Source organism: Vibrio sp. KUL80, from assembly GCF_059725495.1.
On record NZ_AP045841.1, the window covers coordinates 749,730 to 807,400 of the forward strand.

52 protein-coding genes and 2 pseudogenes (2 of these 54 cut by a window edge) are annotated in these 57,671 nt (G+C 46.7%); 24 read left to right on the forward strand and 30 right to left on the reverse strand.

Annotation, left to right across the window (positions count from 1 at the left end):
- The 4 genes in view from AC6I8U_RS03385 to rlmM are tightly spaced (each overlapping or abutting the next) and all read left to right on the forward strand, a layout consistent with a single transcriptional unit that may run on beyond the window.
- Positions 1–551, forward strand: partial view of a transcriptional regulator GcvA gene (locus AC6I8U_RS03385; protein ID WP_252012292.1) — the 3' portion only. The gene continues 358 nt to the left of window position 1, outside the view; only the last 551 of its 909 coding nucleotides appear in the window; the start codon falls outside the window, past its left edge; the stop codon is at positions 549–551.
- On the forward strand, positions 544–1,182 hold the full coding sequence (locus tag AC6I8U_RS03390; RefSeq protein ID WP_498017750.1) for an alpha/beta family hydrolase: 639 nt from the start codon (positions 544–546) through the stop codon (positions 1,180–1,182). The genes AC6I8U_RS03385 and AC6I8U_RS03390 overlap by 8 nt, the downstream gene beginning before the upstream one ends.
- On the forward strand, positions 1,175–1,591 hold the full coding sequence (locus AC6I8U_RS03395; protein WP_394150765.1) for a DUF423 domain-containing protein: 417 nt from the start codon (positions 1,175–1,177) through the stop codon (positions 1,589–1,591). The genes AC6I8U_RS03390 and AC6I8U_RS03395 overlap by 8 nt, the downstream gene beginning before the upstream one ends.
- Positions 1,588–2,679 carry a 23S rRNA (cytidine(2498)-2'-O)-methyltransferase RlmM gene (gene rlmM / locus AC6I8U_RS03400; RefSeq protein WP_042473674.1) on the forward strand — a complete coding sequence of 364 codons (1,092 nt, stop codon included), beginning with the start codon at positions 1,588–1,590 and terminating at the stop codon, positions 2,677–2,679. The genes AC6I8U_RS03395 and rlmM overlap by 4 nt, the downstream gene beginning before the upstream one ends.
- 26 nt (positions 2,680–2,705) lie before the next feature.
- Here the strand turns inward: rlmM and xni are convergent, their stop codons facing one another.
- The 5 genes from xni to queF form a co-directional block, all read right to left on the reverse strand.
- Positions 2,706–3,488, reverse strand: a complete 783-nt coding sequence (gene xni, locus AC6I8U_RS03405; RefSeq protein ID WP_498017751.1) for a flap endonuclease Xni — start codon at positions 3,486–3,488, stop codon at positions 2,706–2,708.
- Between the two features lie 62 nt (positions 3,489–3,550).
- Positions 3,551–4,912 carry a nucleotide 5'-monophosphate nucleosidase PpnN gene (gene ppnN / locus AC6I8U_RS03410; RefSeq protein ID WP_394150762.1) on the reverse strand — a complete coding sequence of 454 codons (1,362 nt, stop codon included), beginning with the start codon at positions 4,910–4,912 and terminating at the stop codon, positions 3,551–3,553.
- 232 nt (positions 4,913–5,144) lie between these two features.
- Positions 5,145–6,713 (reverse strand): GGDEF domain-containing protein, encoded by a 1,569-nt coding sequence (locus tag AC6I8U_RS03415; RefSeq protein WP_252012290.1) that lies wholly within the window; start codon positions 6,711–6,713, stop codon positions 5,145–5,147.
- 104 nt (positions 6,714–6,817) lie between these two features.
- The gene (locus AC6I8U_RS03420) at positions 6,818–9,082 is read right to left on the reverse strand and encodes a tetratricopeptide repeat protein (RefSeq protein ID WP_498017752.1); all 2,265 of its coding nucleotides are present in this window, start codon (positions 9,080–9,082) and stop codon (positions 6,818–6,820) included.
- A 31-nt stretch (positions 9,083–9,113) separates the two neighbouring features.
- Positions 9,114–9,959 (reverse strand): NADPH-dependent 7-cyano-7-deazaguanine reductase QueF, encoded by an 846-nt coding sequence (gene queF / locus AC6I8U_RS03425; RefSeq protein WP_498017753.1) that lies wholly within the window; start codon positions 9,957–9,959, stop codon positions 9,114–9,116.
- A 110-nt stretch (positions 9,960–10,069) separates the two neighbouring features.
- Between queF and syd the strand changes: the two genes are divergently transcribed.
- Positions 10,070–10,615 (forward strand): SecY-interacting protein, encoded by a 546-nt coding sequence (gene syd, locus AC6I8U_RS03430; RefSeq protein WP_498017754.1) that lies wholly within the window; start codon positions 10,070–10,072, stop codon positions 10,613–10,615.
- A gap of 2 nt (positions 10,616–10,617) precedes the next feature.
- Positions 10,618–11,394, forward strand: coding sequence for a Zn-ribbon-containing protein (locus AC6I8U_RS03435; protein ID WP_112459632.1), 777 nt, complete (start codon positions 10,618–10,620; stop codon positions 11,392–11,394).
- Positions 11,395–11,476: 82 nt separating this feature from the next.
- On the opposite strand, the pseudogene metQ reads toward AC6I8U_RS03435, so the two are convergent.
- The 3 genes and pseudogenes from metQ to metN form a co-directional block, all read right to left on the reverse strand.
- Positions 11,477–12,285: pseudogene (gene metQ / locus AC6I8U_RS03440) on the reverse strand (methionine ABC transporter substrate-binding lipoprotein MetQ).
- Positions 12,286–12,319: 34 nt separating this feature from the next.
- Positions 12,320–12,997, reverse strand: coding sequence for a methionine ABC transporter permease (locus AC6I8U_RS03445; RefSeq protein ID WP_234495296.1), 678 nt, complete (start codon positions 12,995–12,997; stop codon positions 12,320–12,322).
- Positions 12,987–14,021 carry a methionine ABC transporter ATP-binding protein MetN gene (metN, locus tag AC6I8U_RS03450; protein ID WP_498017755.1) on the reverse strand — a complete coding sequence of 345 codons (1,035 nt, stop codon included), beginning with the start codon at positions 14,019–14,021 and terminating at the stop codon, positions 12,987–12,989. The genes AC6I8U_RS03445 and metN overlap by 11 nt, the downstream gene beginning before the upstream one ends.
- A gap of 199 nt (positions 14,022–14,220) precedes the next feature.
- On the opposite strand from metN, the gene gmhB reads away from it, so the two are divergent.
- The 5 genes from gmhB to treC all read left to right on the forward strand — a co-directional run bounded on the left by gmhB (position 14,221) and on the right by treC (position 19,553).
- A complete protein-coding gene (gene gmhB / locus AC6I8U_RS03455; protein WP_498017756.1) occupies positions 14,221–14,772 on the forward strand; it encodes a D-glycero-beta-D-manno-heptose 1,7-bisphosphate 7-phosphatase in 552 nt (183 codons plus the stop codon).
- A gap of 24 nt (positions 14,773–14,796) precedes the next feature.
- Positions 14,797–15,165: an MliC family protein gene (locus tag AC6I8U_RS03460; RefSeq protein ID WP_498017757.1), complete on the forward strand. Its 369-nt coding sequence runs from the start codon at positions 14,797–14,799 to the stop codon at positions 15,163–15,165.
- A 15-nt stretch (positions 15,166–15,180) separates the two neighbouring features.
- The gene (gene treR / locus AC6I8U_RS03465) at positions 15,181–16,125 is read left to right on the forward strand and encodes a trehalose operon repressor TreR (RefSeq protein WP_498017758.1); all 945 of its coding nucleotides are present in this window, start codon (positions 15,181–15,183) and stop codon (positions 16,123–16,125) included.
- 239 nt (positions 16,126–16,364) lie between these two features.
- A complete protein-coding gene (treB, locus tag AC6I8U_RS03470; RefSeq protein WP_234495299.1) occupies positions 16,365–17,789 on the forward strand; it encodes a PTS trehalose transporter subunit IIBC in 1,425 nt (474 codons plus the stop codon).
- Positions 17,790–17,870: 81 nt separating this feature from the next.
- A complete protein-coding gene (gene treC, locus AC6I8U_RS03475; RefSeq protein ID WP_498017759.1) occupies positions 17,871–19,553 on the forward strand; it encodes an alpha,alpha-phosphotrehalase in 1,683 nt (560 codons plus the stop codon).
- A gap of 205 nt (positions 19,554–19,758) precedes the next feature.
- Here treC and AC6I8U_RS03480 read toward each other — a convergent pair whose 3' ends face one another.
- Positions 19,759–20,358 carry a YitT family protein gene (locus AC6I8U_RS03480; RefSeq protein ID WP_498017760.1) on the reverse strand — a complete coding sequence of 200 codons (600 nt, stop codon included), beginning with the start codon at positions 20,356–20,358 and terminating at the stop codon, positions 19,759–19,761.
- A 348-nt stretch (positions 20,359–20,706) separates the two neighbouring features.
- Between AC6I8U_RS03480 and glyA the strand changes: the two genes are divergently transcribed.
- Positions 20,707–21,957 carry a serine hydroxymethyltransferase gene (gene glyA / locus AC6I8U_RS03485; RefSeq protein ID WP_042496689.1) on the forward strand — a complete coding sequence of 417 codons (1,251 nt, stop codon included), beginning with the start codon at positions 20,707–20,709 and terminating at the stop codon, positions 21,955–21,957.
- Positions 21,958–22,038: 81 nt separating this feature from the next.
- On the opposite strand, the gene AC6I8U_RS03490 is transcribed toward glyA, so the two are convergent.
- From AC6I8U_RS03490 to leuS, 13 genes are all read right to left on the reverse strand, one after another.
- Positions 22,039–22,368, reverse strand: a complete 330-nt coding sequence (locus tag AC6I8U_RS03490) for a hypothetical protein (protein ID WP_042496692.1) — start codon at positions 22,366–22,368, stop codon at positions 22,039–22,041.
- Positions 22,369–22,559: 191 nt separating this feature from the next.
- Positions 22,560–23,525: a lipoyl synthase gene (gene lipA / locus AC6I8U_RS03495; protein WP_446567887.1), complete on the reverse strand. Its 966-nt coding sequence runs from the start codon at positions 23,523–23,525 to the stop codon at positions 22,560–22,562.
- Between the two features lie 4 nt (positions 23,526–23,529).
- Positions 23,530–24,171 (reverse strand): lipoyl(octanoyl) transferase LipB, encoded by a 642-nt coding sequence (gene lipB / locus AC6I8U_RS03500; protein ID WP_498017761.1) that lies wholly within the window; start codon positions 24,169–24,171, stop codon positions 23,530–23,532.
- A gap of 175 nt (positions 24,172–24,346) precedes the next feature.
- Positions 24,347–24,625: a DUF493 family protein YbeD gene (gene ybeD / locus AC6I8U_RS03505; protein ID WP_042473702.1), complete on the reverse strand. Its 279-nt coding sequence runs from the start codon at positions 24,623–24,625 to the stop codon at positions 24,347–24,349.
- 143 nt (positions 24,626–24,768) lie between these two features.
- Positions 24,769–25,947: a serine hydrolase gene (locus tag AC6I8U_RS03510; RefSeq protein WP_498017762.1), complete on the reverse strand. Its 1,179-nt coding sequence runs from the start codon at positions 25,945–25,947 to the stop codon at positions 24,769–24,771.
- A gap of 99 nt (positions 25,948–26,046) precedes the next feature.
- Positions 26,047–26,850, reverse strand: coding sequence for a septal ring lytic transglycosylase RlpA family protein (locus AC6I8U_RS03515; protein ID WP_498017763.1), 804 nt, complete (start codon positions 26,848–26,850; stop codon positions 26,047–26,049).
- On the reverse strand, positions 26,850–27,971 hold the full coding sequence (gene rodA / locus AC6I8U_RS03520) for a rod shape-determining protein RodA (RefSeq protein ID WP_234495303.1): 1,122 nt from the start codon (positions 27,969–27,971) through the stop codon (positions 26,850–26,852). The genes AC6I8U_RS03515 and rodA overlap by 1 nt, the downstream gene beginning before the upstream one ends.
- Complete coding sequence (gene mrdA, locus AC6I8U_RS03525; RefSeq protein ID WP_498017764.1) at positions 27,968–29,854, reverse strand: penicillin-binding protein 2; 1,887 nt, start codon at positions 29,852–29,854, stop codon at positions 27,968–27,970. Before mrdA ends, rodA begins: the two co-directional genes overlap by 4 nt.
- Positions 29,855–29,865: 11 nt before the next feature.
- Positions 29,866–30,336 (reverse strand): 23S rRNA (pseudouridine(1915)-N(3))-methyltransferase RlmH, encoded by a 471-nt coding sequence (gene rlmH / locus AC6I8U_RS03530; RefSeq protein ID WP_042473711.1) that lies wholly within the window; start codon positions 30,334–30,336, stop codon positions 29,866–29,868.
- Between the two features lie 4 nt (positions 30,337–30,340).
- Positions 30,341–30,658 (reverse strand): ribosome silencing factor, encoded by a 318-nt coding sequence (rsfS, locus tag AC6I8U_RS03535; RefSeq protein ID WP_042473714.1) that lies wholly within the window; start codon positions 30,656–30,658, stop codon positions 30,341–30,343.
- A gap of 71 nt (positions 30,659–30,729) precedes the next feature.
- Positions 30,730–31,749 carry a DNA polymerase III subunit delta gene (gene holA / locus AC6I8U_RS03540; protein WP_498017765.1) on the reverse strand — a complete coding sequence of 340 codons (1,020 nt, stop codon included), beginning with the start codon at positions 31,747–31,749 and terminating at the stop codon, positions 30,730–30,732.
- 13 nt (positions 31,750–31,762) lie between these two features.
- A complete protein-coding gene (locus tag AC6I8U_RS03545) occupies positions 31,763–32,329 on the reverse strand; it encodes an LPS-assembly lipoprotein LptE (protein ID WP_234495306.1) in 567 nt (188 codons plus the stop codon).
- A 131-nt stretch (positions 32,330–32,460) separates the two neighbouring features.
- Complete coding sequence (gene leuS, locus AC6I8U_RS03550) at positions 32,461–35,034, reverse strand: leucine--tRNA ligase (protein WP_498017766.1); 2,574 nt, start codon at positions 35,032–35,034, stop codon at positions 32,461–32,463.
- A gap of 137 nt (positions 35,035–35,171) precedes the next feature.
- Here leuS and AC6I8U_RS03555 point away from each other — a divergent pair, with 137 nt between their 5' ends.
- Positions 35,172–35,642, forward strand: a complete 471-nt coding sequence (locus AC6I8U_RS03555) for a zinc ribbon-containing protein (RefSeq protein WP_128648982.1) — start codon at positions 35,172–35,174, stop codon at positions 35,640–35,642.
- Positions 35,643–35,701: 59 nt separating this feature from the next.
- On the opposite strand, the gene cysZ is transcribed toward AC6I8U_RS03555, so the two are convergent.
- Positions 35,702–36,406, reverse strand: a complete 705-nt coding sequence (gene cysZ / locus AC6I8U_RS03560; protein ID WP_498018310.1) for a sulfate transporter CysZ — start codon at positions 36,404–36,406, stop codon at positions 35,702–35,704.
- Positions 36,407–36,623: 217 nt separating this feature from the next.
- Between cysZ and zipA the strand changes: the two genes are divergently transcribed.
- The 5 genes from zipA (at position 36,624) to cueR (ending at position 42,666) form a co-directional block, all read left to right on the forward strand.
- On the forward strand, positions 36,624–37,625 hold the full coding sequence (gene zipA, locus AC6I8U_RS03565) for a cell division protein ZipA (RefSeq protein ID WP_498017767.1): 1,002 nt from the start codon (positions 36,624–36,626) through the stop codon (positions 37,623–37,625).
- Positions 37,626–37,692: 67 nt separating this feature from the next.
- Complete coding sequence (gene ligA, locus AC6I8U_RS03570; protein ID WP_498017768.1) at positions 37,693–39,696, forward strand: NAD-dependent DNA ligase LigA; 2,004 nt, start codon at positions 37,693–37,695, stop codon at positions 39,694–39,696.
- 484 nt (positions 39,697–40,180) lie between these two features.
- A complete protein-coding gene (locus AC6I8U_RS03575) occupies positions 40,181–41,344 on the forward strand; it encodes a porin (protein ID WP_498017769.1) in 1,164 nt (387 codons plus the stop codon).
- Between the two features lie 77 nt (positions 41,345–41,421).
- A complete protein-coding gene (locus tag AC6I8U_RS03580; RefSeq protein ID WP_498017770.1) occupies positions 41,422–42,249 on the forward strand; it encodes a DUF2057 family protein in 828 nt (275 codons plus the stop codon).
- 24 nt (positions 42,250–42,273) lie between these two features.
- Positions 42,274–42,666 (forward strand): Cu(I)-responsive transcriptional regulator, encoded by a 393-nt coding sequence (gene cueR / locus AC6I8U_RS03585; protein WP_498017771.1) that lies wholly within the window; start codon positions 42,274–42,276, stop codon positions 42,664–42,666.
- Positions 42,667–42,691: 25 nt separating this feature from the next.
- On the opposite strand, the gene AC6I8U_RS03590 is transcribed toward cueR, so the two are convergent.
- Both AC6I8U_RS03590 and AC6I8U_RS03595 read right to left on the reverse strand, forming a co-directional pair.
- Positions 42,692–42,874: a hypothetical protein gene (locus AC6I8U_RS03590; protein WP_252012240.1), complete on the reverse strand. Its 183-nt coding sequence runs from the start codon at positions 42,872–42,874 to the stop codon at positions 42,692–42,694.
- Between the two features lie 399 nt (positions 42,875–43,273).
- Positions 43,274–44,161, reverse strand: coding sequence for a TraB/GumN family protein (locus AC6I8U_RS03595; RefSeq protein WP_498017772.1), 888 nt, complete (start codon positions 44,159–44,161; stop codon positions 43,274–43,276).
- A gap of 532 nt (positions 44,162–44,693) precedes the next feature.
- On the opposite strand from AC6I8U_RS03595, the gene AC6I8U_RS03600 reads away from it, so the two are divergent.
- Both AC6I8U_RS03600 and AC6I8U_RS03605 read left to right on the forward strand, forming a co-directional pair.
- Positions 44,694–45,371 (forward strand): oligogalacturonate-specific porin KdgM family protein, encoded by a 678-nt coding sequence (locus AC6I8U_RS03600; protein ID WP_042473740.1) that lies wholly within the window; start codon positions 44,694–44,696, stop codon positions 45,369–45,371.
- 353 nt (positions 45,372–45,724) lie between these two features.
- Complete coding sequence (locus AC6I8U_RS03605; protein WP_498017773.1) at positions 45,725–46,468, forward strand: oligogalacturonate-specific porin KdgM family protein; 744 nt, start codon at positions 45,725–45,727, stop codon at positions 46,466–46,468.
- A 31-nt stretch (positions 46,469–46,499) separates the two neighbouring features.
- Here AC6I8U_RS03605 and AC6I8U_RS03610 read toward each other — a convergent pair whose 3' ends face one another.
- Both AC6I8U_RS03610 and AC6I8U_RS03615 read right to left on the reverse strand, forming a co-directional pair.
- On the reverse strand, positions 46,500–46,949 hold the full coding sequence (locus AC6I8U_RS03610) for a DUF411 domain-containing protein (protein ID WP_234495315.1): 450 nt from the start codon (positions 46,947–46,949) through the stop codon (positions 46,500–46,502).
- Positions 46,950–47,040: 91 nt separating this feature from the next.
- Complete coding sequence (locus AC6I8U_RS03615) at positions 47,041–49,770, reverse strand: heavy metal translocating P-type ATPase (RefSeq protein WP_498018311.1); 2,730 nt, start codon at positions 49,768–49,770, stop codon at positions 47,041–47,043.
- Between the two features lie 203 nt (positions 49,771–49,973).
- On the opposite strand from AC6I8U_RS03615, the gene gltX reads away from it, so the two are divergent.
- On the forward strand, positions 49,974–51,401 hold the full coding sequence (gltX, locus tag AC6I8U_RS03620) for a glutamate--tRNA ligase (protein ID WP_042473746.1): 1,428 nt from the start codon (positions 49,974–49,976) through the stop codon (positions 51,399–51,401).
- Positions 51,402–51,538: 137 nt separating this feature from the next.
- On the opposite strand, the pseudogene dxs reads toward gltX, so the two are convergent.
- The 3 genes and pseudogenes from dxs to xseB all read right to left on the reverse strand — a co-directional run bounded on the left by dxs (position 51,539) and on the right by xseB (position 54,577).
- Positions 51,539–53,405: pseudogene (gene dxs, locus AC6I8U_RS03625) on the reverse strand (1-deoxy-D-xylulose-5-phosphate synthase).
- A gap of 24 nt (positions 53,406–53,429) precedes the next feature.
- A complete protein-coding gene (gene ispA / locus AC6I8U_RS03630) occupies positions 53,430–54,314 on the reverse strand; it encodes a (2E,6E)-farnesyl diphosphate synthase (RefSeq protein WP_498017774.1) in 885 nt (294 codons plus the stop codon).
- A gap of 20 nt (positions 54,315–54,334) precedes the next feature.
- The gene (gene xseB, locus AC6I8U_RS03635; RefSeq protein WP_042473750.1) at positions 54,335–54,577 is read right to left on the reverse strand and encodes an exodeoxyribonuclease VII small subunit; all 243 of its coding nucleotides are present in this window, start codon (positions 54,575–54,577) and stop codon (positions 54,335–54,337) included.
- A gap of 335 nt (positions 54,578–54,912) precedes the next feature.
- Here xseB and pomA point away from each other — a divergent pair, with 335 nt between their 5' ends.
- The 3 genes from pomA to thiI form a co-directional block, all read left to right on the forward strand.
- Entirely contained in the window at positions 54,913–55,677 is a 765-nt protein-coding gene (gene pomA / locus AC6I8U_RS03640) for a flagellar motor protein PomA (RefSeq protein WP_042473753.1), read from the forward strand.
- A gap of 87 nt (positions 55,678–55,764) precedes the next feature.
- The gene (locus AC6I8U_RS03645; protein WP_419153435.1) at positions 55,765–56,649 is read left to right on the forward strand and encodes a flagellar motor protein MotB; all 885 of its coding nucleotides are present in this window, start codon (positions 55,765–55,767) and stop codon (positions 56,647–56,649) included.
- 260 nt (positions 56,650–56,909) lie between these two features.
- Positions 56,910–57,671, forward strand: the 5' portion of a protein-coding gene (thiI, locus tag AC6I8U_RS03650; protein ID WP_394150736.1) for a tRNA uracil 4-sulfurtransferase ThiI. The gene runs 687 nt beyond the window's last position; 762 of the gene's 1,449 nt are visible here — the first part of the coding sequence; it begins with the start codon at positions 56,910–56,912; its stop codon lies off the right edge, out of view.

Below are 57,671 nucleotides of genomic sequence, written 5' to 3' on the forward strand. Positions count from 1 at the left end.
AACCCGATATCGACGTGCGAATCAAAGCGGTGGATATGGATGAAGGCTCACTTACCGATGACGTAGACGTTGCGATTTACTATGGTCGCGGCAACTGGCCTGGACTTCGTGCTGATAAGCTTTATCAAGAGTTTTTGGTTCCTTTGTGCTCTCCAGCCCTCCTGCTTGGCTCTAAACCGCTCAACACCTTAGAAGATTTATCGAAGCACACGCTGCTTCACGATACCTCACGTAAAGACTGGAAGCAGTTCGCCAAACAAAATGAACTTGACGGTGTTAACGTCAATCATGGTCCTATCTTTAGTCACTCAACCATGGTGCTTCAGGCTGCGGCTCATGGGCAGGGCATCGCGCTCGGTAACAATGTGCTTGCTCAGCCTGAGCTCGATGCTGGGCGTCTCATTGCACCGTTTGATGAGGTCTTAGTCAGTAAGAACGCGTTTTATGTCGTTTGCCACGACAAACAAGCTGATATGGGGCGTATCGCCACGTTTAGAGATTGGATGCTCGCGAAGGCGCAAAGTGAGCAAGAGGTACTATTAGATGACTAACCTTGTATTTGATGGGCCAGAGCAAGGTCCGCTGTTTCTGTTCGCTCATGGCGCTGGTGCGGGGATGGATCATGATTTCATGCAAGACATGGCGCAACGCTTAGCTGCAAAAGGCATTCGTGTTGTCAGATTTAATTTCCCTTATATGGTAAAACGCGCTGAAGATGGTAAGAAGCGCCCACCTGACCGCGCTCCAAAATTGCTCGAGGCTATGACTGAGGTAATCGAAAAGGTTGCCTGCGGACAGCCTATCGTGATTGGTGGCAAATCGATGGGTGGTCGAATGGCGTCATTGCTTTCTGAGCATGAACTCGTCAAGTCGATTGTCTGTTTGGGTTTTCCTTTTCATCCGCCGGGCAAGCCTGAAAACTTCAAAGGCGACCATTTAGCGACGATGGATAAGCCGTGCCTTATCTTACAAGGTGAGCGCGATACCTTTGGTAAGCAAGAAGAGTTCGCTGATTTTACTCTTTCAGATAAGGTCGAAGTGAGCTTTGTACCCGATGGTGACCATAGCTTTAAACCGAGAAAATCTTCAGGCTTTACTGAAGCGCAAAATCGCCAGATGGCAGCGGATCGTTTAGCACTATTTATAAAAGGCATTAATGATATGGAGGAGGCGAGTGCGTAGTCGAACTCTTGTTGTTATTGCTGCGCTGTCTGGGCTTGTCAGTGTTGGGCTTGGCGCATTTGCAGCGCATGGCCTTAAAAACCTGTTGTCGCCTTATTTGCTTGGTGTGTTCGAAACAGGTGTGACGTACCAGTTTATTCATACCTTAGCTTTGCTGCTGTGTGCGCTATTTGCGTTGAATACCCCTATATTGAATGCGCAAAAGGCGTTTCATCGCGCCGCGATTTGCTTTATCATCGGCATCCTTTTCTTTAGCGGTAGTCTATACGCCCTTGCGCTAACAGGAGTGAAGTGGTTTGGCCCTATTACTCCATTGGGCGGGGTGATGTTTATGGTAGGTTGGGGATTCCTCGCTTATGCTGGATATCAGATGACTGACGAAACAAACAAAGATGGAGTCAATCAGTGAAACAGGTAATGCTTTATTGCCGCTCTGGATTCGAGAAAGAGTGTGCAGGCGAAATTCAAGACAAAGCGACAGCCCTTGAGGTATTCGGCTTCCCGCGAGTCAAAAACAACTCAGGCTACGTGATTTTCGAGTGTTACCAAGACGGTGATGCGGACAGACTTATCCGCGATATCGATTTCCAATCGCTTATCTTCGCTCGTCAAATGTTCGCGATTGCGAGTGAGCTTGAAGCTCTGCCATCGGATGATCGCATTTCTCCGTTATTGGCTGCACTCGATGAGGTGGAAGATTTCCCTCGTTGTGGCGATATCCGCATTGAAACGCCAGACACCAACGAAGCGAAAGAGCTACTCAAGTTCTGCCGCAAGTTTACCGTGCCAGTACGTCAAGCGATGCGTGGCAAGGGGTACCTGTTCAATAAAGAGCACGCCAAAAAGCCGGTTCTGCATATTTGCTTTATCGCACCGGGTCATTGTTATGTGGGCTACTCGTATCCAAACAACAACTCCGCGTTCTTTATGGGCATTCCACGCCTCAAGTTCCCAGCGGATGCGCCAAGCCGCTCTACGTTGAAATTGGAAGAAGCGTTTCACGTGTTTATTCCTAAAGAAGAGTGGGATGAGCGCTTAGCATCAGGCATGTGGGGTGTTGACCTTGGTGCGTGTCCTGGTGGTTGGACATATCAGCTGGTTCGCCGCTCTATGTTCGTACATGCGATTGATAATGGCATGATGGCAGATAGCCTAATGGAAACGGGTCAGGTTAAGCACCACCAAGAAGATGGTTTTAAGTTTGAGCCACCACGTAAGAACGTCACTTGGTTGGTGTGCGACATGATAGAGAAACCATCTCGCGTTGCGCAGCTAATGGGTGAGTGGTTGATTCGTGGCTGGGCGAAAGAGACTATCTTCAACCTTAAACTGCCAATGAAAGGCCGTTATGACGAGGTTCTGCAAGATATTGAGAACCTAAAGATCTTCCTGATTGAGAACAAGGTGAAGTTCAAGCTGCAAGCGAAGCACTTATACCATGACCGTGAAGAAATCACGGTGCACATTCAAGTGCTATCCAATATCTCGCCGCATTAATCTCGTCTAAAGCGTCTCTTAAAGGTCTAGGTGTTGCTGCCTAGACCTTCAAAACGAATATCCTGCAGGTTAAAACCAAGCTCAATATCTGTTTTGAGTGCCGATACTTGCTTTGATTTTCTCGCCATCTCAATGTGTTCATCGAGCTTCTTGCGATACTTAGCTGCAAGCTCATCAGAAGCATACGCCGACTCAATGTCGCTATACTCGGTTAAAATCTCTTTAGCGGCCTTAGGGCCAATACCTGCTACTCCCGGCACTTGAGAGGAGCTCACGCCCGTTAACCCCCAATAGTCGGCCAGCTGCTCAGGCTTAACCCCAAATTCTTGTTCGATAAACGGAGCGTCCAACCAGCGATGCTGAAAGTAGTCGCGAATTTGTAGCGTCGGGGAGAGCAGTTGGCAATAGCCTTTGTCAGTCGAAATAATGGTCACCTTTTCTCCATGACTCGCGACTTTCACCGCAAGGGTTGCTACTAGATCGTCCGCTTCATCCCCTTCTGATAGCAGAGAGTCAATGCCGAGTTGCCACCATGCATCTTGGATTTTATCGAGCCCATTGTAGAGCGGCTTTGGCATCGGTTTTCGGTTTTGCTTATATTCAGGAAGGATGTCACCGCGCCAACCTCGGTCTTGCTCGTGATGATCGAATACCGCAATGATATGAGTTGGCTGCGCTTCATCGACAATGCGACGAAGTGTACGGGAGGTGGTTTGAATGGTTCTTTCTATGTCATTTGGATCAGGTTGTACCGCATGTACACGGCGGATCAGGTTTAAAGCGTCGATGATAACAAGATGAATTGACATAAAAATAAAGCCACGGAGAAACGTGGCTTTATTGTAAATAAAACGCTACTGAGTTTCAGGTTTTATTCGCCATTAGCGATGCGATAACACGGAATGTACTCAGAGCCTGGTAGTTTCATGCGTTGCTGAGTCACAAAATCGCTCAGTAGTTTGTCCATTTTCTTCATCAAGGCTTTGTCACCATCAATGGTAAATGGACCATGTCTTTCGATTTCACGAATGCCTTCGGCTTTCACATTACCTGCAACAATGCCGGAGAAGGCCTGACGCAGCGCTGCCGCCAAGTTCTCTGGTCGCTGATTCATGTGCAGATCAAGTCCAGCCATGTTCTCATGGGTTGGGTCGAATGGTAGCTGGAATTCTGGCTCGATGTGCAATGACCAGTTGTAGCTGTATGCATCGCCATTTTTCTTACGGTGCTCTTTTACCGCTGGCATTGCCTGTTTCATTATCTTGGCGGCTTTTTCAGGGTCAGCGATGACTATCTCATAGTATTTAGTGGCTTCTTCACCCAGTGTTGCTCGAACAAACTCATCAATGGAGCGGAAGTATGCCTCACTCTCTTTCGGCCCCGTCAATACGATAGGCATTGGCTGTTCAGCGTTATTTGGGTGCATCATAATACCCAAAATATAGAGCAGCTCTTCTGCTGTGCCAGGACCACCAGGGAAGATCACAATACCGTGAGCAATACGCACAAACGCTTCAAGACGCTTTTCAATATCTGGCATGATGACCAATTCATTGACGATAGGGTTTGGCGGCTCAGCGGCGATAATAGAGGGTTCAGTTAGTCCCAAATAACGCTGGTGGGTGTAACGCTGTTTGGCGTGGCCAATGGCCGCCCCCTTCATTGGCCCTTCCATTGCGCCTGGTCCACAGCCGGTACAGATGTTTAGCTCACGAAGACCGAGTTCGTTACCAACCTCACGCGTGTATTGGTACTCGGTGGCGTTGATGGAGTGACCGCCCCAACAGACGATCAGGTTTGGATCGATCCCTGGGATCAGAGTGCCTGCATTACGAAGAATACCAAATACTAGATTGGTGATGTGAGTAGAGTTGGTTAGGTTGAGGCGTTGGTTATCAGCAAGGTGCATGTTGACGTAGACGATGTCACGTAGAACTGAAAACAGGTGCTCTTGAATCCCCTTGATGATTTGACCGTCTACGAATGCATGCTCTGGCGGGTTAGTTAGCTCAAGCTTGATACCACGCTCACGGCGCATAACGTTAACGTCAAACGATTGGTGTTTATCCAGTAGCTCTTTTGAGTTGTCAGTGTGGCTACCGGAGTTGAGTACCGCCAGCGTACAGTTGCGATACAGTTGGTATAGGTCACTAGACGCGGTCTTTTTAAGGCGCTCAACCTCCAGTTGAGACAAAAGGTCCATACTGCCCGCGGGACTAATGTGAGTGATCATAAGCAAATTCCTTATCTAGAACCGAATGCCGCGACGTTCTGTGTTGGGCAAGGGAGAGTAGGGTGATGGAATGCCCACTGAATTGAGGTCGCAGGTTTTGTTTTGGTTCGTTGTTATTGTTATTGGTCGAGTCTTTAATACGAGTTTTCTCTAGAGATTAAAGTACACGACTATCTATTAGACTAGCAAATGTTAGCTATGTTGCTATAACTATCTGAAAAATATGATGAGATTATGGGTTCCAAGCCAACTGGTTTGGACCAAGCTTTTGGGTATGGGATAGGGTTTTGTGCAGGCGTTCTAGCACGTCGTCAGGTGTATCGTTTTGTGTAAACACCGCGCTGGTCGCAGAGAGGGTAATGGTGATCAGTTGGTCGCGGAACTTAAACGGTAAGTTGCTGATCTTAGTTTGAATTTCACGAACTTTAGCTAGGCTGGTCGCTTCGTTTTGCTCTGGCATGATCAGAATAAACTCTTCACCTGAGAATCGTGCAACGGTGTCGGTTTTGTCGACCGTGTTGGCAATGGTTTTCGCTATGATTTTCAGAGCTTTATCACCGGCACTGTAACCAAAGTTGTGGTTGATGCTTTTAAACTTGTCGATATCAAAGACGACAACCCATAGTGGGTGTTGGCTTTTTAGCCAGCGGCGGTACTCAATCTCCAACTTATCGACCAGCGCTGTGCGGTTGTATACCTTGGTGAGTGGATCAAGCAGCATGCGTTGCGACTGATCTTCTAGTCGACGTCGGTAGTCTTGCGTGGTGTCGTATAACGACTCGAGCTGATTCTTGTTGTGAGCCATCTGATCCAGTAGAGCAGCTTCTCTCACCTCTGCATGTTGCAGTCGTTCGGTCAGAGAGGCCAGTTGGGCAAACAATGGATTCATTGCTCTTTTGGCTTCATCCAAATCTTTAACCGACTCAATGCCACGTTTGCCGCTCGATACTAGGGCGTGTAACTCCTGGCTCATGTTTTGGCGCTGTTCAAAGTAGATTTGGCTTTGGTCTAGATTTTGCGAGCTGCCTTTAAGAGAGGAGGAAAGTGACCCGTTGACCTGTTCCAGGAACTGCTGAGAGGTTCTACGTTCATATTTGGTGGCGTCAATCACCAGTCTCAGCACTTGCAGCGTGTGTTCTAAAAGCTGATTTCCCGTCGAGTCGGTGAGTAGCTTATAGCGGATCTCAAACAGCTGTTCACCCGGCTCGCCATCGAAATCCAGCTCGGTAATGAGGTTCTGTAGCTCGTCGTTCAAGCTCAGTAAAATACCACTGTTCTCACTGGGTTCTGGCTCTTTTGAGGCCAGCGCAGAGTTTGAAGTGATGATTTTTACCGCGCGCTCATAGATGGCGAGCAGCTTAACGGCGTTATCGGTAAGTTTGAGTGAGCTTTTGTCGTTATAGGCTAGGACACTGCGAAGGTCACGTTTGATTTGAGCAGGCAGACCGCTGATGCGCTGCAGGGTCTCGCCACTGCGACGCGTCTGTTCCTCTAGTGAAACGTGTTGTTTTTCCATCGTGGCAGCCCTTTGACCAATCAAGCGCTCCAAGATGGCAAACTTGGGCACTAAAGAACTAATGTCTTTGTTATGCTCTAACTCTTGGCGGAGTTCAATCAGTTTGTCATCAATTCGCGAGTGGGAACCAATATGAGTGTTACTCAACGTAGAAATGAAACGTTTTAGGATAGTTTGTTCACGACGCGATTTGAGCGAAGCGTCGCGCTGAGCTAAACGTAATTGCTCCAACTGTACTTTCAGCTGATGGAGATGCTCTAATGTCTCGCTATCCTGTGAGCTCATAAATCCTATAAAAACAAACTAGATGGGAATCTTATTGATGTATTGATCGATAATATCAAAAAACATCACAACGTCACGTAATTCAATGTTCAAGTGCCGTTTTTTTACCCATTCATCAACGATTTTTTGAACCCGTCCTCATTCTGGGAAGAAGAATGAACTTTAATAAGCCCCTGTTTTATCGCTGTGCGACACGCTTGTCGGATATTGTCGGTCGCAAGACTCGCTGCCGGTGCATTGTCGATTGCTTTTAGATAGACCCAATGACTCTGACTCTCACGCATACTGACATCACGCGCCATATGCGTCGCTACCAATAGAATGTCGAGCAATTCTTTGTCATTGATAGCCGTGTAAGCGCGAGGCAGGAACGGGTAGTTGGCCATGCCAATACGTACGATGCGATTCATCTTGCGCTCTTGCTCAAACTCATTCACCCAACTTTGGATCTCATCAAAGAGGCTTTCAGCGGTCCTTGGCTTAATGCTTGGCTCGATGTAAAGCAGGTTGGCATCGGAAAAGTGATAAATACGAGCAGGTGATTCAACCTTGCTACGGATAAAGTCACCAAATGCGCGTTCAAGCTCAAGACCGGCTTTGTAACCGTTTTGTAGGTACATATTGCGTAGGAAAGGGAGGTCAATCATGACAAACCGCAGTCGGTCACTCAATGGTTCGTTGATAAGCTCACCCACCTGCCACTGCTCAAAGTAACGCTGAGTGCGTTGCAGTGAGTTTGGTAACTTGGCATTGAGTAGGCGCAAGTTTGGTAATCCAGAGCGAGCGTGTGTGAACAAGTTTTCGTTAAGCTCGTGAAGCTCGGTTTTGTTGCGGCGATACACGTAACTGAGGCGCATCACGATGAGCGCGAGTAACGCAGCAACACAGAACAGCCCCAACGCGACTTTCTGGAACTTGTTTTGCTTCTCTGTCGCTTCACCTAACTCTTGCTCTTGAATATCGTAATGCAGGCCTTGCTCAACAAACTGTTTCTGCTTACGAAAGGCTTCTTCGCTGATCTGGTTTAGCTGGTCTTGCTGGTAGATACGAAGCGAGTTGGCTTTTTTGATGTTGACCAAAGCATTCTTGAAATCTCCTTTTTGCTCATAACCTAGCGCAAGCAGTTGATAGGCCTGCTGTTCAAGAGAGGTTTGCTGCAGAGATTGGCTAAGCTCTAACGCTTTTTGTGCCTGCTCGAGTACTTTCTCGTTCTCTTGCTGATGATAGGCGAGGCCTGCGTCAAGTAACGCAGCTCGTGCTTTTAGCGCTGGTAAATCTGAGTAGTTAAGCAGCTTTTCTGCACGCACCAGGTACTGCTCTGCCAATGGGTAGTTGTAGAGCTGTAAATAAGTCGAAGCAAGGCTAAGGCGAATATCAATCACCTTTTGAATATTTTTACCGGTCGACTTGTGATCGATCACGTTGAAGTAGTGAACCAGAGCTAGGTTGTATTTGCCTTGCAAGAAGTAGATGTCGCCCATCAATTTCAAGACATCGGCGAGGATTGGTGACTCTGGGTAATTACCGTAAAAGTCCGCAGCTTGAGACAGGTGCTCAAGTGCTTTATCGAGCACTTGTCGTTGCATAAAAAGCTGTGCCAGAAGCTGGTTGATATGGGCAAGTTGGTCACTGCTGTTGAGCTCAATTGCAGACCAATACGCAAGGAGCAGCTCAGACAGCGCTTCGTTGTAGCGGCGGTAGCGAAGATAATGGTTGCCATAAACGGTATGGAAATCAATTTGCCATTTGGAGAGTTTCTCCTGTGGAACAAACGCTTTGGCGCTTTGATACATCTGCTCTGCGAGCTCATATTCGTTTTCTGCAGAGGCAATCTCAGCTTGCAGAATCTTGATGCGATAGCTGGTGCGATTGGCGATGCTTTGCCCTTTGCGTATTGAATCTAGGTCGCGCTCTACGTCTTTTAGCGCGTTGAGTGCTTTTGCACCCTCACCAGTGGTTAGCCACTGCAAACGAGTTTTTAGGATGCGAACGTCCAGAGCCAGAAAGAGTAGCTGATACTTTTCTGTCATCGCTTGAGCAAGCTGCAAGGTTTGCAGCGCTGCTTGTTTATCACCGAGATTAAACTGAGCCTGCGCTACGATAATGAGCGCGTTGACACTGCTAAGTGGTGTGCGAATACGCTGGTCGGTATCATCACGCGCCAGTTTCGGTAGCCTGTCATCATTCGGCTCTGCAAATGTTCGATTGGTCAGGTAGTTGTTGGCGATCTCTAGGGCTTTCGCGGGCTCAATCTCGACCAGTTTGTCTGCCTCGACCAGGATTGGTGAGGTAAAGGTGGTGTTGGCATTGGCCATGCCTGACATTACCGAGCAAACCAGCGCGAATACAATCCAAATTCTTGAGCCCATGAAGTCGTCCATTTTCCCTAATAGTGAGTGCTTATTGTCTTGCCATGCGCAAGTTGTGAGCCGGTGCGTTGTTTTGGTTTGAGCGGTAAGGGTTGATATCCAGACCACCACGACGCGTGTAGCGAGCATACACGGTTAGCTCTGTTGGCTTACAGTACGCCATGATATCTGTGAAGATACGCTCAACACACTGCTCGTGGAACTCATTATGTTCACGGAATGAAACTAGGTAGCGTAGTAGGGCTTCACGGTCGATCTTTGCGCCGTGATATTGGATCTCGACACTGCCCCAATCAGGTTGATTAGTGATAAGGCAGTTGGATTTTAGCAGGTGACTGTGCAGCGCTTCTTCAACCACTTCCTCTCCTGCAGCACCCTCAAGTAGCGCCGCGTCGAAGTCGTAGCTGTCGATACGAATATCTTGGTTGTCGATGCACTCGCCCTTCATGCCCACGATCTGAGTGTTTTCAAAGTCGCCCACTGGGATAAGTTTTACGGTTACGGTTTCACCAGCGCAGTTTGATAGGTCGCCAGCTATGGTGTTTTGCACCTCATCCCATGAATCAAATCGCGTTTGGTTGTAGCTATTGAGATACAGCTTAAATGACTTAGATTCGATAAGGTTGGCACTGGTTGCAGGGATGTAAGCCTCACCCACAGCGACCTGTGGCAAGCCATTGGCATTGAGCCAAGAAATCTCATACATAGTCCAAATATCACAGCCTTGGAATGGCAAGCTATCACCGAGTTCAAGGTCGTCACGGTTTAGGCTTCGTGGTACAGGTTGCAAAAGCGAAGCGTCATACTGGTTGGCATAATCGGTCTTTTGACCCAGAGTGAGCCCCGAAAGCTCTTTCGCGTTGGAATATTTGCTCATAATTGTGTGATATTTCGATTAGAATAAAACGAATTTTACGAGATCCCCGAATAGCTGTCATCCTTTGTGCTCGGAAATCGCCGAACAATTGAAGGATGAGTGGAGAGCATATGAATCAAAGTGTACAGCAAGCTTTAGAGGCGTTTTCAAAGCGCTATCAACAGGCTTGGCAAGAAAAGCATCAAACACTACCGGCCAGTGAAGAGCTTCACGGTTTGGTGTCCCCTTGTATTGACCGCAAAGATGACGAATCGGTGTATTGGCGTGCCTGCGTCCGTGACGTTCCTGAGCGTTTGGAAAACATCGAGCAAGGGATAGAGTTAACGCTACACGATGACATTAAAGCTTTCTACGGACACCAGTACAGCGCAGACATGAATGCCACATGGCAAGGTAACGAACTCACGCTGCTGCAAGTGTGGAGCGATGATGATTTCACTCGTCTGCAAGAGAACATCTTGGGTCACCTGGTGACGCAGCGCCGTCTTAAGCTCAAGCCAACCGTATTCATTGCGGCAACCGATGCAGATATGGATGTGATTTCTATCTGTAACATTACTGGTAACGTGATTCTTGAGCGCCTAGGGACCGATCGCCGCGATGTGGTTGCTGAAGATATCGAGACATTCCTTAACGGTCTGGAGCCTGACGTTTAATTATGTATGTGGTAGAGCTTCATTTTGAGTGTTTTGACAACACCACGATCAGTGCGGTCGAGAAGGGCATTAACGGTCTAATGGACGCGCTGCGCTATAACGGTCAAGTGTTAGGTCGCGAGTTTCCGGTGGTGATGGGCGAGGGGGAGTTCTTCGTTCGCGCAGTATGCCCTGAGCAAGACAGCTTACATCCTAGTAACCACTCAGACTTCGTAAAAGTGTGCTTAAAGCGTCTGTCGGATGCGTGTCTACTGGCGCCGAAGGTTCGCCTTCTTGGTCGTGATATCAATTCAGAGCAGGCAGCAGAAGATGAAACGCCGAGCTGGCAAGTGCTGTACACCACCTATGTGCACACCTGTTCACCGCTTCGAAGTGGTGAAACCTTGTTGCCGATCCCGCTGTATCGTAACCCGCCAACACTCAATGGCGATCACAAGTCGGTGATTAAATGGCAAACAGAGTGGCAAGCGTGCGATGAAATTCAGATGGCGGGCGGTTGTAAAGCCGAGCACGCTGCGCTGCGAGAGCTGTCTGAGGTAGGCAGTGACCTGTTCCGTCGTGGCTGGGATATTCGCGGTCGTATCGAGTACATTACCCAAATCCCAACGTACTACTATTTGTACAAGGTAGGCGGTAAGAGTCTTGAGGAAGAAAAAGCACGTAAGTGCCCGAAATGTGGTGGAGAGTGGTTGCTTGATGAGCCGCTACACGACATCTTTTACTTCAAGTGCGACTCATGCCGAATCGTCTCCAATATTTCTTGGGATCATCTAAAGTAAACAGACTTATCGGGTGAAAATACAAAAGGGGTTGAAGCTTAGCTTCAACCCCTTTTTGATGCTTGGTGCAAAGGAGGTGAGATTACCAGCCTTTAACTACGCCACCTTTGAAGATGTCAGAGGCTGCGTTGTACACATCTTCCGTCTGGTACGCTTTAACAAAGTTCTGAACGTTTTCTGCGTTCACATTGTCTTCACGCGCAACGATTAGGTTGACGTATGGAGACTCTTTGTCTTCAACGAACACACCATCGCGTTGAGGTGTTAGGTCGATAGAGCTTGCGTAAGTTGTGTTGATGATAGATAGCGCTACGTCATCAAGAGAGCGTGGTAGCTGTGCTGCGTCTAGCTCAACGATAGTGATGTTCTTTGGATTTTCTTCGATATCACGAACTGTCGCCAGTAGACCCACACCTTCACGCAGAGTCAGTAGACCTTGCTGCTCAAGTAGCAGTAGAGAGCGACCTAGGTTTGTTGGGTCGTTTGGCACTGCGATACGCGCGCCGTCTTGGATTTCATCGACAGACTTTACTTGCTTTGAGTAGCCCGCGATTGGGTATACAAAGGTGTTACCTGCAATAGTCAGCTTGTAGTTACGATCCGCTACTTGTTGGTCTAGGTATGGCTTATGCTGGAATGCGTTGATATCAATAGAGCCATCATCAAGCGCTGCGTTTGGTGTTACGTAGTCAGTGAAGGTGACTAGCTCAACGTCTAGACCGTATTGCTCTTTAGCAACCTTTGCAGCGACTTCTGCAACTTGTGCTTCCGCACCTGCCATTACACCGACTTTGATCTTGCTGGTGTCGACTTCTTTTCACCACAGCCAGATAGAATAAGTGCTGATGCAGCGGCTGCAATTGCGAGTAAATTCTTAACGTTGAATTTCATGACTCTCTCCTTGTTATAAATCTTAAAATCTCGATTATCTGTGGTCTACGCGGCGAACAACGGCATCACCGATAGACTGAATAATTTGTACCAATACAATAAGCATCACTACGGTCACGGCCATAATGGTCACATCGTATCGGTGGAAACCATAGCGAATGGCTACGTCACCTAGACCGCCACCGCCGACGGTACCCGCCATTGCTGAGTAGCTTACTAGGGTCACTAGAGTGATTGTCACCGAATTGACAATCGTAGGTAATGCTTCTGGAAGCAGTACCTTAGTAATGATTTGGTATGGTGTTGCGCCCATAGATTGTGCCGCTTCTACCAGACCTGTTGGAACCTCTAGTAGTGCACCCTCAATAAGACGTGCCACAAATGGAATCGCGCCAACTGTCAGTGGAACGATTGCTGCGGTAGTACCGATAAAGGTGCCAATCAAAATCTTAGTCAGTGGAATGATCGCTACCATCAATACTAAGAATGGTACCGAGCGACCGACGTTAACAATGGCACCGAGCACACTGTTTAAACGCGTGTTTTCTAGCAAGCCACCTTTTTTAGTGGTATGCAGAATAACGCCCAGTGGAATACCCACGGCGAAGCCAACCACACCTGCTACTGCAACCATGTATAGGGTTTCCCATGTTGCTCCTAATAGTAGGTTACTGTTTAGAGATAACCAGTCTGTGACAGTGTTAAAGGACATAACCAAGCACCTCTACTTTTACATTGTGGTCACGAAGATATTGAATTGCCGCGTTGTCGTCTTGCTCATTGCCAAACAGCTCTGCCACCATCATGCCGAATTTTACGCCGCCCGCGTAATCAAGATCGGAACTCAGGATGCTGACATCAATATTGTACTTGCGTGCAATTTGCGTCATTAGCGGCGCGTCTACAGTAGCACCGGTAAATTCTAAGCGAACAAGCGGGTAGCTGCCTTCCACACGCTCAGCTTTCAGCCTTGCTTGGTAGTCTTCTGGAATCGATAGATCGAGTGTTGAACGAATGAACTCGTGTGCAAGCTCGGTTTTTGGATGAGCAAAGATTTCACCCACGGTTCCTTTTTCAACCAAGCGACCGTCGCCAATGATCGCGACCTCATGACAGATGCTTTTTACCACGTCCATTTCGTGAGTGATCAGTAGCATGGTGATCTTTAGCTTGCGGTTGATTTCTTTCAGTAGTTCAAGAATCGATTGTGTCGTCGCAGGGTCAAGTGCGCTGGTGGCTTCATCACAAAGCAGTACTTTAGGGTCTGACGACAGTGCGCGAGCAATCGCAACACGCTGCTTTTGACCGCCACTTAGATTGGCTGGGTAGGTATCGCGCTTATCTGCCAGACCAACGAGCTTTAGAAGATCCGTCACTTTGGTTTCGATGTGCGAGCGCTCTTTGCCAGCAAGCTCAAGTGGCAGTGCGACGTTTTCAAATACGGTGCGAGATGAAAGCAAGTTAAAGTGCTGGAAAATCATGCCGATGTTACGGCGCGCTTCTGAAAGCTCTGATTTAGACAGTTTAGTCAGGTCAACACCATCAACGATGACTTCACCTGACGTTGGCGCTTCAAGCATGTTTACGCAGCGAATCAACGTACTCTTACCCGCACCAGAGGCGCCAATCACACCAAAGATGGTGCCTTCTGCGATATGCAGATTGATGTCTGCCAAGGCGTTGATTTCCTTAGCGCCTTGATAAAACACTTTGTTTACTTGATTAATTTCGATCATCTAAGCAACCTGAAGTCCGTGAGTAGCATAAAAGTTTGAACTACATCTCAATTGATAGAAGATGCTATGGTTTTCACCTTTTAGTGTCAATAGATATTTTTACGTCTAGACGTCTAAACGGCATTTTCATAGTGCCGTGACTATAAAAGCGTGTAATAATTCAGTTTATTAGCACCTATCTATAACAAGAGAGTGAACTGTGGCAAAACCAGCTGTTTTTTTGGATCGTGATGGCGTCATCAACGTCGATCACGGGTATGTGAGCGATGAACACGACTTTGAGTATGTTGAAGGCGTCTTTGAAGCGACGAAAAAACTGCAGGACATGGGCTATATGCTAGTGTTGGTGACCAACCAATCAGGCATTGCTCGCGGTATGTTCTCCGAAGATCGCTTCCTTTCGCTAACCCAGTGGATGGATTGGAACTTCTCTGATAATGGCGTTGAGTTCGATGGTATCTATTACTGTCCACATCACCCAGAGTATGGCATTGGTGATTACAAGCAAGATTGTGACTGCCGTAAACCAAAGCCGGGCATGTTTATCTCTGCTCGTGATTTCCTAAAGATTGATATGGAAAACTCAGTCATGGTCGGTGATAAAGCCGAAGATATGATGGCAGCTGAAGCAGCTGGCGTTGGTACCAAGATCTTAGTGCGTACTGGCAAGCCGGTGACTGAGCGCGGTGAGTCTGTCGCAACTGTGGTACTTGATAGTATCCGCGATGTGCCGCAATACTTAGCTAAGTAATCAGTCGACCCAAAAGGAGTCATTATGAATACTTACGTTAAATACGGATTGGTTGCCGCGTTTATGGCGGGTGGTTTGACAGCGTGCAGTAGCAAAGAACAGGCAGAGCCTCAAAACCCGTATCATGTTCTTCAGTATCAGTGCGATAACCAGAGCTTTCAGGTAACCCAGTTATCGAGCGAGCAGGTTCTGCTACTCATTGATGGCGAAGAGTATCATCTGCATCGTGTCCCTTCTGCATCTGGCACCAAATACTCACTCGATGGCCAGTCGCAAGCTGAGTCTGAGGTTGAGCTGTTTAGTAAAGGCAGAGAGGGTATGCTTACCATTGCCGGTGAAACCGATAAAAGCTGCATGATGACTACGCGAAGCGTACCAAAAAACGGATATTGAACCTTTTAGACACCCATGAGCAAAAAACTCACCATACTTGATATTGCTAAGCTGTCGGGAGTCGGTAAATCTACCGTCTCTCGAGTGCTGACTAACGATCCTAAAGTAAAACCCGAAACCCGCGAGAAAGTAGAGCGTGTGATTGCAGAGCATGGCTATGTGCCCTCCAAGTCGGCGCAATCGATGCGTGGGGGCGGCGTGCAAAAGGTCATAGGTGTCATTATCTCTCGTCTCGACTCGCCTTCTGAGAACAAAGCGGTGAGCAGCATGCTTAATGTGCTTTACTCGGCAGGTTACGATGTGGTGATCATGGAGAGTCAGTTCGATCCCGAGAAAACCAACGAACACTTGAGCGTACTGCGTAAACGCAACGTTGAAGGTGTCATTGTGTTCGGTTTTACTGAGCTTGATATCGACAAAGTGTCTCAGTGGCAGGAGAAGGTCGTCGTCATCGCTATGGATACCGATCAAGTTTCTTCTATCAACTACGACAATCACGGATTAATCCGAGCGGTTTTGAATAAACTGCAGGCACAAGGCGTCAATCAGCTTGCTTACATTGGTGTCGATCCTAAGGATAAAACCACTGGCTTGGCTCGCCTCAACGCATTTCAAAAGTGGTGTGATGATAATGATCAGCATGCCGAGTATCGTACCGGTGAACTTCATCATGAGAGTGCCTACCAGCTTGTTGATGAGGTAGTGACGGACTCACTTCAAGCTATCGTGTGTGCCAGTGATACCTTAGCGCTTGGCACTATCAAACGCTTACAAGAGCTTGGCCGAGAAGATATTGTGGTGACGGGCGTTGGCGGTAATGAACTCTTATCTTTCCTGTTCCCGAATATCTACAGCATTGATCCTGGCTATCAGCAAGCGGGAGAGAAGGCAGCTAACCTATTGATAAGTCAGCTTACTGGTAATAAAACTATCTCTCATCTCACGCAAGAAGCGGTGTAATCACGGCTTCTTTTTCTTAGTAGCTCCCTTAATCAACTTGGCGCATTTATCAACAATTATTGTGATCACACTCAATTAATGGGACTGTTCCCATTTTTGTTTGAATCATTCCATGGCACACTTTGCGTAACTTTTGGGAATGTTCCCATTCGCATGTTGCGATATTATTAATACAACGAGACAAATGGACCTAGACGTCTTAACCCTACGTCTCTATATCAGTAAAAGGTGTACAAACGATGAGCAAGATAGCCCAGCAAGACATTGCAGCGATCATCGACGGTGTTGGCGGCGCTGACAACATTGCCAGTGTTAGCCACTGTTTAACTCGCTTAAGATTCGTTCTTAACGATACCGATAAAGCCGATAAGTCGGCATTAGAAAGCCTCAAGATTGTTAAAGGCTGCTTTACCAATGCCGGTCAGTTCCAAGTGGTAATTGGTACTGAGGTCGACGAAGTTTACAAAATGTTGATTGACTCAGCAGGCAAGAAAGCGGCGTCTAAGGACGATGCTAAGCTGGCTGCTCGTCAGAACATGAACTTTCTAGAGCGTGGTATTTCGCACCTAGCCGAAATTTTTGTTCCCCTTTTGCCGGCGATTATCACGGGTGGTTTGATTCTTGGTTTCCGCAACGTTATCGGCGACATCCGTATGTTCGATGGCAAAACCTTAGTGGAAATCAGCCAGTTCTGGGCAACCGTTCACTCGTTCTTGTGGCTAATTGGTGAGGCGATCTTCTTCTTCCTACCGGTTGGCGTGTGTTGGTCTACGGTGAAGAAGCTGGGCGGTACGCCAATTCTTGGTATCACGCTGGGTGTGACCTTGGTATCGCCTCAACTGATGAATGCCTATCTCATTGGTAAAGAAGTGCCAGAGGTTTGGGATTTCGGATTGTTTGTGATTGAGAAGGTGGGTTATCAGGCCCAGGTTATCCCGGCGATGCTGGCGGGCGTGGCATTAGCGCTTATTGAAACTAACTTAAAACGAATTGTCCCAAGCTACCTGTATCTGGTTGTGGTGCCATTCGTTTCAATCATTCTGTCGGTCATTCTTGCTCACGCCTTCATCGGTCCGTTTGGTCGCGTGCTAGGTGATGGCGTTGCGTTTGCGGCAAAAGCAGCGATGACGGGTGATTTTGCGGTGCTGGGTTCTATGGTGTTTGGTTTCTTGTACGCACCATTGGTGATTACTGGTATCCACCACACAACCAATGCAGTTGACCTTCAGCTGATGCAAGACCTAGGCGGCACGCCAATCTGGCCTCTGATTGCTCTGTCTAATATCGCTCAAGCATCTGCGGTTGTTGGCATCATCATTATCAGTAAGCGTGAGGGTGAGCGTGATATCTCAGTTCCGGCCGCTATCTCAGCTTACTTAGGCGTCACTGAGCCAGCTATGTACGGTATTAACCTCAAATACAAGTTCCCAATGCTGAGCGCAATGATTGGTAGCGCGATTGCAGCCGCTATCTGTGGTAGCGCTGGGGTGATGGCGAACGGTATCGGTGTCGGTGGCCTACCGGGCATCCTATCGATTCAGCCTCAATATTGGATGGTGTATCTCATGGCGATGTTAGTCGCAATGGCCGTGCCGATTATGCTTACTTTGTTCCTGTACAAACGCGCTCAATCAAAAGGTGAGCTAGAGCTTGCGAGCGCGTAACCCCCATTAGTGGCTCATCTTGAGCCACTTCTTTGCTTTTTATTTTGACGAATTTCCAAATTGGTAAGTGAGATTAAACCTATGAGTCAAACTGCTCAAAAAGACTGGTGGAAAACAGCCACGATTTATCAAATCTATCCGAAGAGTTTTTGTGATAGCAGTGATAAAGGGATGGGGGATATCAAAGGAATTACCTCGAAGCTTGATTACTTGGCGAAGCTAGGTGTCGATGCCATCTGGTTGACTCCAGTGTATGCCTCACCAATGATAGATAACGGTTACGACATCTCAGACTACTATGCCATCAACCCTGACTTTGGCACCATGCAAGATTTTGATGAGCTGCTCGCGGCTGCCCATCAGAAAGGTATCCGCATCATTATGGATATTGTGGTGAATCACACCTCAACCGAACATCAGTGGTTCCAGTCAGCATTAGGGGACAAACAAAGCCCGTACCGCGACTACTACATCTGGAAACCCAACGAAGGCAAACTACCTAACAACTGGCAGTCAAAGTTTGGTGGCTCTGCATGGGCATTAGATGAGGCCACCGATGAATACTATCTGCACCTATTTGCCAAAGAGCAGGCTGACCTTAACTGGGAAAACCCAAAAGTTCGCGAAGAAGTAAAACAGGTCATCGAGTTCTGGGCACAGAAAGGCGTGGATGGCTTTAGGCTGGATGTGATCAACCTTATCTCAAAACAGCAAGACTTCGCTGATGATGATATTGGTGATGGCCGCCGTTTTTACACCGATGGTCCGCGCGTTCATGAGTATTTACAGGAAATCAGTGAAGCGGTATTCCAGAAGTACGGCTCGGTAACCGTTGGTGAAATGTCGTCTACGACGCTAGAGCATTGTCAGCAGTACAGTTCACTGGATGGCAAAGAGCTTTCGATGGTATTCAATTTCCACCACCTAAAAGTGGATTACCCCAATGGTGACAAGTGGACGAAGGCAGATTTTGACTTCCTGCAGCTAAAACAGATTTTCAACCACTGGCAGACAGGCCTAAATGGTCAAGGGTGGGGGGCGCTATTCTGGTGTAACCACGACCAACCTCGCGTAGTGAGTCGTCTTGGTAATGATCAGCAATATCGAACCGAGTCAGCAAAAATGTTGGCAGCGTCTGTTCATCTAATGCAAGGAACACCTTACATATACCAAGGTGAAGAGATCGGCATGACTAACCCAGGTTTCACCGAGATGAGTCAGTATCGGGATGTCGAAAGCCTTAATATGTATCAATTGATGGTGGAACAGGGCGATACCTCTCATGAGGATATGATGGCTATCCTGAGACAGAAATCTCGTGATAACTCTCGTACACCGATGCAGTGGAACGACAGCAAACACGCTGGCTTTACCCAAGGTACACCTTGGATTGGCGTTGCGGAAAACTATCCTCAGATCAACGCTGAGGCAGCGGTTGAAGATGAGCGGTCAGTATTCTACTTCTACCAAGAGCTTATCGCGCTTCGTAAGCAGCTAGCGGTGATTACTGACGGTAGCTATGTGGACTTGTTCCCAGAGCATGCTCAGGTTCACGGTTACTTGCGTGAGAGTGAGGAGGCGATGCTGCTGTGTTTGAACAACTATTATGGTGAGGAGACTCGCGTGGTGTTGCCGGAGCAGTTTGATGGTTTGGTGAGTCGTGCTGTGTTGAGTAACTATGGGGTTGTTGGTGAGGTTGAACTGACAGGTGAGGTGGTTTTGAGGCCTTATGAGACGTTGGTGTTGTTGGTTGATAAAGACTAAGAGCCAAGAGCCAAGAGCTAAGATCAAGAGCTTGCCCCCCTCTAGCTCCCCCTTATTAAGGGGGAGAACCAGTGCTCGTTACTAGCGTAACATTGCACAGATTCATAAGGCGATGCGATAGCGAGCCAGTAGTTCCTCCCCTTTATAAGGGGAGGCTAGGAGGGGTAAACGAGCGAAGCGAGTAAAATGAGTAAAAACACCCACCTCACCCATACGTCACCACATACCTAGTCGGCTTATGATTCATCGCCAACACCAAGTTCAACATCACCGCACCAAGAATCGAAATCCCAATAATCGACGGCGACACAAAGAAGAACGATGCAATAAGAATGGCACAATCAATTGCCATCTGTGTTTTACCAACCGATATTCCAAACTTGTCCTGAATAAACAGACACAACACATTAAAGCCACCTAGGCTTGAGCGGTGTCTGAAGAGAATCAGCATACCAAGACCCATCAATAAGCCACCGGCAATTGCGCAGTATATGGTATTGACGTTATCCAGCGTGACCACTCGATGCATGTTGTCCGTAATAATAGACACCAAGGCACCAGAGATGGCGCTGCTGGCAGCAAAGCGTTTACCAAAGCGTTTCCATGCAAGTAGGTAAAACGGGCTGTTTAGGGCGAAATAAAGCGTACCAAAAGAAATCGGTACAAACTGGCTCATAAGAAGGGCGAGACCTGTCGTACCGCCAGTCAAAAGTTGAGCCGACTGAAGAAAGAATATCCCCTGAGCGACGATAAAGGTGCCAGTAAGAATCGCTATCCAGTCTTCTTTACGTGAGTGTTTTTGCATCAATTCTAAATTCTTCTAATCAATAAACGGCGCAATATTATTGAAAAGTTGATGTTTTCGGTAGCTTGAAGGGGAAATTTACGGTAAACCTATGTAATTCAATTTTTACACTGTGTAAATTGAATTATTGACACTTAGTGCCCGTGATAACGCCGATTTATCGGCGGATATGATGAAGCCTAAGGTTCACTATGAAAAAACTGCATGAGAAATTTCCAATTTTCTCTTTATGACCTAGATCAAATTATGTATGATGCAAGTCATCAAATGTGGTGACGAAAACGTTTGCTTTTGGTCATTGAGTGGTTTTTTTGAAACTTTCAGAACAATCTGAGTCAGGAGATACAGATGCTTAAGCGTGATATGAACATCGCTGATTACGATGCGGAGCTATTTGCAGCAATTCAAGAAGAGACACTACGTCAAGAAGAGCACATCGAGCTTATCGCTTCGGAAAACTACACTAGCCCTCGCGTAATGGAAGCGCAAGGCTCTCAGCTAACCAACAAGTATGCTGAAGGCTACCCAGGTAAGCGCTACTACGGTGGTTGTGAGTATGTTGATAAAGCGGAAGCACTAGCGATTGATCGTGCTTGTGAGCTATTTGGTTGTGAGTACGCGAACGTTCAGCCGCACTCTGGTTCTCAAGCGAACAGCGCAGTATACATGGCGCTACTTAACCCAGGCGACACAGTTCTAGGTATGAGCCTAGCGCACGGTGGTCACCTGACTCACGGTTCACCAGTAAACTTCTCTGGTAAGCACTACAACGTTATCCCTTACGGTATCGACGAAGCTGGCCAAATCAACTACGACGAGATGGAACAGCTTGCTGTTGAGCACAAGCCTAAGATGATCATCGGTGGTTTCTCTGCATACAGCCAAATCGTAGACTGGGCCCGCATGCGTGAAATCGCAGACAAGGTTGATGCTTACCTATTCGTTGATATGGCGCACGTAGCGGGTCTTATCGCTGCAGGTGTTTACCCAACGCCAGTGCCACACGCTCACGTGGTAACAACAACAACGCACAAGACTCTAGCAGGTCCTCGCGGTGGTCTTATCCTGTCTAATGCAGGCGAAGACATGTACAAGAAACTGAACTCTGCTGTATTCCCTGGTGGTCAGGGTGGTCCTCTAATGCACGTTATCGCTGGTAAAGCTGTAGCGTTCAAAGAAGCGATGGAGCCAGAGTTCAAAGAGTACCAAGCACGCGTTGTTAAGAATGCAAAAGCGATGGTTGCACAGTTCCAAGAGCGCGGTTACAAGATCGTCTCTAACGGCACTGAGAACCACCTGTTCCTAGTTGACCTAATCGACAAAGACATTACAGGTAAAGAAGCGGATGCAGCGCTAGGCGCAGCAAACATCACTGTGAACAAGAACTCAGTACCAAATGACCCGCGTAGCCCATTCGTAACGTCTGGTATCCGTGTTGGTTCACCTGCGATTACTCGCCGTGGCTTCACTGAAGCGGATGCGACTGAGCTTGCTAACTGGATGTGTGACGTTCTAGACAACATCAACGATGCATCAGTAATCGAAGCAACGAAAGCGAAGGTACTAGAGATCTGTAAGCGCCTACCTGTTTACGCGTAGTTCTCTACTGTTGAAACGCAAAGAAAAAAGCGAGCTAAATGCTCGCTTTTTTAGTGCCTGAAACTTGAAGGTCACGGGGTATTACTTATTGATGTTAAGCAACGTGCCTGATTTGCATCGGAATGAGTAATACTTACGGCTCTCACTAAACTGACCTAAGCCTTCGCCATTACAGTAATCAATGTTGATATCACGCATGATATCCAATGTTTTCTCGCTGTTAAGGGCGAACTTAGCACCGTCCTTACAAACGATACGAACGCGACCATCGTCGCTGACCGAGTATAGGTTCACTTCAGTGTTACATAGCTCGAATGACGCTTCTAAATAGTTGTCTTGCTGAGTGTTTTGCGCACAACCTGCGATCACTGTTGCCGCTAGAATCGGCAAGCCAATTTTCAATAACTTCATGCTACATCCTTGATTGGGTGAAACTTTTTCTTTAAGCCTACCTAAAAATAGCAAAAATGCGAGTATGAGATTGTCATGTTGCATATTTTTCTCAAAAAAAACACGGATTGCTTCAACAGCGAACCCGTGTCTCTTGTTCCGAAAAAGGCTATGTTACTTCAAAGAAGCAATGTTCCTTCAAAAGGATAAAGCTATTTCACTTCTTCGCCTTTTGCTTGCAAGTCTGCATGGTAAGACGAGCGAACAAATGGACCACACGCAGCATGGGTAAAGCCAAGCTCAAGGGCAATCTCTTTTAGCTCATCAAACTCAGATGGTGGCACATAACGCTCTACGGGCAAATGGTGACGACTTGGCGCTAGGTACTGTCCAAGAGTTAGCATGGTAACGCCGTGAGCTCGAAGATCTTTGAGTACTTCAACGATCTCTTCTTTAGTTTCACCCAGACCCATCATCAAGCCAGACTTGGTTGGTACGTCTGGATGCATCTCTTTAAATTTCTGAAGAAGTTGCAGTGACCATTTGTAGTTCGCACCCGGACGCGCTTTGCGATATAGGCGAGGCGCTGTCTCTAGGTTGTGGTTAAACACGTCTGGCGGGTTATCCTTTAGTGCTTCAAGCGCTACATCCATACGGCCGCGGAAATCAGGTACCAAGGTCTCGATGCGGATCTCTGGGTTAAGTGCGCGGATTTCACGGTTACAGTCTGCAAAGTGCTGAGCGCCACCATCACGGAGGTCGTCACGGTCAACAGAGGTCACCACCACGTATTTAAGCTTCATATCTTTGATGGTTTGAGCAAGCTTTTGCGGCTCACCCGCTTCAGGCGCATTTGGGCGGCCATGAGCCACGTCGCAGAAAGGACAACGACGAGTACAGATAGCACCAAGGATCATAAAGGTTGCCGTACCGTGGTTAAAACATTCAGCCAGGTTAGGGCATGATGCTTCCTCACATACCGAGTGAAGATCGTTTTTGCGCATTGCAGACTTGATGTCTTGAATACGCTGGCTGTCCGCTGGCAGCTTGATCTTCATCCATTCAGGTTTACGAAGGATTTCTTTTTGCTCGGTAGGCATGTTCTTTACGGGAATCAGTGCCATCTTGTCAGCGTCACGGTATTTGACGCCTTTTTCCATTTGGATAGGTTTGCTCATCGTCTTATGCTTCTTCGCTGAATTCTACTTGCTCGTAATCAAGTATTTCTAATAGTGCTTTGATCATTTGGTCTTCGACAGTCGAGACCTCTTTAGGACCACCCAGCTGGCTCACTTGAACCATTTCCATCCCAGCATAGCCACAAGGGTTGATACGAAGGAAAGGGGAGAGATCCATATTTATGTTGAGTGCCAATCCGTGGAATGAGCACCCTTTACGGATACGCAGACCGAGCGAACAGACTTTTTTACCATCGACATACACTCCAGGGGCATCCGGTCGTGCTGCTGACTCAATATCATACGCGTTAAGTGTCTTGATAACGAGGTTTTCGATGTGCGTAACCAGCTCGCGAACGCCAAGCTTTTTACGACGTAAGTTGATAAGAAAGTAGACCACGAGTTGACCAGGACCATGGTAGGTTACCTGACCGCCGCGATCGCTTTGAATGACGGGGATATCACCAGTATTGAGTAGGTGCTCTTCTTTACCTGCTTGTCCCTGAGTAAAGACCGGGTTGTGTTCCACTAACCACACTTCGTCTCGTGTGTCGTCTGTTCGATTGTCAGTGAAATCATGCATGGCTTTCCAGACAGGTTCATAGTCTTTTCGCCCAAGCTTCCTTACAACTAGCTGATTTTCCACCAGTCACCTCGCTGCCACTTAATAAAGTATTCGCATTATAAACATGTTGATGGTTTTGAACTACCAATAAATAACGAATTCTTAACCAATGTATGATGCGGATTTTTTATCTTATTGATAAATAAAAAGAAAGCAGCCTAAGCTGCTTTCAAAAAAAATTTAAAGTTTCAAATTTTTACAGAACCATGCGAACAATGTCGATCTCACCAAGTTCTTTATAAAGGGTCTCTACCTGCTCGATTGAGGTTGCTGTGATGTTGATAGATACAGCATGGTAGTTGCCTTTCGCACTTGGCTTAATGGTTGGGCTGTAGTCCCCTGGCGCGTGGCGTTGGATCACTTCCAACACTTTTTCAGGAAGTTCTGGTTTTGCGTAACCCATCACTTTGAAGGTAAAAGAGCAAGGGAACTCTAGTAGGTCTTTGAGTTTTGCATCAGAGTTGATGGTCAACATAATAGGGACTCCAAAAAATACCAATTCTTTATAACGGTGCGAATAGTAATGCCTTACGTGGACGATCTCAAGCCAATGAAAAAGTAAAGCCGCTTTAAGCGGCTTTACGATGACTCGATTACTTTTGCGTTAAACGCTAAGGCTTAGAAAAAGCTCTTGAAAAGTAATACGATGTAATCCCACAAGCGGCTGAACAGGCTGCCTTCTTGAACATCTTCAAGAGCAAGCAGCGGGTATTCAGCTACGTCTTCGCCTTCTAGTTGATAGTATAGCTTACCAACTACATCGCCTTTAGATATTGGTGCTTCTAGCTGTTTTTCAAGTACGAAGCTGGCTTTTAGGTTTTTCGCTTGGCCGCGTGGCAGCGTGACATAAGTATCTTGGTCGACGCCAAGTGCGACTGCGTCTTTGTCACCCATCCACACTTTCTCTTCAACGAAGGTTTCGTCTGCTTTGTGTGGGTTTACCGTTTCGAAGAAGCGGAAGCCGTAGCTCAGAAGCTTTTTGCTTTCCGATTTACGAGCGTTCGCGCTTTTAGTGCCCATCACAACTGCGACAAGACGCATCTTACCTTCAGTCGCAGAGCTCACTAGGCTGTAACCCGCTTTGCTTGTGTGACCGGTTTTGATGCCATCAACGTTCATGCTCTTGTCCCAAAGTAGACCGTTACGGTTGTATTGGGTGATGCCGTTGTAGGTAAATTTCTTCTCAGAGTAGACACGGTACTCGTCAGGCACATCTTTGATAAGTGCGCGGCCAAGCAAAGCCATGTCATACGGTGTTGAATACAGGTTTGGATTGTCTAGACCGTGTACGTTAGCAAAGTGTGAGTTGGTCATGCCAATAGACTTCGCCCACGCGTTCATTAGGTCAACGAACGCGTCTTCTGAGCCCGCAATGTGCTCTGCCATTGCGACACAAGCATCGTTACCCGATTGAATGATGATGCCTTTGTTAAGCTCATCAACTGTGACTTTTGTGCCGACTTCGATGAACATCTTAGATGAATCTGGGAAGTTCTTAGCCCAAGCATTCTTGCTGATAGTTACTTCATCTTGTGGCGTAATATTACCACGCTTAAGCTCTTGACCGATGACGTAGCTAGTCATCATTTTTGTCAGGCTAGCTGGATGAAGCTGGGTGTTCATCTCTTTCTCAGCTAGAACTTTACCAGAGTTGTAGTCCATCAAAACAAAGCCTTTGGCTGCGATTTGAGGCGCATCAGGCATGACAACAGGTGCCGCAGTAGCAGAAGTGGCTGCCAAAGTTGCGGAAAGAGCAATAGTGGTTACAAATTTCATAGAAGACTTATTCTTATTCATTTCGAATGCGTTTTAGTAATAGTTCGTATAGTAACAGAATGTTTGCTACAAACTAGATAGCTTACACTAAGTAACAACAGTTATTTATGTCAATGATGCTTACAGTTTTTTGACGAAAGCTGAGGGATAACCAATCTTTTGCACCTGTTCTAGCACGTCCTGCGTCTGCTTGTAGTCTTTAAACGGACCTAACATCAAGCGGTAGTTACTGTTCACAGGAGTTAAGAAGGTCTCGACGGATAGCTTTTCTGCCAACTGCTTTGACAATTCATCGATGCGATCTTTGTGTGGCGATGCTGCCACTTGGATCGTGTATTCCGGATGTTGGTCGAGTTTATGCTGACTCGACGGTTTTTCGACGATGATAACTTCAATTTCAACGTTTGCCGTGCCCGTTTTAATTACGTCGAGTTTGCTCGCCGCGGCATAGCTTAAGTCAATGATGCGTCCATCATGGAAAGGTCCGCGGTCATTAACACGAACAATCGTCTCTTTGCCATTGTCGAGGTTTTTCACTTTGACGTAGCTCGGCAATGGCAGGGTTTTGTGCGCCGCTGACATGGAGTACATGTCATACACTTCGCCATTTGACGTTAAGTGACCGTGAAACTTCTTACCGTACCAAGATGCTTGGCCACTCTCTTTGAAACCCTCGGCATCTCTAATAACGGTATAGCTCTTGCCACGTAACGTGTAGTTCTTGTTACCACCTAAACTGTATGGCTCATACTTTGGCTGAGCCCCTTCAATATGGTCGACCGAAATTGGCGTTGAAGGTGCGACATCATCTTGGATGTCATAACGACTGTCCGATGATGATGAGCATCCCGCAAGAACGGCGACACCTAATGCTAGCCAAAGCCAGTTGAGTTGGGCACGCCATTGAAAATTCCGTTTGTTCATTAAGTCGCCTTTGAGAATGCTTTTCTGTGTGTATGTATGGACATTAAGATGCCAAAACCAGCCATCAGAGTCACCATGGAGGTTCCACCGTAACTAATGAGCGGCAATGGTACACCAACAACCGGTAATATACCGCTCACCATACCAATATTTACAAAAACATAAACGAAGAAGCTCAGTACGATACTGCCAGCCATCATTCGACCGAATGCAGTTTGAGCAGAGCTGGCGAGATACAAACCGCGCCCAATAATAAACAGGTAAAGTGCTAAAAGAATCAGAATGCCTACCATTCCCCATTCTTCAGCAATCACAGCAAAGATGAAGTCGGTATGGCGCTCTGGTAGGAATTCTAACTGAGACTGAGTTCCCTGCATCCAACCTTTACCGGCAATACCACCGGAGCCAATCGCGATCTTACTTTGGATAATATGATAGCCAGCACCAAGCGGATCAGACTCAGGGTCAAACAGCGTTCTTACACGAACTTTTTGGTATTCGCGCATGAGGAAGAACCACAGCACAGGAACAAAAGCGCCGAGAGCCATGGCAGCACCAAAGATAATCTTCCAGCTGATACCCGCCAAGAAGATAACAAAGATGCCTGATGCAGCGATCAGGATAGAAGTCCCCAAATCTGGTTGTTTAGCGATCAAAACTGTCGGGACAAACACCATGACCAGGGAAATGATCAAGGTTTGGAATGTAATTGGTAGTGAGCGCTTACCTATGTAGCGAGCGACCATGAGTGGTACGGCGAGTTTGAGAAGCTCCGAAGGCTGAAAGCGAACGAACCCTAGGTTTAGCCAGCGCTGCGCCCCTTTAGAGGCTTCACCGAAAAACAGTACCCCAAATAGAAGTAACACGCCGGCAAAGAACATCAGAGGTGCCAGGCTTTCGTAAGTCCGTGGTGAAATTTGAGCTAGCACGACCATTACAACCAGTGCCAGCACCATGCGCATCGCCTGTCTGTCCATCATTGCCATACTTTGCCCACTGGCACTGTACATGACGACTAAGCCAAATCCCATAAGGGCTAAAACGCCAAGCACAAGGGGGAGGTCGATGTGAAAGCGCTCAAACATCACTCGGCTTTGACCGGTGGAAGGATCAAATCTCATTCTTCTTCACTCTCTTCCTTTTCTGCCAATGCCAAATCGAACAGTTGTCGAGCCACTGGCGCACCGTTACTCGAACCACCACCGGCGTTCTCAAGCACGACGGTGACCACGACCTCAGGGTTTTCAAACGGGGCAAAGCCGGTAAACAACGCGTGGTCTTTCAGGTGTTCAGCGAGCTCTTCGGCATTATATTCTTCGTCTTCAGCCAAGCTAAATACCTGCGCTGTACCCGATTTACCACCGCTTTGATAAGGCATATTGGCGAAAGCGCGTCGAGCCGTGCCTTTCACACCGTGGTTTACGCGGCGCATGCCTTCTAGAGCGATATCCCAATAGCGTTCTTGTACACCCGAAATAGGCGGCCTAGAGTCCACTTCACTCAATGTTTGATGATCAAAGCTGTCGCCATTTTCTATGGTTGCGCGCAGCAGGTGAGGTGAGAGCACTTCACCGCGATTCACGAGCACAGATGTTGCCTTCGCTATCTGCATTGGCGTTGCAGTCCAGTAGCCTTGCCCGATACCAACAGGGATTGTGTCACCTTGATACCATGGGGTGCGGTGTCTTGCCATTTTCCACTCACGTGTTGGCATGTTGGCTTTGCTCTCTTCATAGATATCAATACCCGTGTAGTCACCGAAGCCGAACATCATCATCCACTTGGATAGGCGATCAATGCCCATATCGTAAGCAATTTGATAATAGAAGGTATCAACCGACTCCTCGATCGCTTTTAGAATATCGACCTTACCATGTCCCCAACGCAGCCAGTCACGGAATGGGCGCGTCTTCGAGTTTGGAATGCGCCAGTAACCAGGATCATTACGCGTCGTCTTGGTAGTAATCACACCTTCTTGAAGTGCGCCGACCGCAATGAATGGTTTAACGGTTGACGCTGGTGGGTAGATACCTAGTGTCGCACGGTTTACTAGTGGGCGGTTTTTGTCTTCCAGTAATGCTCGGTACCCTTTGCCCGAGATACCGTTTACAAAAGCGTTAGGGTCATAACTTGGGCTGGACACCATCGCCAGTACACCGTTATCACTCGGGTCAAGAATGATAGCCGATCCACGTCGACCATCGAGCAGTTTATGTACCTTTAACTGGAGTACGATATCAAGGTTAAGGACAATATCTTTCCCCGGAACGGGCGGCACAAACTTAAGCGTGCGAAGCACTCGACCACGGCTGTTTACCTCAACTTCTTGATAGCCCGCCGTGCCATGCAAAATATCCTCATAGTAGCGCTCGATACCCAATTTACCGATATCACGAGTCGCCTGATAGTTGGCATCTTTTTCTTCGCGGATGAGGCGTCGCATGTCTCGGTCATTAATTCGAGATACATAACCAATCACGTGAGTGAGGACATCACCATACGGATAAAAACGTTTTAGATTGGCAGCAATCTCTACACCAGGGAATTTGTGCTGATGCACAGAAAAAACGGCGACTTGATCTTCCGTCAACTGCGTCAGTATCGGAATCGACTTAAAGCGGCGAGTTCGCTTGCGGTCTCGGTTGAAGGCTTCTTCACGCTCAGGCGAAATATCCAGATACTGTCGCAGCGCTTGGATTGTGGCATCCATGTCTTTGACTTTCTCTGGGGTGATTTCTAAGTTAAAAACCGGACGATTTTCTGCAAGCAAGATACCGTTTCGGTCATAGATGAGTCCACGGTTTGGTGCGATAGGCACGACTTTTATGCGGTTGTCGTTGGAGCGGGTTTTATAGTCTTGATACTGGTTGACTTGGATGTTGTAGAGGTTAGCGACGAGCACTAACACCATAGCAACGATAGCAACAAAAGCCACAATGGCGCGACTTTTGAAAAGTCGCGCTTCGGCCTGATGATCCCGTATCTGGCTGCGTTTACGTTTCATCGCTCGCTAAATTACTCTCTGTGATACGGATGGTTAGCGGTAATCGACCAAGCTCGGTATAAGCTTTCAGCCATTACAATGCGCACAAGCGGGTGAGGTAGTGTCAGTGCAGACAAAGACCAACTTTGGTCTGCAGCGGCCTTACATGCTGGTGCTAGCCCCTCAGGGCCTCCAATTAAGATCGAAACATCTCGACCGTCGAGCTTCCAACTCTCAAGCTGCTCAGCAAGCTGGGGTGTATCCCATTTCTTACCTGGGATATCCAAAGTGACAATGCGGTTGCCTTTTGGAACCGCGGCAAGCATCGCTTCGCCCTCTTTCTGGAGGATACGTGCGATATCCGCATTTTTGCCACGCTTACCTGCTGTTATTTCGATGAGCTCGAGCGGCATGTCGTGTGGGAAGCGTCGGCGATACTCTTGAAAGCCTTCCTCAACCCATTTGGGCATTTTGGTACCGACTGCGATCAGTTGTAGTTTCAAACCACTAGCTCCAAAGCTTTTCTAGTTGATACAGCTCGCGGTGCTCTTCTTGCATTACATGCAGCATGGTAGAGCCCATATCCAGCACGACCCATTCACCCTCGGTATCACCATCGATGCCCAAAGGCTCAAGTCCTACTTTTTTCACTTCTGAAGCAACATGATCGGCAATTGAAATGACGTGTCTTCTAGAGGTGCCGGTACAGACGATCATAAAGTCTGTGACGCTGGACTTACCTTCAACATCAATAGTGACAATGTCTTGGGCTTTCATATCGTCCGCTTTATCAGCTAGAAACAGTTTCAATTCTTCGCGTTGCAAAAGAGATTCCTCAGTGTTTTTTTGAATAGTGGAGTACGTGTACTCAATCGATCGCTAATTATATCACGATTTTATGGTTGTAAAGACAAGCTGTTGTCAGCGCTACTCAGGTTAAGCGTCAACTGCTGTAAGTAAGGCCAAGGGCTCAGCTCATATTGGGTTTTAACTTTAATCTCGATGGCGGTGAGCAGTTGGATCGCTTGGTGCAGCTTTTCAGGCGTTAGGCGATTCAGTGCCGCACTATACAGCGGCTTCTTGTTTTGCCAAATTCTAAACTTATCAAATACTTCTCTAATCGATGACTGCTTGAGCATCTGCTGCATCTTAGAAAGCTGCGTCAGCTCTTTTTGGATGGTACGCAGCAAAATCGTCGCCTCAACGCCTTCAGATTCCAGTTGTGTCAGTATGCGGTGCGCACGCTTTGGCTTACCTTCAAGCAGCGCATCAACCCAGTGGAAGACGGTAAAATGGTTGTGTCGACTTAACGATTCTTGCACTCGAATGAGATTGAGCTGCCCATCAGGGTAGAGTAGCCCTAGCTTCTCAAGACTCTGAGAAAGGGCAAAAAGATTGCCCTCGTGCCACTGGCAAAGCAGTTGCACAGCTTCACCGTCTGGTGCCAAATTGTTGGCTCGACAGCGTCTCATCACCCATTGCGGCAGTTGTTTGATATCGGGTGTGTTACAGCTAACTAAGCAGGCATTGAGTGCTTTAAACCACTTAGCGGACTCTTGTGCTCTTGTGAGCTTTGTTCCGGTAATGATAAGCACGATGTCGTCATGCAATTGGGGGGCTATTTCCGCAAGATGCTTTGCCGTTCCCGCATTTATTCCCGATTCTGGTACCGTGAGTTCGATGATCTGCTTCGATGAAAACAGGCTTAGCGCCTGGGTGCAGTCATACACCTCGTTCCAATCTAAGGAATTATCGATACTAAAGCGATGGTGCTCCTCAAAACCGAGTTGTTTGGCGTGTTTGACAATGCTGTCACGACTTTCTTGAACGAATAGTGGTTCGTTGCCAAATAGCATGAAGCAGTGATGCCACTGTTTCGCTAAGTGCTCAACTAGCCTGTCCGCAAATATTCTCACAGCGAACTACCTATTATGACTTAGCGTCGGCTGGCGTGTTTGTGTCTTCAAGGAGTTGCTGTTCTTCGTACTCCTCGATTTCTGTCTTCAGACGAGCCATCTGTCGCATCATTTGCTGCGCGGAAAATTCGCGCATCTCATCTTCGATAAGCTTACGCTCGGCAGATTTCGCGAGTGCAGATAGCGGGTTATCAAGGTAGCTGCGGGTCATGGTCGCGGTAAAATCTTTAGAGCCGAGATTCGGTACGGTCACACGGTAGTTAACTTCGTAGACGACTTCTTTTTCTGCAGCACGCGTGTTTTGGTACAGCGAGAGGGTGCGATCGGTAATGGTTTCACCGGTAATATGGATATTTGGCACGTCTTTGCTCGGTGAAACGAGATCAATCTGATTCAAACGCAGTTGCTCTTTGATAAGACGAGTGATCTTGCTGTATTGGTCAAAACTGGTGACCGAAATAGCGGTAATGTCTTCAGGAACCGAGTACTCTCCACGCAACTGGAATCCACACGCTGTCAGTAAAGAAGAGAGAAGAATGATAAAACTGGCTTGTGTTAGTTTTTGTTTGAATCGAAACATAGCTACCGAAGACTCTCATTGAAAAGGCTTATGTAAGTCCCTGAACAGACACTTAAATAAGGCTTTGCTTAAAATGGACAAAAGAGCCGCAGTGGTAAACTGCGACTCTTGATATCATAAAGTGATGATGATTAGTTCGCTACAATATTCAGTAGTTTACCTGGTACATAGATCACTTTACGAACAGTTTTACCATCTGTGAACTTAGTGACGTTCTCGTCGTTCAGACCAAGCTCTTCTACTTGCTCTTTAGAGGCGTCAGCAGCCACAGTCAGCTTAGCGCGCAGTTTGCCGTTTACTTGAACAACGATCAGCTTCTCGTCTTCAACAAGGGCTTTCTCGTCATGCGTTGGCCATACTGCGTTGTCAATGTCAGACTCACCCAGAGCAGTCCACATTTCAAATGAGATATGTGGAGTGATTGGGTAAAGCATTGCCACTACTGCTTTTAGCGCTTCATCTAGAATCGCACGATCTTGCGCTGACTCTTGAGGAGCCTTCGCTAGCTTGTTCATCAGTTCCATGATGGCTGCGATAGCAGTATTGAACGTTTGACGACGGTCGATATCGTCCGTTACTTTTGCGATAGTCTTGTGAACGTCGCGACGAAGTGCTTTTTGGTCACCAGAAAGCGCGGCTGTGTCGACTGCTTCTGCTGCGCCTTTCGATGAGTGTTCATTAACCAGTTTCCAAACACGTTTAAGGAAGCGGTTAGCACCTTCAACGCCAGACTCTTGCCACTCAAGCGTCATGTCTGCAGGTGATGCAAACATCATGAATAGACGTACTGTGTCTGCACCGTACTTGTCTACCATCTCTTGAGGGTCGATACCGTTGTTCTTTGACTTAGACATCTTGATCATGCCTGAGTGCTCAACGTCTCGGCCTTGGTTGTCTTTCGCCGAAGTGATGCGACCTTTACCGTCACGCTCAACAGCAACGTCAGTCGGTGCAACCCACTCTTTACCGCCTTTATCGTTCTCGTAGTAGAACGCGTCTGCTAGCACCATGCCTTGACATAGTAGCTGCTTGAACGGCTCGTCAGAGGTGACATAACCTGCGTCACGAAGCAGTTTGTGGAAGAAGCGAGAGTACAGTAGGTGCATACAAGCGTGCTCGATACCACCAATGTACTGGTCTACTGGTAGCCAGTAGTTTGCTTTTTCTGGATCTAGGATGTCGTCAGCTTGTGGTGAGCAGTAACGTGCGTAGTACCAAGAAGACTCCATAAACGTATCGAACGTGTCCGTTTCACGAAGTGCAGGTTCGCCGTTAAATGTAGTCTTCGCCCACTCTTTGTCGGCTTTGATTGGGCTAGTCACGCCGTCCATAACCACGTCTTCTGGAAGAATAACCGGTAGTTGGTCAGCAGGCACTGGGTGAACTTCACCATCTTCAGTCGTTACCATTGGGATTGGTGCGCCCCAGTAACGCTGACGAGATACACCCCAATCGCGTAGACGGAAGTTCACCGTCTTGTGACCTTTGCCTTCAGCTTCCAGTTTTGCTGCGATCGCATCGAATGCCGCTTGGAATTCAAGACCATCGAACTCACCAGAGTTAAACAGTACGCCTTTCTCAGTGTATGCTTCTTCAGAGATGTTCAGCTCGCTGCCATCAGCAGGCTGAATGACAGGAAGAATATCTAGACCGTACTTAGTCGCAAACTCAAAGTCGCGTTGGTCGTGACCAGGAACCGCCATAACCGCGCCTGTGCCGTAGTCCATCAGTACGAAGTTAGCCACATAAACTGGCACCTCACGACCGTTTAATGGATGAATAGCAGTAAGGCCAGTCGCCATACCTTTCTTCTCCATTGTCGCAAGCTCAGCTTCCGCAACCTTGTTGTTTTTGCACTCTTCGATGAACGCTGCAAGCTCAGGGTTGTTCTCAGCTGCGATCGCCGCTAGAGGGTGACCTGCTGCAATACCCACGTAAGTCACACCCATTAGGGTATCTGGACGAGTTGTGTAGACTTCTAGATCTTGTTGACCGTTAACGGCAAACTTCAGTTCAACACCTTCAGAGCGACCAATCCAGTTGCGCTGCATGGTCTTAACCATGTCTGGCCAACCTTCAAGGTTATCTAGGTCATCAAGAAGCTCTTGTGCGTACTCAGTGATCTTGATGAACCACTGTGGAATTTCTTTTTGCTCAACCGGAGTGTCACAGCGCCAGCAGCAGCCGTCTTCCACCTGTTCGTTTGCAAGAACAGTTTGGTCATTTGGACACCAGTTTACCGAAGAGGTCTTCTTGTACACTAGGCCTTTTTCGTAAAGCTTAGTGAAGAACTCTTGCTCCCAGCGGTAGTACTCAGGAGTACAAGTAGCGAACTCACGGTTCCAGTCGTAGCCAAAACCAAGCAGTTTAAGCTGGTTTTTCATGTATTCGATGTTTTCGTAAGTCCATGGCGCAGGAGCTGTGTTGTTTTTAACTGCAGCGTTTTCTGCAGGCAGACCAAACGCATCCCAACCAATTGGTTGCATTACGTTTTTACCTTGCAGGCGTTGGAAACGAGATACCACATCACCGATCGTGTAGTTACGTACGTGACCCATGTGCAGTCGTCCACTTGGGTAAGGGAACATTGACAGGCAGTAGAATTTTTCTTTATTTGGGTCTTCACTTACAACAAAGGTTTCATTGTTGTCCCAATGCTGTTGAACTTTACGTTCAATGTCTTGTGGGTTGTATTGTTCTTGCATCGATGATGTCCGGTTATCTTGGAATTTGTGAGTTCTGTTAATACAGAGACTAATAGATCGTCATAGAATACCTAAAGGAAGCTCGGTCAACAATAGCCAATATAGCCTTCATCGTATTGGGGTAAATAGGGGGATGTATGCCTAAGCGTAAAACCAGTTATGAAGAAATGATCGAAGACGTGGTTGAGAATCTCAAACACAGCCCGGATGAGCTACAGCACGTGCTTGAAAAGTCAGGGCAAGTTGTCGAGGCAGCCAACGATATGACCAAGGACGAAATGGCACTGATCTCAGCGTATGTGAAGTCGGATCTGAAAGAGTTCGCTGACAACTATGAGGAGAGCAAAAGCGGTCCTTTTTATTTGATGATTGCGAACTCGATTTGGCAGGGATTATTGGACATTACCGACAAGACGAGAGTCGAGTGGGTCGAGTTGTTCCAAGACCTTGAACATCAAGGTGTGTACACCTCTGGAGAAATGATTGGCTTGGGTGTACTGGTTTGTGAAGAGTGTGGCCATAAGACCGAGTACAATCATCCAACGGTAATCAGCGATTGTGGTAAGTGTGGCAACAAAACCTTTAGTCGCCAGCCTTTAAAGCCTTAGTGTTCCTGTTGCGATGTTCCTTACCATAAAATAAGGAACATCGATGTTTCATCTCGCGTCTATTTGTATTGGTCGCGGAATTCTTGCACCCACATTGCTGTCGCCCCGCAAACCGATACAGGTACGATAAACAGGTTCAGAATTGGAATCGCGGTGAACAGTGACACCAACATTCCAAAACTATAGGCCTTGCCTTGTTTTTGCTTCAACGACAGGCGCATGTCGTTGAACGGGACTTTGTGATTATCAAACGGGTAGTCACAGTACTGAATAGCCAGCATCCACGCGGTGAAGATAAACCAGGCAAAAGGACCGATCGTTTGCCCAATGGCGGGTATCAGCAGCAAAAGAAACAGACCGATGGCTTTCGGTAAGGTGTACAAGAGTTTACGCCATTCACGAGCCATTATTCTCGGCACATCTTTGACGACACTCATTAGGCCTTCATCATTGACCTTGTTTCCGGTTAACTGCTCCTCAACTTTCTCGGCAAGCAGGCCGTTGAACGGTGCTGCAATAAAGTTGGCTAAGGTACTAAAAAAGTAGGAAAAGGTCGCAAGGATAGTAAGCGCTAACAACGGCCAAAGGATATAGCTAAGCCATGATAAAAATTCTGGTAGGTAGCCTAGCCAACCTTCAATCCATGCATTTAAATTAGAGAAAAGGTAGTACATCGCAGAACCCACTAGAATGATGTTAGCGAGTAATGGTAACAACACGTAGCATCGGATCCCTGGAGTGAAAGCGATTTGAAAACCTTGCATGAAGTAGCCAAACCCAGTGTTTGCTTTGTTCAAAATTGGTGTCCTTTCTTCGGTATTAGCGATGCGAATGCACCCGACTATAACAAAAAAGGCTTCATGAAATCACAAACTTCTTATACTTAGGTGTTCTAATCATCTATAGAGTTTTGGTAAAGTAGAGAAAGCTGAAGTGTGTAAGCGCTTCTTTAAGGACTATTTTTAACATTGAGAGCAAACAATGCAGGAATTGCGATTCGTACTCATTATTGTCGGTGCCTTGGCTATTGCGGCGCTACTGTTCCACGGTTTGTGGTCGAGTAAAAAGGAAGGCCAGAAGAAATTTGGCGATCGACCTCTAGGTAAGTTAGACGAAAATGACAACGCTGACGATGACTACGTTGCTCCTGAAGATGATTTTGAAATCATCAGAAAGACACGCACAGAGCCGGATTTCGGATTAAATGAGCAGAAGCCTGCTTATGATCCACTGGATGATACGCTACCAGAAGAGACGCCAATCCAGCAGCAGGCGGAACAACCTGAACCAGAGTTACAGGAAGCGCCCGTTAGTATCCAAAGCGCGCCTGTAGAAGAACCAACGCCAACTGCTGTTGTTGAAACTCAAGAGGAAGAGCCTCTGCCATCGTTTTCTGCTAGTAAAGATGATGATATTGATGCAGTTGAGCCGAGAATCGATCTAGACGCGCTCAATGATGACATTGGCGAAGAAATTGAAGAGCCTGAAGCGCCAGTGAGTATCTCTGAGCCAGTAGCACCAGCAGTAGCTAAAGAGGCGGTGGAACCAAAAGAACCAGAGATGGAAGTCTTAGTACTCAACGTCCATTGCTCTGGTGATGTACCTTTCAACGGAACAGAATTGTTCGACAGTATGCGTCAAAACGGTCTTATTTACGGTGAGATGGATATTTTCCACCGCCACGCTGATTTGTCGGGTACAGGCAAAGTGTTGTTTAGTGTCGCGAACATGATGCAACCAGGCACGCTTCAACATGACGACCCAGCAACCTTTACCACTAAAGGTATCTCATTCTTTATGACGCTACCTTGTTTTGGCGAAGCAGACCAAAATTTCAAGCTGATGTTACGTACAGCGCAGCAGATCTCTGACGATCTCGGTGGCAACGTATTGGATGACAGACGCAACCTTATTACGCCAACGAGACTGGACGCATACCGTCAACAGATCAAAGAATTTAACTTGGCAAAAGCCAGCGCGTAATCTGAATTAAATCGAAGCAAAAAAGGCTCCTATGGAGCCTTTTTTATCAGTACTATCAAGGTATAACATGTCGCAACAACGATTAAACGAACTCAAACAACAGCTTCATTATCACGGTGTGAAGTACTATGTTGAAGACAGCCCTGAAATCCCAGACGTTGAATATGATCGTCTTATGCAAGAGCTACTTAGTATTGAAGCTGAACACCCAGAATGGGTGACAGTGGACTCGCCAAGCCAGCGAGTGGGCGGTCTACCTCTTGATAGCTTCAGCCAAGTTCAACATGAAATACCAATGTTGTCGCTGGACAATGCGTTCTCAGATGAAGACTTAGATGGCTTTAACAAGCGCGTCTCAGAGCGACTGAATCGCACGGATGTTGGCGCCTACTGCTGTGAAGTGAAGCTTGACGGCTTGGCCGTAAGCCTTCTCTACGAAAATGGCACGCTAGTACAAGCCGCGACACGAGGTGATGGTACGACAGGCGAAAACATTACAGAAAACGTTCGTACTATCAGTGCAATACCTCTCAAGCTTCAAGGTGATGATATCCCGGCTCGTATCGAAGTTCGTGGTGAGGTCTTTATGCCGAAGGCGGGCTTTGAGAAACTCAACGAGCAAGCGGCGAAAAAAGGTGAGAAGGTATTCGTTAACCCAAGAAATGCCGCAGCTGGCAGTTTGCGTCAGCTAGATTCTCGTATCACAGCGAAGCGCCCACTTAGCTTTTACGCCTATAGCCTAGGGGTTGTCGAGGGCACCGAGCTTCCTGCCAGTCACTATGACCGTTTCTTGAAGCTAAAATCGCTTGGTTTCCCGATGGGCCCAGAAACTAAACGCGTCAATAGCATTGAGGACGTCAAAGCCTACCACAAAGAAATCCAAGAAAAGCGTGAAGCACTAGCATACGAAATTGATGGTGTTGTGATTAAGGTTGATGATGTTGCTTTGCAAGAGCAGCTAGGTTTTGTTGCTCGCGCACCACGTTGGGCGATTGCTTATAAGTTTCCGGCACAAGAAGAAATCACCGTCTTGAACTCTGTAGATTTTCAAGTAGGGCGCACTGGAGCCATCACCCCAGTAGCCAAACTCGAGCCTGTCTTTGTTGGTGGCGTTACTGTCAGCAATGCAACGCTGCATAACGCCGATGAGATTGAGCGCTTGGGCGTAAAAGTGGGCGACAGTGTGATAATCCGCCGAGCGGGAGATGTTATTCCTCAGATCGTGTCTTTTGTACCTGAGCGTAGGCCCGATGATGCAAAAGACATCGAGTTTCCAACGCACTGCCCAGTATGTTCTTCTTTAGTGGAGCGTATTGAAGGTGAGGCCGTGGCTCGATGTACTGGCGGCTTAGTGTGTCAGGCGCAGCGTAAAGAGGCGCTTAAACACTTTGTTTCTCGAAAAGCCCTGGATGTGGATGGGTTAGGTGAAAAGGTCATAGAGCAATTAGTCGATAAGGAAATGGTGGAAACACCAGCTGATCTGTTCCGTTTGTCTGCGGGTCAATTAACAATTCTAGAGCGAATGGGGCCAAAGTCTGCTCAGAATGTGGTGAATGCCCTGAACGTATCGAAAGAAACGACACTAGCGCGCTTCCTATACTCTCTCGGTATTCGTGAAGTTGGAGAGGCTACGGCAGCGAACTTGGCCGCGCATTTCAAAACACTGGATGCTATTAGTCAGGCCACACATGAACAGCTCATTGAAGTTCAAGATGTCGGTGAGATTGTTGCTAAGCATATTCAGTTCTTCTTTAAGGCTGAGCTTAATCAAAGCGTAATTGCAGCCCTTATCGAAGCTGGTATTCATTGGCCTGATATTGAAGAGGTGGCAGCAGACACTCCACAGCCGTTGGAAGGTAAAACTGTTGTTCTGACAGGTTCACTGTCTGTACTCAACCGAAACGATGCGAAAGCAGCGCTTCAGGCGCTGGGGGCAAAAGTCACGGGTAGCGTATCCAAGAAGACGGATATCTTATTCGCTGGAGACAATGCTGGGTCGAAACTTGCGAAAGCGCAAGAGCTAGGTATCGAAGTTAGAACCGAAGCGGAATTGATAGAGCTGATTCAATAGTCTTTTATTAATTTAATAAACAGCCCCGATTGTATATCGGGGCTTTTTTTGCGAGTCACTTCAAATAATAATGCGTTAGAGTATTAGTAAATAAACAGCAAGTAGTCCAATCACGTATTTTTTTAATTAATTTGATAAAGAAATACCTATGCGAGTGACTTCACATTTAATGGTATTGTTTTTTCAAATCTCTATTAATTTATAGATGTAAAGCATTTCATCAAAGTCATTGTAAGAAATAAGATCTTCATCAATAACTGCCCTCAAAATTTGTACTGCCTCCTATTTTTTTTACTAAAAATAAGTCTTAAATTGATATTTTTTCTCGCGAAGTTAGTCTTGTGATTATGGATACACAGAGTGTAGACAGTAACTTTAATCAGAAGTTCTGATTATAAATATAAAGGAAATAATTTGTTCTTCGGCGGCCAACTTAAGAATGAATTATGGATAACAGCTATACCCATTTTTAGGAGTTTATTCCATGGAAAAGATGTTTAAACGCACCCTACTCGGTGCAGCAGTGGCGTCAGTCGTTTCATTTGGTTCTTTTGCTGATGAAGGTGCTGGTGGTCAGGTTGGTATCAACTCGGATTTTGATGTTGAGGTTTATGGTGTTGCAGCAATTTCCGCAGTGAATTACAACACAACAGACAATAAAAGTGATAGCTCTGGCTTCGCTGTAGAAAATGAATCTCGAATTGGTTTCCGTGCTTCAGGTGATATGACAGACAGCATTCGCGTAACAATGCAGATTGAGTCTGGATATGTTGATAATACAGACTGGGCTCACGGTGGTACTTCTGGTGGTGTGTTAGGTTTCCGTGATACGTACATTGGTATGTCTGGTGACTTCGGTAATGTTCGAATCGGTCGTGTACTCACGCCACTATATGAAATTGTAGACTGGCCTTTCTCTAACCCAGGTCTTGGCTCTGTCTTCGATTGGGGTGGTATTAATGCTCACTACGATCGTCAATCGAACCAAGTACGTTACGACTCTCCTAAATTTGGTGGTTTCACTTTTGCAGCTTCTGTTGGTCGTGATGACGATGATAATGGTGGCGGTAATGCAACACGTGATGCGTATTTTGCGGGAGCCAACGCGCGCTATGCATTTGAGAAACTGACATTAATGGGTGCGGTAGAGACAGGTAAGCGTCCAGGCAGCACAACGGCTGCTGAATGGAAGATTGCGCAAGAAAGTGGTACGGATGATAACGGTAATGCTTATCAACCAGGAGACAGCTACTATACCGCAGCATCTACAACAGACGACACAGACACTCTAGCGTACATCGTCGGCTTTGAAGCATCATTACCAGCAGGTTTCGGTTTAGCTGCAGCATATAAACAAGAGCAGTTGAAGCAGGGCGGTATTAAACATGATCAAGGATCTTACTCAGTTATTGGCCAATATTGGAATGGTCCAATTGGCTTTAAACTAGGCTACGCAGCGAACCTTGATTCAGAGAAAGGTGGTGTAAACCAAGATGACGCAGACCACACAATTTCAGGTCAGTTGATGGCAGTTGTTAATGGTTTTGTTCCTTATCTTCGTGTAGCTCAGCGCACAACAAATGTTGCGGACAGCACGGAAAACCGTTCAGATATCGTTACTCGTATCGGTCTTGAGTACGGTTTCTAAACCAAGTATTTTAAAGAAAATAATTACGGAGCGTTAGCTGCTTAAAGTTAACGCTTTTTCTGTCAAAGGAGAGGAATATGTTGAGAAAAACTGTAGTTGTAATGTCGTTGTTGTTAGGAGCATGCTCTTCCCTTGATTCAGAAAGTGATTTTTCTCAGTCAGTGGAAAGCGTAAGCCACAAAGGTGATAAGATTACTGTGGTTGGTAAGAAATATAGCCCAGAGATCGATGCATCGAACGGTGGTGATATTCTTAAATCTAATGCTTTGGTTGTATTACAAGCTAGTCGAAACCCTGAAGAAAAATCAGTTACAGGTTATATGAACATGGAGGTGTCTTACTTTAAATCGTATACCGAGTTTGAAAAAGCATCCTATCAAGGAAAGCTTTTTGATCTTACTGAGCTCAAACCTTCCACGAGTGTTTGTACGGAACATTGTACAGCCACCCAGTATATTAGTTTCCCGATAGATCAATCGGTATTAAACAGTGCTAATGGTGGAAACTTTAAATTTGATTTGGTCACTAATAGTGATTACAAAGTTACCTTTTTCATTGCGAATGGGTATATAAAATCTCTTAGTGATGAGCTTGCGAATCAGCGTGGTCAGACGAATGCAGTAGCGACTACTGCGGCAATAGCAGCTGCTCCTGTGATTGCAACTTCCGTGGGAGAGCCAGACATCGAATCAGGAGCCAAATCGGTTCAGATGATTCAGTATTGGTATGATAAAGCCCCTGCTACAGAACGAGAAGAATTTGTAGACTGGGCATATCAATATCGCAAGACTGGCAGTGATGTAGCGACGTTTAAGTCTCAGCCTGCACAAATGATGCAGTATTGGTATAATGAGGCATCACTTGAAGAGCGCCAAAAAGCTCTAAGTTGGTTGATTTCTCGTTAAATACAGAGTCTTGAGAGGGTTGAAATGAACATTAGTCAAGTAGCGAAGCTAACAGGCTTGTCATCCAAGTCGATTCGTTTTTATGAAGAACGAGATGTCATTTCCGCCCCAAAGCGTGCTGAAAATGGTTACCGAGTCTATTCTATGGATCAGGTTGAGGACCTAAAATTTGTATTTAACGCCAAAAAAGCAGGCTTTTCGCTCGATGAATGCCGAGAGCTGTTGAAGCTGGCAAACAATGCTATGCGAACCAGTGCAGACGTAAAGAACTTTGCGACTAATAAGCTGAGTGATGTTAGAGACCAGATTGAGACTTTACGAAGTATTGAATCTAAGTTGTTAGAGTGGGTCGAGCGTTGTCCTGGTGATGATCAGAGCGCTTGCCCTATCATAGATGGATTGAAGGAGGGGAGCTAACCCCTCTCTTCTTGGATTTGCCTCGTTAGTATCGAGCATGTCCATTTGCCATTTTACAGTAAAGTTGATAGGTGGTCTTCGTACTGCCATCCGGTAATGTACACTCAACAACGCTTCCAATAACATTACCACCCGCCGAATAACTATTCGCCATAGATGGCATAGAAAACATCAATGCACAAGCCATTGCTATAAATAAACGTTTCATTTTGACTCTCCATATTAGTTACATAGGGTTTGTTAAGGCAACTTAAGTATGAAGCTGATAGGATAAAGATCAAAAAATATTGTAAGTTTTAAAATTTTTTAATGATAAATAAGGAACTTGTAGCTTTTAGGCAGAGGATATTAACTACCTGAATGCCAAAGGGTTATTAATTTGCTCATTATTGCCAAAATAACGGCTTTGATAGAGTTAGTTATTGTTATCTCGTTACTTTGTTTCTAACACTATCTAACTGTCAGCCAATTTAAATTATTGATTTTACATATCATCTATTTATTACATATTGATTTTTAGCGTTAAATTTCAAACGAAAGGCTAAAAAACTGCTTTTCCATTGATGGCACCAAATTTAATCGAAGATAGTGTCTTAAAAATAAGACGTTATACATGTGTTTTCATAATGCACTTTGCTTCTTCAGATCGGCTGAGCTGAGTCACGGAATAGCCATTGCTTCTTAGTAAACCGATTACACTATTAGGGCCGACTAGATGCAACGCCCCTACAGCGACAAAGTAGGTGCCTTTTTGATACTTAGTTGAGTTTGTCAGTTTCGCCACCCAAGCATCGTTTCGATCGATAAGTAGACGCTTAAGAAAGTCACTGCTGTCGCTATCATGTTCAAGCATTGCTGACAGATTTTTTATATCACCGGCTTGCCATGATGCTAGCAAGCATTGAATGTTGTGTGCGTTGTGTGGCCATTCTAATAACGTTTGTTTTAGCATTTCCTTTCCTCCCTCATCTTGCTGAGAAAGTAAATCGATCTGAAACTGCAAGGTCTCTAATCCGTCAATGGTTATTCCGTTCCCTTTGGCCCAATCAGAAAGCTGATGTTCAGAGCCAAATTCCGAGTAGTAATTTAGCTGAGTGAACGTCGTTTGTTGAAGAATCAGTGCGGCATGCCAAGGCGGTAAACTTTGCAGTGTTCCAAAATCAACTCCTATCTCAGATGCAATAGTTTCGAGTTGTTTAAGTTCGTTTTTCTCCAGCACTTGCGCAACTTGAAAGCGACTAGTCGTCGGAAACTGAACAGACTGATCCATTTTTGCTTCGAGTATCAGGGTATCACTTACCCCAAGGACATCTTCGATTTGTTTAGTAACAGTGATTTGATTTTTGGGTCCTACATGAACCGTACCGTAGATATAAAAGGTTTGGTCACCGCGCTCGGCTTTGAACAATAGTGGTTGAGCATAAGCTGACGCAGATATCACAGTTGTTAGAAAAACGGATAATAGTACAAATGCAATTCGTAGAGACGCAAACATCTTAAAGCTCAATCGGAGTTTAGGTACATAGAGCATATCAATTGAGCTCTTTTGAGGGAAGCCGTCTTAAGGGAAGTGTCTTTGCCTTCGTAGCTGTTTGGATTCATTCGCAAATAAAGGTGAGTTACTTGCATTCTATAGTGAATTAAGTTGGAGATTGATGAGAATCTATTAAGTCTTTTTTCTAAATTTAGTAACTAAGATCACAGAAACCACTCAGAAAAACACGTTGATACTATGAGGATTAGGACACTATCTGTAAAAAACAGACAGTTTCCTTTGGTTTTGTGTGACTTGGATCTGATTAAGTTTCTTCGCAAAAATAGATATAAATTTATATTTTGTTTTAAGTTGTTGTTTTTATTGTGTTTATATTTTCGTGTTCTTTCGGATGGTGATTATGATCACTAAAAGGCCTTAATTATTTGTTAGCGCGAAATAAATGTCGTTATATTGTGCTCAAGCCAACTGGCAACGAAACAAGACGGCACCATAAGCCGCCCGTATATCAACAAATATAGGTGTTTTTACCATGAAAAAAGTCCTCGCTCTTACCGCTTTAGCAGTAGCTTCAACAAGTGCATTTGCTGGTTCTTCTTATGTAACAGGTAACGTTCAATTCCACGATACTTACCTGCAAGGTTCAAAAGCGACATCAACGCTAGAAGCTGGCCATACGTTCGACTCAAACACGACACTTCTAGTAGAGTTTGATGCTATTCCTCTTGGTGACGTAAAAGATACCGATCGTCCATTACCTTTTACAACACTAGGAGCTGAGCAAGTATTCAATGTAACAGACAACTTCTGGTTGGCAGCTGGTTATCATCATCTAGTACAGGCTGGTGATACTGTACAGTACCGTCCACTTATCAAAATTGGCTATAACTTCGATAACGGCATCTCTCTAAGCAACCGTACCCGTCATCACATTCAAGCAGATAAGAACAAAGATGACGAAACTCGCTTAGATAACAAAATTGCGTACCAATTTGCAGATCAGCCAGTCGCTGTTAGCTACAACAATATCTATGTTATTAAGCAAGGTGACAACGATAACACTATGGATCACGAGCTTCGTGCAACTTGGACTCGCGATGGCGTTCAGCCTTACTTTGAGTTCCGTAGCCAGGCTCATGGTCTTAAAGACAGTAATGGTAGCAGCCTAGTGAACAATGCGTTTGTGTTTGGTGCTTCTTACGGCTTCTAAGTAAACTCCACACGTTTATAAAAAGGCTCCAAATGGAGCCTTTTTTATTTCCCTCGTGCTCGGGCTAGTTTTTGATATGACTTTTTATCTTTTGAAAAGAAATAACCTTGTTTGATGAGGTTGTTATTTAAACAGATTTGGTATTCAAATTAACTCTTCAGGTCATGTTGGTGTCATTGGTATTGTTTTGTTCTGACTTTGACTTGACTTCAAAGGCAGGATTTAAGCTATAGCCCTTTCCGCTGTGGCTTTATGAATATTTATAGTTGTCGTGTCCCTGACATTGTTGGTATTTGCAACTCGCTGTTCTGATGAGCACAATCGCCGCAAATTTTAGTTAGGGAATCCATTATATGCGCCTCTTAATAATTGTAGGCTTGTTGTTTGCTTCATTGTCTGCAAGTGCCGCCTCTTCATACATCGAAGGCAACATCCAATTTAATAGCACTTACCTTTACGATTCTAAAACCACTGCCAAAATGGAAGCGGGTCATACCTTTGATACGGATACGACGGTTCGTTTTATCGTAGAGGACATTCCCATTGGTAAGACGCCATACAGTCATCATAACCACCACGATAATGTTTACTATGGTCACTCCGCACGTGCGCCGCTGACTACACTAGGGGTTGAACAGAAGTTTCAGATGTCGAAAAACTTTTGGCTTGGGGCAGGCTATGAGCACTTGATGCAACTTGGTGAGACTGTCCAATATCGCCCATTGTTTAAGATTGGGTATGACTTTGATGAGGGACTGTCACTGAGTCATCGCACGCGCGTTGAAGCCTATGCAAAGCATGACCGCTGGGGTTACAAGCCAGATATCGACTATCGTTTCGACAGCAAGGTAGAGTATCAGTTAAAAACTCATCCGATTAAGCTGCACTATAACAACGTTTACCATATGAGCGGGGCTTACCATCCTTACTACCCATATACCGACAATGCGATGGACCATGAATTTAGGTTAACGCTGACTAAGTTCGCATTTCAGCCTTATTTTGAATACAAGAACCAAGGCACGTTTCGAACGCCATATTACCCACGTGGCACGGCAAACTCAGCCATTGTGGTAGGTGGTACTTATCACTTCTAAAAAAACGCCCACTTTATGTGGGCGTTGTCGTTTACATGTTGTACGAACGGTAGGAAAAGACTTGCCCTTCTTCGTTGTAAGCATAGACATGATACGGGTCTTTTTGATCGCCATATTCCATACCAGGAGAGCCAACAGGCATCCCTGGTACAGCTAAGCCCTTCGCACCTTTTGGTGGGTTTTCTAGAAACGCCTTGATATCGTCAGCGGGAATATGCCCTTCAAACACATAGTCGCCGATAACTGCCGTATGACACGAGGCGAGCTCCGGTTTGATGCCAAGCTTTTGTTTTATTGGGTTCATATTCTTATGATCTTCGACGGTGACCGTGAAGCCTGCGTCTTCCATGTGCGTGACCCAGTCTTTACAACATCCGCAGTATGGGGATTTATAGGTCAGTACATTGGTTGCAAACGCCGAGCCTGCTAGCATCGCCAGCGATAGCGTTGCCAGTTTTATAAATCGTTTTTGGTTCGACATAGTTCATCCTCTTTAACATTGCATTGTTATCAACAATCACCAAGTGCTTCATATAACCTTATTTTAGATTGTCAGTCATGTTGAGCACTGGTTAGTTTTTATAGTGGAACTTTCTTAATCGATTAGCATTGGTTACGACCGTAATAGAAGAAAGTGCCATTGCTGCCCCTGCAAAAACAGGGCTAAGCAAAAATCCGAACAGTGGGTATAACACACCAGCAGCAATTGGGATGCCTAAGGTGTTGTAGATAAACGCACCGAACAAGTTCTGTTTAATATTCTTCACCGTCGCTTTAGAGAGCGCGATTGCATGAGCCACACTAGCAGGGTTGCTGTTTAGTAGCGTCATTGGGGCGCTTTCTATCGCGACATCGCTACCCGAGCCCATAGCGATACCCACATCTGCGAGCGCTAGTGCCGGCGCGTCATTGATACCGTCACCGACCATGGCGACATGTTGATACTGTTTTCTAAGCGCTTCGATATGCGCGGCTTTTTCATCTGGTAATACTTCAGAGAACACCTCATCAACACCAACTTGCTCTCCAATGACTTTTGCAACGTGGCGATTGTCACCTGTTAGCATAATGGTCTCTATACCTTGATTTTGGAGGGCTTCAATCGCTTGTTTTGCCTCTGGTTTGATTTGATCGGCAATGGTGATTAAGCCTGCAGGTTTTGAGTCAACTAGGATAACGATTGGGGTCAAAGCCTTGGTCGCGGCGTCTGAAATTGATGCGTCTAGCGCGGTAATATCTACCTGTGACGCTCTGATATGATTTAGAGAAGCAACGAGCACGTGGCGACCTTCCACCACTCCTTGAACGCCTCTACCTTTGAGGTTCTCAAACTCGGTTGGCTCATTGACCTCTGTTTCAGCCCAATAATCGGTGACGGCCTTGGCGAGAGGATGTTCAGAGCGTTTCTCTAATGGCAGTACCAATCTAGCAAGCTCCATTTCGGATAGGCCAACGGTTTGGACGCCTTGTACTTTAGGTTGCCCCAACGTGAGCGTTCCCGTCTTGTCAAATACGACAGCGTTGATCTTGCTAAGCTTCTGTAGTGCATCCGCATCCTTAATCAGAATCCCAGCTTGCGCGGCATTACCTATGCCAACGGTGATAGACAGTGGGGTAGCAAGACCCAGAGCGCAAGGGCAGGCGATGATAAGTACGGTTGTCGTGACCACAAGCATGTAGCTTGCCTTTGGCTCTGGGCCTACTAAGAACCAAACCGCCGCAGCGCCTAAGGCAATGAGCACAACCACAGGGACAAACACTGCAGAGATGGAATCTGCGAGCTTCGCAATAGCGGGTTTGCTGCTCTGTGCGTCTCGAACTAGATTAATAATGCGTGACAGCATGGTATTGGCGCCGACACCCGTTGCGTCTATCACCAAACTGCCATCGGTGTTCACGGTACCGGCTGACACCTTGTCGCCAATCCCTTTAAGTGCGGCAATGGGTTCGCCAGTGAGCATAGATTCATCGACATAGCTGTGACCCTCAGAAACTTGTCCGTCGACGGGGACCTTTTCACCCGGCTTAATTCGCAGTCTCATGCCAAGCTGAATATCGGAAACGGCCAACTCGATGTCTTTGCCATCGATGATCGCCGTCGCCACTTGGGGTTGAAGGTTCATCAGCGCCTGTAAGGATTGATTGGTCTTGGCTTTCGCTTTGGCTTCTATGTAGTGACCGAGCGAGATCAGTCCGACGATCATCGCGCTTGCCTCAAAATACACATGACGTGATGGTTCTGGGAACCAGCTCGGAGCGATGACGACGAGCATCGAGTAGAACCATGCTGCGCCCGTGCCCAGAGCAACTAAGGTATCCATGGTGGCACGACCGTGCGTTAGTGATTTATAAGCGTTGATATAGAAATCACGACCTGCCGTCGCGAGAAGCCATAAACAGAGTATGCCGACAGCGCCCCAAGCTATTTGATCGCCAGAGTGACGGATCATCATACTGCCACCCAGCACGCCCCACAGCATCAATGGTGCTCCGACTGCTAGTGCGACAATAGTATTCTTTTTTTGCTGCGCTTGATGAGCAATCAGTGCTTGCTGCTGTTGCTGCTGGCTAGTCGCTAGGTCCTCGACTAACTCCCCTTGGTAACCGGCATTGCTAATCGCTTTTAATAGCGGTGTCTGGATATCAGCTATCGGCAAGGCGGTGCTGACCATAGCGCTTTGCTCAGCAAGGTTTACGCGAGCAATGTCGACACCAGGCACGGAGAGAAGTGCTTTCTCTACTGACGAGACACAGCTCGCACAGGTCATGCCTTGAATCAGCAAATGAATACTCGGTAGGTGGGCGTTTTGTGAAACTTCGACGGGCTGTTGGATTTCAGGCTCTTTCTTATGATGCTCCGAATGTTCAACGGCAGTGTCTGCCGCAGACTCATTAGATGGCTTCGCTACTTGTTCTGTCACTAAAGTTGCGTGATAACCAACCTCTTCGATGGCATCAACTATGCTGTTTACGCTAAGTGTTGATTCCAGAGTTAGTGATTGCTTACTGATCTCAACAATGTCGCTGCCTTCGAGCGATTGCAGTTTTTCACGCAGCTTTGCTACACATTTACCGCAGTTTAGCCCCGAGAGTTCAAATACCCATACAGGCTTAGCTTGGTAACCAAAGCCTTCAACAATCTCAATCACTGTACTCACATCACTTTGTATTGAGACCTTAAGTGTTTGCTTATCGATATGGTCGATATGGATGTCATTGGTCGATGCTTCGACAGCATTTTTGACTTTATTCACGCAACCCATACAGGATAAACCCGATAAATTAAGCGTATAACTAACCATAACCCACCTCAAAATTCGTTCATTGTTGTTAACCATAAACCTTCCCTCAAGGGTAAGGTCAAGAGATTTGATCACATTGACTTTGGTTGATGAGGTTATTGGGTATAGTGATTGTAGAATTAGCGCAAGGTGATAAAATAGCGCCCAAAATTTGCAACGCATAATGATGAGCATTGTGCGACGTTGACAACAAGGTACTTTCGATGACGGTTAAAACACGTTTTGCTCCAAGCCCTACAGGCTATCTTCACGTCGGTGGTGCGCGTACTGCACTGTATTCTTGGCTATTTGCTAAAAACCAAGGCGGTGAATTCGTTCTACGTATTGAAGATACAGATCTTGAGCGTAACTCTCAGGAAGCAGTAGATGCGATCCTAGAAGGCATGCAGTGGATGGGTCTTGAGTGGGACGAGGGTCCGTACTACCAGTCTAAGCGTTTTGATCGCTACAACGAAATGGTAGAGAAACTACTTGCTGAAGACAAAGCATACAAATGCTATGCACCAAAAGAACTTCTAGAAGAGATCCGTGCAGAGCAAGAAGCGAACAAAGAGATCCCTCGCTACGATGCGAATCATCCGAAGATTGTTGCGGCTAATGCAGCAGCGAAAGAGGGTGATCCATGTGTGATTCGTTTCCGCAACCCGAAAGAGGGCAGCGTAGTATTTGATGATCAAATTCGTGGCCGTATCGAGATCGCAAACAGCCAAATGGATGATCTGATCATTCGTCGTACTGATGGTGCGCCAACATACAACTTCGTTGTTGTGGTTGATGACTGGGATATGGGTATCACTCATGTGGTGCGCGGTGAAGACCACATCAATAACACACCACGTCAAATCAACATCTATGAAGCACTTGGTGCGCCAGTACCGACATTCGCACACTGTGCAATGATTTTAGGTGATGACGGCGCTAAGCTATCTAAGCGTCACGGCGCTGTGTCAGTGATGCAATATCGTGATGAAGGTTACCTACCAAACGCACTAAACAACTATTTAGTACGTCTAGGTTGGTCTCACGGTGACCAAGAAATCTTCTCTCAAGAAGAGATGATCAACTTGTTCTCTCTAGATGCGATCTCTAAGTCAGCATCAGCGTTCAATACAGACAAACTGAACTGGTTGAACAACCACTACATTAAGACCTCTGAACCAGAGTATGTAGCGAAGTACCTTCAATGGCACCTTGATGAGCAAAAGCTGAACACTGAAAATGGTCCAGCGATCACTGAGGTGATCAAACTTGTTGGCGAGCGCTGCAATACCTTGGTTGAGCTTGCTGAGCAAATCCGTTACTTCTACGAAGACTTCTCTGAGTTTGAAGCGGGCGCAGCTAAGAAACACCTGCGTGGCGTTGCGAAGCAGCCTCTAGAAGTAGCGCTAGCGAAAGTAGAAGCGCTACAAGAGTGGACAACGGCAAACATTAAAGAGCAAGTGATTGCGGCAGTTTGCGAAGAGCTAGAAATCGGCATGGGCAAAATCGGTATGCCACTTCGCGTAGCGGTAACGGGTGGTGGTCAATCTCCATCAGTAGACGCTGTGATGGAGCTTGTTGGTAAAGAGCGCGTGATTGCTCGCATTAAGATGGCGCTAGAGTTTATCGCTGAGCGTGAAGCAAACGCATAATTGCCATCCAATTGGATTTGAAAAGCCGCAACCTAGGTTGCGGCTTTTTTTGTGTCCGTAAGTTATCCGAATGAGAAAAAGTGGCATTAAAAAAGCGACCACAAGGTCGCTTTAGCTTTCTCTAACCAGAAATATCTCTATTTAGAGATGTAATCACGAATAGACGCTTCGATACCCGCAGCATCAAGACCAAGCTCTGCATATAGCTCATCCTGTGTGCCTTGTGCGATAAACCTGTCTGGAAGACCAAGGTTTAGTACTGGCTTCATTAGCTTCTCTTGCATCATGAACTCTATGACACCAGCACCTGCACCGCCAGCGATCGCGTTCTCTTCAAGAGTCACAATCACATCGTGGCTATCGCACAGCTCCTTGATAAGCGCCTCATCGAGCGGCTTAACAAATCGCATATCTGCCGCTGTCGCGTTTAGGTTTTCTGCTGCAACCAGCGCGTTGTCTAAGAAGGTACCGAATGACAAGATGGCTACTTTCTCACCTTCGCGAACAACACGGCCTTTACCAATCTCTAAGGCGGTAAACTCAGCTTCAGGTGTTGTGCCGTTACCGCTGCCACGAGGGTAGCGAACCGCACTTGGACCAGTGTGTATGTGACCTGTGTAGAGCATCTGACGACATTCGTTCTCATCGCTTGGTGCCATGATCACCATATTTGGAATACAACGCATAAAGCTGAGATCGAACGCACCTTGGTGGGTTTGACCATCGGCTCCAACCAGACCTGCACGGTCGATGGCAAACATCACCGGCAGATCCATAATGGCGACATCATGGATTAGCTGATCGTAGCCACGCTGCAAGAAGGTTGAGTAGATTGCCACGATTGGCTTGTTGCCAGCAATCGCCATGCCCGTTGCAAGTGTCACCGCATGCTGCTCGGCAATCGCGACATCAAAGTACTGACTCGGATACTCTTTCGAGAAGCGAACCATACCAGAGCCTTCACGCATCGCTGGCGTGATTGCCATTAGTGATGGGTCTTTCGCTGCCATATCACACAGGAAGTCACCAAATATCTTCGAGTAAGTCGGCTTGCTTGAACTGCTTTTTGGCAGGCAAGAGTGTGAAGGGTCAAACTTCGGCACACCGTGGTAGCCGATAGGATCCTTCTCAGCAGGCTCATAGCCCTTGCCTTTCTTGGTCATAATATGCAGGAACTGTGGACCTTTTAGCTCACGCATATTCTTGAGTGTTTTGACCAGCTCATTAACATCATGGCCATCGATAGGACCAATGTAATTAAAGCCTAACTCTTCGAATAAGGTTCCTGGGACGATCATGCCCTTGATATGCTCTTCGGTACGCTTGACCAGTTCCTTAATTGGAGGAAGTCCAGACAGAGCTTTTTTTGCCACCCTCACGAATTGAGGTATACAAGCTACCAGACAACACTTGAGCAAGGTGGTTGTTCAGGGCACCAACGTTCTCAGAGATGGACATCTCGTTGTCGTTAAGGATGACCAGCATGTCAGGGTGAACATCACCTGCGTGGTTTAGTGCTTCAAACGCCATACCTGCCGTAATAGCGCCATCACCGATAACGCTAACGACTTTGCGATCTTTGCCTTCTTTAGCGGCAGAAATCGCCATGCCAAGACCCGCACTGATCGACGTTGATGAGTGACCAACAGACAGTGTGTCGTACTCACTTTCTTCGCGCCATGGGAAAGGGTGTAACCCGTCTTTTTGACGGATAGTCGATAATTGCTCACGACGGCCAGTTAAGATCTTATGAGGGTAGGCTTGATGGCCCACGTCCCAGATAAGCTGGTCGAAAGGTGTGTTGTAGACGTAATGCAGAGCAACTGTGAGTTCCACAGTGCCTAGTCCGGAAGCCAAGTGTCCACTAGACTGGCTCACTGAATTTAGCAAATACGTCCTTAGCTCCTCACACAGCTTAGGTAAAGATTCCTTCGGCATCAGACGAAGTTCTTCTGGCGTGTTTGCTAATGTCAGTGTCGGATACTTTGAAATATCAAGTGTCATAGTTATTTAGCGCTTTAATATAGTCTAGTTGTTGCGCTCGATGACATATCGTGCGAAGTCTTCGAGTAATTGCGTATTGTAGGGTATCGCTTGCAAAGCACAAAGTGCTTCTTCAAATAGTTGCGTAGCTTTTTGCTGCGCGCCCTCCAGCCCAAGTAAGGCAGGATAGGTACTCTTATTGAGTTCGACATCGGAGCCTTGAGGTTTCCCGAGTGTTTCCGTGTCGCTAACAATGTCTAGAATGTCGTCTTGCACCTGAAACGCAAGACCAATAGCCTCAGCGTAGTTCTCAAGCTGAGGAAGATACTCACGCCCTTTCTCTCCAGCGGCTAACGCGCCGAGCTGAACCGCGCATTTAATAAGCGCGCCAGTCTTGTGGCGGTGTATCTGCTCTAGCTCTTCCAAGCCTACTGAGCGATTTTCCGCTTCCAAGTCCAGTGCTTGGCCAATACACATACCAGCGGCACCAGACGCGTTCGCGAGTTCTTTCACCATATTGATACGTTGAGACTCGGCAAATGACGCTAATGGGCCTTCAGATAGTATCGTAAATGCCAATGTTTGAAGTGCGTCGCCTGTCAAAATAGCGGTTGCTTCATCAAACTCAATGTGGCAGGTCGGCTTACCGCGACGAAGTTCATCGTCATCCATCGCAGGGAGATCGTCGTGGATGAGCGAATAAGCATGAATACATTCGATGGCTGCAGCAGGGGTGTCGAGCTCCTCTTCAGTGCATCCAAAGATAGAACCTGTTGCATAAACTAGAAAAGGCCTTGCGCGTTTGCCGCCAAGAAGTAAGGCGTAGCGCATGGCCTCAATGAGTCTTTGCTGTTGAAACGGGTAGCGGTCCAACCAAGCATCCAGTTGCTCGTTGTTGCGCATTTGATAAGACTTCAAAGCCTCAATCATGGGGATACTCACTTTTGAAATTATTCTGACTGCTGAGCGAAGTCTTGCAGGTCCGCGTCGTCATCCTTAGCTAGGAGAATACTCACTTTTTGCTCCGCTTCTGTCAGCTTTTGCTGTCCAGCTCTCGCTAAGGCGATGCCTCGCTCAAACTTTTTCAGCGCGTCGTCAAGCGCTAGGTCGCCATTTTCTAATTGTTCTACCAGCGTATCCAGCTCATCGACTGTCGCTTCGAAAGACATGTTTTCAGGTTTCTTAGTCGCCATAACGTACTTATTTTTTATGAAATGATCGAACGTTACATGAGCGGCTAGCGATGGTCAAACTTAAGGTGCTAAAAATGCTGTGAAGATACGTCGCAGGCTTTTTGATTGCTAAAAAAAGCGCCAATATCGTGCCTCAAAACAATGAGGTTAAGGGCTTTTCTATCTGATAAAAGAGGAGAAGTGATCACTGGTCACGCAATTTTGTGATTTTGTGGTCATAAATCACTTAAAGATATCGTCACTTGGTCGATAACCTTAGAGCAACGAGATAGACTCGGTGAGCTCGAATAGCTCACCAGAGTTTCTAAGACGTCAAATTTTTCATGGAGTGTTGAGTGGATTTAGCAACGCTGATAGGCCTCATTGGTGGGGTCGCTTCGATAATTATCGCAATGGTGCTGGGTGGCAGCATCATGACTTACTTCGATACAACCTCGGTATTTATCGTAATCGGGGGCTCGACCTTTGTCGTCTTGATGAAGTTCACCTTGGGGCAGTTTTTTGGGGCAACCAAAATTGCCAGTAAGGCGTTCATGTTCAAGACCGACGAACCAGAAGATCTCATCGCTAAAATTGTGGAAATGGCAGACGCGGCTCGTAAGGGCGGCTTCCTAGCGCTTGAAGAAATGGATATCCAAAACAGCTTTATGCAAAAGGGCATCGATCTTCTTGTAGATGGACACGATGCAGAGGTTGTACGCAATGCAATGCAAAAAGACATCGCGTTAACAGACGAGCGTCATGAGAAAGGCGCCGCGGTGTTTCGATCATACGGTGATGTGGCACCGGCCATGGGTATGATTGGTACGCTGGTGGGTCTGGTTGCGATGCTATCTAACATGGATGACCCTAAGTCCATCGGTCCTGCGATGGCCATTGCACTTTTGACAACCCTATATGGTGCCATGCTTGCGAACATGCTGTTTTTCCCTATCGCTGACAAACTGACGCTGCGCCGAGAGCAAGAAAACCTTAACCGCCGCTTGATCATGGATGGCGTATTAGCGATTCAAGATGGTCAAAACCCGCGTGTCATTGATGGGTACCTGAAGAACTACATCAACGAGAGTAAACGAGCCTTCGACCTCGATGGTGAGTAGTACCGTGTCCGTAATGAATTGCAACGGGATTAAATGATGGAAGAGAAAGCAAAATGTAAATGCCCACCTCCTGGGGCGCCCGCTTGGATGGCGACTTTCTCTGATCTCATGTCGCTGTTGATGTGCTTCTTCGTACTCTTGCTGTCGTTCTCTGAGATGGATGTACTGAAGTTTAAGCAGATAGCAGGTTCAATGAAGTTTGCGTTTGGTGTTCAGAACCGACTGGAAGTGAAAGATATCCCTAAGGGCACCAGTATTATCGCGCAGGAGTTTCGTCCTGGTCGTCCAGAGCCAACGCCGATTGATGTGATCATGCAGCAGACCATTGATATCACTCAGCAAACTCTCGAGTTTCAAGAAGGGGATTCAGACAGAGCGGGTGGCAATCAGCGTGATGATGGCAAGATCACTGGCGGGCAAACCGCGGATCGAACTCAGAAAAACCAAATAGGCACAGCCTCGGCAGAGAATGAGCAGCAGAATGAAGATCTTGAGAAGTTAGAAGAGCTCATCAAGCAGGCGTTACAACAAGAGATCAATCAAGGCGCTGTAGAGGTGGAAAACCTTGGGCAGCAGTTGGTGATTCGAATTCAAGAGAAGGGGGCTTTCCCTGAGGGTTCGGCATTCCTGCAACCTAAATTTAGGCCTCTGGTGCGTCAAGTTGCCGACCTAGTGAAAGACATCCCGGGTCAAGTGCGAGTATCGGGCCATACCGATAATCTGCCGTTGGACTCAGAGCTATATCGTTCGAACTGGGATCTAACATCGCAGCGCGCCGTATCCGTCGCCCAAGAGATGGAAAAAGTGAAAGGCTTCTCACACCTTAGACTCAGAGTGATAGGTGTTGCTGATACCGAGCCGCTTGGACCCAATGATACCGAAAGACAGCGAGCTCGAAATCGCCGCGTCGAGATCAGTATTATGCAGGGTGAGCCAGTCTACACCGACGAAGTCTCTGCAGACGGCAATTAGTGACTTTTTAAGTTGATGAAATACCAGAGCTATGCTCTGGTATTTTTGTTTGTGGACTAAAGAAATGCGTGCAGATTTGAATTAAGTCGATTACTCGCATCTTATCGGGCTTGCGGGTATACTTGCGCCCCTGATGAACAATCGCTCAGTCGAGTCTTAGTTTTTAAGCACGCAGAATTGAGCGAATTTGTACTACAGTTGATATGTGTTTCCCTATACTGTCGCGCTCAGACAGCATTGCAACGAGATGTGAAAAGACTATGAGATTTATCGTAAAGCCCCATCCAGAGATTTTTGTAAAAAGCGATTCAGTGCGTAAGCGCTTTACAAGGATCCTTGAGTGCAACCTGCGAATCATTATCCAGCGCCGTACGGAATCGGTGGCGGTGTTTAACCGTCGTGACCACATTGAAGTGAGTGCAAGTTCAGACCAATACTACAAAGAGGTATTGGAGATTCTTACTCAGACCCCTGGTATCCACCACGTGCTTGAGGTTCAGCAATCTGATTTTGCTGACATGCATGATATCTATGAGCAAGTTCTAGAACTTAACGGCAAGCGTATTGAAGGCAAAACCTTCGTCGTGCGTGCGAAGCGTCGCGGTAAGCATGACTTTACCTCGATTGAGCTTGAGCGCTACGTTGGCGGCGGTCTGAATCAAGCGGTAGAAAGTGCGCGTGTGAAGCTGTCTAAGCCGGATGTGACGGTAAACATCGAGGTTGCAAACGACAAGCTTAACCAAGTTATCGCACGTCACAAAGGCCTTGGCGGTTTCCCTCTAGGTACTCAAGAAGATGTACTCAGCCTGATCTCTGGCGGTTTCGACTCTGGTGTATCGAGTTACCTGCATATCAAACGTGGCTCAAAGACGCATTACTGCTTCTTCAACCTAGGCGGCCCTGCTCACGAGATTGGTGTTAAGCAGGTAGCACACTTCCTGTGGAACAAGTACGGCTCGTCAGCGAAGGTGAAGTTCATCTCTGTCGATTTCGAACCGGTTGTTGCTGAGATCCTAGAAAAA

Excerpts from the sequence above, each read along its gene's own strand:
- cueR (WP_498017771.1), top strand. The coding sequence starts at position 42,274 with ATGAACATTAGTCAAGTAGCGAAGCTAACAGGCTTGTCATCCAAGTCG.
- AC6I8U_RS03645 (WP_419153435.1), top strand. The coding sequence starts at position 55,765 with ATGGCGACTTTCTCTGATCTCATGTCGCTGTTGATGTGCTTCTTCGTA.
- treR (WP_498017758.1), top strand. The coding sequence starts at position 15,181 with ATGAGCAAAAAACTCACCATACTTGATATTGCTAAGCTGTCGGGAGTC.
- AC6I8U_RS03460 (WP_498017757.1), top strand. The coding sequence starts at position 14,797 with ATGAATACTTACGTTAAATACGGATTGGTTGCCGCGTTTATGGCGGGT.
- AC6I8U_RS03435 (WP_112459632.1), top strand. The coding sequence starts at position 10,618 with ATGTATGTGGTAGAGCTTCATTTTGAGTGTTTTGACAACACCACGATC.
- AC6I8U_RS03545 (WP_234495306.1), bottom strand. The coding sequence starts at position 32,329 with ATGTTTCGATTCAAACAAAAACTAACACAAGCCAGTTTTATCATTCTT.
- AC6I8U_RS03445 (WP_234495296.1), bottom strand. The coding sequence starts at position 12,997 with ATGTCCTTTAACACTGTCACAGACTGGTTATCTCTAAACAGTAACCTA.
- AC6I8U_RS03420 (WP_498017752.1), bottom strand. The coding sequence starts at position 9,082 with ATGGGCTCAAGAATTTGGATTGTATTCGCGCTGGTTTGCTCGGTAATG.
- AC6I8U_RS03490 (WP_042496692.1), bottom strand. The coding sequence starts at position 22,368 with ATGAAGTTATTGAAAATTGGCTTGCCGATTCTAGCGGCAACAGTGATC.
- AC6I8U_RS03390 (WP_498017750.1), top strand. The coding sequence starts at position 544 with ATGACTAACCTTGTATTTGATGGGCCAGAGCAAGGTCCGCTGTTTCTG.
- AC6I8U_RS03510 (WP_498017762.1), bottom strand. The coding sequence starts at position 25,947 with ATGAATAAGAATAAGTCTTCTATGAAATTTGTAACCACTATTGCTCTT.
- treC (WP_498017759.1), top strand. The coding sequence starts at position 17,871 with ATGAGTCAAACTGCTCAAAAAGACTGGTGGAAAACAGCCACGATTTAT.
- AC6I8U_RS03480 (WP_498017760.1), bottom strand. The coding sequence starts at position 20,358 with ATGCAAAAACACTCACGTAAAGAAGACTGGATAGCGATTCTTACTGGC.
- metN (WP_498017755.1), bottom strand. The coding sequence starts at position 14,021 with ATGATCGAAATTAATCAAGTAAACAAAGTGTTTTATCAAGGCGCTAAG.
- AC6I8U_RS03595 (WP_498017772.1), bottom strand. The coding sequence starts at position 44,161 with ATGTTTGCGTCTCTACGAATTGCATTTGTACTATTATCCGTTTTTCTA.
- ligA (WP_498017768.1), top strand. The coding sequence starts at position 37,693 with ATGTCGCAACAACGATTAAACGAACTCAAACAACAGCTTCATTATCAC.
- cysZ (WP_498018310.1), bottom strand. The coding sequence starts at position 36,406 with ATGCAAGGTTTTCAAATCGCTTTCACTCCAGGGATCCGATGCTACGTG.
- AC6I8U_RS03600 (WP_042473740.1), top strand. The coding sequence starts at position 44,694 with ATGAAAAAAGTCCTCGCTCTTACCGCTTTAGCAGTAGCTTCAACAAGT.
- glyA (WP_042496689.1), top strand. The coding sequence starts at position 20,707 with ATGCTTAAGCGTGATATGAACATCGCTGATTACGATGCGGAGCTATTT.
- AC6I8U_RS03575 (WP_498017769.1), top strand. The coding sequence starts at position 40,181 with ATGGAAAAGATGTTTAAACGCACCCTACTCGGTGCAGCAGTGGCGTCA.
- zipA (WP_498017767.1), top strand. The coding sequence starts at position 36,624 with ATGCAGGAATTGCGATTCGTACTCATTATTGTCGGTGCCTTGGCTATT.
- ispA (WP_498017774.1), bottom strand. The coding sequence starts at position 54,314 with ATGATTGAGGCTTTGAAGTCTTATCAAATGCGCAACAACGAGCAACTG.
- AC6I8U_RS03580 (WP_498017770.1), top strand. The coding sequence starts at position 41,422 with ATGTTGAGAAAAACTGTAGTTGTAATGTCGTTGTTGTTAGGAGCATGC.
- mrdA (WP_498017764.1), bottom strand. The coding sequence starts at position 29,854 with ATGAAACGTAAACGCAGCCAGATACGGGATCATCAGGCCGAAGCGCGA.
- gltX (WP_042473746.1), top strand. The coding sequence starts at position 49,974 with ATGACGGTTAAAACACGTTTTGCTCCAAGCCCTACAGGCTATCTTCAC.
- syd (WP_498017754.1), top strand. The coding sequence starts at position 10,070 with ATGAATCAAAGTGTACAGCAAGCTTTAGAGGCGTTTTCAAAGCGCTAT.
- AC6I8U_RS03415 (WP_252012290.1), bottom strand. The coding sequence starts at position 6,713 with ATGAGCTCACAGGATAGCGAGACATTAGAGCATCTCCATCAGCTGAAA.
- xseB (WP_042473750.1), bottom strand. The coding sequence starts at position 54,577 with ATGGCGACTAAGAAACCTGAAAACATGTCTTTCGAAGCGACAGTCGAT.
- rodA (WP_234495303.1), bottom strand. The coding sequence starts at position 27,971 with ATGAGATTTGATCCTTCCACCGGTCAAAGCCGAGTGATGTTTGAGCGC.
- queF (WP_498017753.1), bottom strand. The coding sequence starts at position 9,959 with ATGAGCAAATATTCCAACGCGAAAGAGCTTTCGGGGCTCACTCTGGGT.
- lipA (WP_446567887.1), bottom strand. The coding sequence starts at position 23,525 with ATGAGCAAACCTATCCAAATGGAAAAAGGCGTCAAATACCGTGACGCT.
- AC6I8U_RS03615 (WP_498018311.1), bottom strand. The coding sequence starts at position 49,770 with ATGGTTAGTTATACGCTTAATTTATCGGGTTTATCCTGTATGGGTTGC.
- AC6I8U_RS03610 (WP_234495315.1), bottom strand. The coding sequence starts at position 46,949 with ATGTCGAACCAAAAACGATTTATAAAACTGGCAACGCTATCGCTGGCG.
- ybeD (WP_042473702.1), bottom strand. The coding sequence starts at position 24,625 with ATGTTGACCATCAACTCTGATGCAAAACTCAAAGACCTACTAGAGTTC.
- treB (WP_234495299.1), top strand. The coding sequence starts at position 16,365 with ATGAGCAAGATAGCCCAGCAAGACATTGCAGCGATCATCGACGGTGTT.
- AC6I8U_RS03515 (WP_498017763.1), bottom strand. The coding sequence starts at position 26,850 with ATGAACAAACGGAATTTTCAATGGCGTGCCCAACTCAACTGGCTTTGG.
- AC6I8U_RS03590 (WP_252012240.1), bottom strand. The coding sequence starts at position 42,874 with ATGAAACGTTTATTTATAGCAATGGCTTGTGCATTGATGTTTTCTATG.
- AC6I8U_RS03605 (WP_498017773.1), top strand. The coding sequence starts at position 45,725 with ATGCGCCTCTTAATAATTGTAGGCTTGTTGTTTGCTTCATTGTCTGCA.
- xni (WP_498017751.1), bottom strand. The coding sequence starts at position 3,488 with ATGTCAATTCATCTTGTTATCATCGACGCTTTAAACCTGATCCGCCGT.
- ppnN (WP_394150762.1), bottom strand. The coding sequence starts at position 4,912 with ATGATCACTCACATTAGTCCCGCGGGCAGTATGGACCTTTTGTCTCAA.
- leuS (WP_498017766.1), bottom strand. The coding sequence starts at position 35,034 with ATGCAAGAACAATACAACCCACAAGACATTGAACGTAAAGTTCAACAG.
- AC6I8U_RS03555 (WP_128648982.1), top strand. The coding sequence starts at position 35,172 with ATGCCTAAGCGTAAAACCAGTTATGAAGAAATGATCGAAGACGTGGTT.